General features: G+C 66.5%; 24 protein-coding genes (1 of these 24 running past the window's edge). 16 read left to right on the forward strand and 8 right to left on the reverse strand.

From position 1 onward, the window contains the following. The 3 genes from A5624_RS14905 to mshC all read left to right on the forward strand — a co-directional run. Positions 1-460: SCO1664 family protein (locus tag A5624_RS14905; RefSeq protein WP_156749023.1), on the forward strand; the 460-nt coding region annotated here is incomplete at its 5' end. 66 nt (positions 461-526) lie between these two features. After that, positions 527-1321: a 3'(2'),5'-bisphosphate nucleotidase CysQ gene (locus tag A5624_RS14910; protein ID WP_066867421.1), complete on the forward strand. Its 795-nt coding sequence runs from the start codon at positions 527-529 to the stop codon at positions 1319-1321. Between the two features lie 205 nt (positions 1322-1526). Then, positions 1527-2762 (forward strand): cysteine--1-D-myo-inosityl 2-amino-2-deoxy-alpha-D-glucopyranoside ligase, encoded by a 1236-nt coding sequence (mshC, locus tag A5624_RS14915; protein WP_066867423.1) that lies wholly within the window; start codon positions 1527-1529, stop codon positions 2760-2762. A 17-nt stretch (positions 2763-2779) separates the two neighbouring features. Here the strand turns inward: mshC and A5624_RS14920 are convergent, their stop codons facing one another. The 3 genes from A5624_RS14920 to A5624_RS14930 are packed head-to-tail and all read right to left on the reverse strand — an operon-like array spanning position 2780 to position 4885. Beyond that, a complete protein-coding gene (locus tag A5624_RS14920; RefSeq protein WP_066867425.1) occupies positions 2780-4006 on the reverse strand; it encodes a DUF6545 domain-containing protein in 1227 nt (408 codons plus the stop codon). Continuing rightward, positions 4003-4503, reverse strand: a complete 501-nt coding sequence (locus A5624_RS14925) for a hypothetical protein (RefSeq protein WP_066867496.1) — start codon at positions 4501-4503, stop codon at positions 4003-4005. The genes A5624_RS14920 and A5624_RS14925 overlap by 4 nt, the downstream gene beginning before the upstream one ends. Next, positions 4484-4885 (reverse strand): helix-turn-helix domain-containing protein, encoded by a 402-nt coding sequence (locus A5624_RS14930; protein ID WP_231999785.1) that lies wholly within the window; start codon positions 4883-4885, stop codon positions 4484-4486. Before A5624_RS14930 ends, A5624_RS14925 begins: the two co-directional genes overlap by 20 nt. 1166 nt (positions 4886-6051) lie before the next feature. Between A5624_RS14930 and A5624_RS14935 the strand changes: the two genes are divergently transcribed. The 12 genes from A5624_RS14935 to A5624_RS14990 all read left to right on the forward strand — a co-directional run bounded on the left by A5624_RS14935 (position 6052) and on the right by A5624_RS14990 (position 47507). Beyond that, on the forward strand, positions 6052-8727 hold the full coding sequence (locus tag A5624_RS14935; protein ID WP_232002261.1) for a LuxR family transcriptional regulator: 2676 nt from the start codon (positions 6052-6054) through the stop codon (positions 8725-8727). A 450-nt stretch (positions 8728-9177) separates the two neighbouring features. Next, complete coding sequence (locus A5624_RS14940) at positions 9178-11778, forward strand: LuxR family transcriptional regulator (RefSeq protein ID WP_066867429.1); 2601 nt, start codon at positions 9178-9180, stop codon at positions 11776-11778. Positions 11779-12406: 628 nt separating this feature from the next. Beyond that, positions 12407-14137 (forward strand): thiamine pyrophosphate-binding protein, encoded by a 1731-nt coding sequence (locus A5624_RS14945; RefSeq protein ID WP_066867431.1) that lies wholly within the window; start codon positions 12407-12409, stop codon positions 14135-14137. Between the two features lie 479 nt (positions 14138-14616). Continuing rightward, entirely contained in the window at positions 14617-14850 is a 234-nt protein-coding gene (locus A5624_RS14950) for an MbtH family protein (RefSeq protein ID WP_066867433.1), read from the forward strand. A 17-nt stretch (positions 14851-14867) separates the two neighbouring features. Then, on the forward strand, positions 14868-32732 hold the full coding sequence (locus A5624_RS14955; protein ID WP_082990576.1) for a non-ribosomal peptide synthetase: 17865 nt from the start codon (positions 14868-14870) through the stop codon (positions 32730-32732). A 188-nt stretch (positions 32733-32920) separates the two neighbouring features. Beyond that, positions 32921-34429, forward strand: a complete 1509-nt coding sequence (locus tag A5624_RS14960; protein WP_066867436.1) for an MFS transporter — start codon at positions 32921-32923, stop codon at positions 34427-34429. A gap of 472 nt (positions 34430-34901) precedes the next feature. Then, entirely contained in the window at positions 34902-41270 is a 6369-nt protein-coding gene (gene pks2, locus A5624_RS14965) for a type I polyketide synthase (RefSeq protein ID WP_066867437.1), read from the forward strand. 13 nt (positions 41271-41283) lie between these two features. Next, on the forward strand, positions 41284-42561 hold the full coding sequence (locus A5624_RS14970; protein ID WP_066867439.1) for a cytochrome P450: 1278 nt from the start codon (positions 41284-41286) through the stop codon (positions 42559-42561). A 37-nt stretch (positions 42562-42598) separates the two neighbouring features. Beyond that, complete coding sequence (locus A5624_RS14975; RefSeq protein ID WP_066867507.1) at positions 42599-42937, forward strand: hemophore-related protein; 339 nt, start codon at positions 42599-42601, stop codon at positions 42935-42937. 16 nt (positions 42938-42953) lie between these two features. Next, positions 42954-43721, forward strand: a complete 768-nt coding sequence (locus A5624_RS14980; protein WP_197499361.1) for a siderophore-interacting protein — start codon at positions 42954-42956, stop codon at positions 43719-43721. Between the two features lie 2 nt (positions 43722-43723). Beyond that, entirely contained in the window at positions 43724-45463 is a 1740-nt protein-coding gene (locus A5624_RS14985; protein ID WP_066867510.1) for an AMP-binding protein, read from the forward strand. A 1165-nt stretch (positions 45464-46628) separates the two neighbouring features. Next, entirely contained in the window at positions 46629-47507 is an 879-nt protein-coding gene (locus A5624_RS14990) for an SDR family oxidoreductase (protein WP_066867513.1), read from the forward strand. Here the strand turns inward: A5624_RS14990 and A5624_RS14995 are convergent. Together A5624_RS14995 and A5624_RS15000 are read right to left on the reverse strand one after the other, a co-directional pair. After that, the gene (locus tag A5624_RS14995; protein ID WP_066867443.1) at positions 47504-48985 is read right to left on the reverse strand and encodes an amino acid permease; all 1482 of its coding nucleotides are present in this window, start codon (positions 48983-48985) and stop codon (positions 47504-47506) included. The two genes, A5624_RS14990 and A5624_RS14995, sit on opposite strands and share 4 nt — an antisense overlap. A gap of 79 nt (positions 48986-49064) precedes the next feature. Further along, a complete protein-coding gene (locus tag A5624_RS15000; RefSeq protein ID WP_197498159.1) occupies positions 49065-49955 on the reverse strand; it encodes a PAC2 family protein in 891 nt (296 codons plus the stop codon). A 365-nt stretch (positions 49956-50320) separates the two neighbouring features. On the opposite strand from A5624_RS15000, the gene metH reads away from it, so the two are divergent. Continuing rightward, positions 50321-54109: a methionine synthase gene (metH, locus tag A5624_RS15005; RefSeq protein WP_066867447.1), complete on the forward strand. Its 3789-nt coding sequence runs from the start codon at positions 50321-50323 to the stop codon at positions 54107-54109. Positions 54110-54139: 30 nt separating this feature from the next. On the opposite strand, the gene malQ is transcribed toward metH, so the two are convergent. The 3 genes from malQ to A5624_RS15020 all read right to left on the reverse strand — a co-directional run. Then, entirely contained in the window at positions 54140-56146 is a 2007-nt protein-coding gene (malQ, locus tag A5624_RS15010) for a 4-alpha-glucanotransferase (RefSeq protein WP_066867449.1), read from the reverse strand. Between the two features lie 228 nt (positions 56147-56374). Next, positions 56375-57142 carry a mannan-binding family protein gene (locus A5624_RS15015; RefSeq protein WP_066867451.1) on the reverse strand — a complete coding sequence of 256 codons (768 nt, stop codon included), beginning with the start codon at positions 57140-57142 and terminating at the stop codon, positions 56375-56377. A gap of 17 nt (positions 57143-57159) precedes the next feature. Continuing rightward, a protein-coding gene (locus A5624_RS15020; protein ID WP_066867453.1) for a tetratricopeptide repeat protein crosses the window boundary here: on the reverse strand, positions 57160-57671 show its 3' portion. It continues 205 nt past the right edge of the window; the window shows 512 of its 717 coding nt (coding positions 206-717); its start codon lies beyond the right edge, outside the window; it ends in the stop codon at positions 57160-57162.

The following is a 57671-nucleotide window of genomic DNA, read 5'->3' on the forward strand; positions in this document are numbered from 1 at the left end:
CCTGTTTCCCGCCGGCAGCAAGCAGCCCGGTTACCTGCCGGTGCTGCGCGCCCTCGATTATGCGGGCGACGAGGTCGTCCTGATGCACGCCGACGACATTCGCCTGTGGCGGATGGCGGTGTTCGACGTGCTGGTCAACAACGCCGACCGCAAGGGCGGCCATGTGCTGCGCGACCTCGACGGCCACATCTTCGGGGTCGACCACGGCGTGTGCCTGCACGTCGAGGACAAGCTGCGCACGGTGCTGTGGGGATGGGCCGGCAAGCCGATCGACGATCACACCTTGGAAGCCGTGGCCGGCCTGGCGGACGCGCTCGAGGATCAGTTCGGTGACGAACTGGCCGAGCACATCACCCGGGCCGAAGTCGCAGCGCTGCGCAGGCGCGCCCACGCGCTGCTGGACCGTCCGGTGATGCCCGGGCCGAACCGGCATCGCCCCATTCCCTGGCCGGCTTTCTAGCGGTGATCGCAAGCGCGGCGCCGCCATCGGTGAAGGCCGCGGTACGCCGTCGGTGATACTGAAGCGGTGAGCCCCGCCGACGAGATAACCGCCGACGAGATAACCGATGCCGCGCTGGCCGCCGATCTCGCCGCCGAAGCCGGGGAGTTGTTGCTGAAGGTCCGCGACGAAGTCGGCTTCGGGTATCCCTGGGCGCTGGGTGATGCCGGTGACAGCCTGGCGAACGCCTTGATCCTGCGGCGGCTGCACGCGGAGCGGCCCGACGACGGGGTGCTGAGCGAGGAGGCCTACGACGACCTGTCCCGCCTCAACCATGACCGCGTGTGGATCATCGACCCACTGGACGGCACCCGGGAGTTCTCCACGCCGGGCCGCGACGACTGGGCGGTACACATCGCGCTGTGGCAGCGCCCCAGTAACGGCCAGCGCGAAATCACCGACGCGGCGGTGTCGTTGCCGGCCCGCGGCAACATCGTCTACCGCAGCGACACCGTGACCGCCGACGCCGCGCGCGTCGGCGTCAGCGACACCATCCGCATCGCCGTCAGCGCCACCCGGCCCCCCGCGGTCCTGCACCGGATGCGCCAGACGTTGCCCATTCAGCCCGTCGCGATCGGTTCGGCCGGTGCCAAGGCGATGGCCATCATCGACGGGCACGTCGACGCCTACGTGCACGCGGGCGGCCAGTGGGAGTGGGATTCGGCGGCCCCGGCCGGGGTGGTGATGGCCGCCGGCATGCACGCGTCGCGGCTCGACGGATCGCCGATGCGCTACAACCAGCTCGACCCGTACCTGCCCGACTTCGTGATGTGTCGCGCCGAGCTGGCGCCCATCCTGTTGAGCGCCATCCGCGGCACGTAGGCCGTTAGGCCGTTAGGCCGTCAGCGGCCGAGCCGGCGCCGCAAGTCTTTCGCCGAGAGCATCCGCACCATGTTTTCGATGAAGCTGCCCTTCCTGGTGCCGCAGGGATGCCAGAGCGGCTCCTTTCATCGCGTGTTTTTCGTCGCGCGCCGCCTTCCCGGCCCGCCGCGCGGGCCGCATCGTCGGCGCGCTTAGGCTGATTGCCATGCAGTCGTGGTCTTCCCCAGAGGTCCCCGTGTTGGCGGGGCGCGGCCCGGAGCTTCGGCTGTATGACACGTCCGACCGGCAAGTGCGTCCCGTGGCGGCCGGCTCGACCGCCACGATGTATGTCTGCGGCATCACCCCGTACGACGCGACCCATCTGGGCCACGCGGCAACCTATCTGGCGTTCGACCTGATCCATCGGCAGTGGCTCGATCTCGGGCACGACGTCCACTACGTGCAGAACGTCACCGACGTCGACGATCCGCTGCTGGAGCGCGCCGAGCGCGACGGCATCGACTGGCGCGAGCTGGCCGCGCGTGAGGTGTCGCTGTTCCGCGAAGACATGGCGGCGCTGCGCATCCTGGCCCCCCGCGAATACGTCGGGGCGACCGAGGCCATTGCCGAGGTCGTCGAACTCGTCGAGAAGATGCTGGCGTCCGGAGCGGCCTACGTCGTGGACGGCGAATACCCGGACATCTACTACCGCGCCGACGCCACGAGGCAGTTCGGCTACGAATCCGGCTATGACCGCGACACCATGCTGCGGCTGTTCGCCGAGCGCGGCGGCGACCCGCAACGGCCCGGCAAAACAGACCAGCTCGACGCGCTGCTGTGGCGGGCCGAGCGGCCGGGGGAGCCCAGCTGGCACTCGCCGTTCGGTCCGGGCCGTCCCGGCTGGCACGTCGAGTGCGCGGCGATCGCGCTCAGCCGCATCGGCAGCGGCCTGGACATTCAGGGCGGGGGCAGCGACCTGATCTTCCCGCATCACGAATTCACCGCCGCGCACGCCGAATGTGTGCGCGGCGAGCGGAGATTCGCCCGCCACTACGTACACGCCGGGATGATCGGCTGGGACGGGCACAAGATGTCCAAGAGCCGGGGCAACCTGGTCCTGGTGTCTGCCCTGCGCGCGCAGGGTGTCGAGCCTGCGGCCATCCGCTTGGGGCTGCTCGCCGGGCACTACCGCGGGGACCGGTATTGGAGCGACCAGGTGCTCGATGACGCCGTCGCCCGGCTGCACCGCTGGCGTAGCGCTACGGGGCTGGCCGTCGGGCCGGACGCCAGCGACGTGATCGCGCGGGTGCGCCAATATCTAGCCGACGACCTCAACACGCCCAAAGCCCTTGCCGCCCTTGATGGTTGGGTCACCGACGCGCTGGAGTACGGTGGCCACGACGCCGAGGCGCCCAGGCGGGTGGCGACGGCGATCGATGCGCTATTGGGCGTGGCGGTCTAGCGAGAGCATGCGCTCGGTCACGCCGGCAGGCCGCTTCCCGTCTTGGGTCCCTCGGGAATGACCTGTTCGGTCGCCGCCAAGGCGGCCGGCCACCATTTCGCCAGTGCCGACAGATCGGCCGCTTCCTCGTAGAGGCTCGTCGACCGGGAATTGACCACCACGGCTTGGTCGGGTGTCTCGGGTCGGTCTCCCGCGGCCTTGGCCTTGGCGGCGTGCGCCAGCTCGAAAGCGTTTGTCGCCGAATCGCGTTCGTCGGCCGGCACGGAGTATGTCTGGAAGAATCGGGCCAGCTCGTCTGGAGCGGTGGCACGGACATAGTGGCGCAGCTGCAGGATCGCATCGCGGATTTCGATGACCGTCTGGTGCAGCTGCAGCGTCGACTTTCGAAACCGCCGGTCGTCGTGTTCGAGGTCGTCGTGTTCGAGGTTGAAACTGCTTTCCGGGACCACGGCTGTCATGCTGAGCCGCAGCGGCTGCAGACCTCTCCAGGTGCGGCTGACGCGGTCGAGTCCGAGGTAGGAATGCAGGCGCACGGCGAGCGGAACCGCGCCGAAGAGATAGACGATGACGGCCATCCACAAAAATTCGAATCCGTGCACCCGCACCCGGAATGCCACGGTATTGCTCCAGCCGAGCTGGTCGCTCACCGCCAGCACCAGCGCCTCCAGGCAGGCCGCGACCGTCAGCACAACCGCGAGCACCCCGGCGGCGGCGAGCACCAATTCGCGGGTGTCGGTGGCCCTCAGCAACTCCGAGCCGAACATCCACAGCAACCGCGCCACCAAGATGACGATGATGGTCAGGTACAGGCTCAACGCCAACACCGCATCCCAGCCGCCGGACACCTCGAACGGCTGGCCTGCCACGCGAGCACGCGTGCCTGCGACCAGGAAGGCCGCGGACAGCGCGATCGCGGCCAGGCGGTAATAGCGGTGACTGCGACGCGTTGCCTCCGGTGAGATCCGGTTCCACAGCATGGTGAAACCGATGAATTCGCCGGACGCCAAAATCATTGCAACACAGGACAATTGCTGGGCGGTTGTCACGTTCATGAGGGCGCTCTTCGACAACACCGCTTGCACGCGGCGCTCGCGCAGCAGCTGCGCCAGCAGCAGCCAGGCCATCACGTTGTTGAAGTAGGTCTGGTACAGGTTGGCCCTGCACCACCGGAACCGGGCGGCAAGAAGCATCGCCATGATCGCGATCACGGGCCACGCGACGATACCCGGGATGGTGGACGTCATTGGCGACGAAAGAAGGCGCTGCGCATCATCGAGCGACGTTCGGCGGCCTCCGCGGCGGAGATCAGCAACAGGGAAGCGAACATCTCGGCGTCGCGCTCCTGATCACTGGCGTAGTCGCCGCGTCCCAATATCGCGCGCACCGTGGCGGGATCGATGTCGGGCAAGGCTTGCCGGCACACCTTGTATTCCGGTGCCTCTTCGAAGCTGTGACCGCCACTTCGACCGTGGCCCAGCAAGATGTGTCCGATCTCGTGGCCCACGATCTGGTCGATGTGGTAGTCGGTGGTACCGGCCTCGTGCAGGATCAGGTCTTCGTCGTCGCAGGCCAGCCAGATTCCGCAGGGGCTGTCTGCCAGCGCCGCGGTGTCCGTCGGGACCAGCCTGATCGGCCGACCGCGCAGCTGGCCCAGGTTCTCGATGAAGACGTTCCGGTCCCAGGGCACCGGGATCGGCAGCTCGCGCGTCAGCGCGAGTATCTCAGCGTTCGAGGCCGCCATCGGGTTGGTCATCTCTCTGGGAGGAAATCGGGGGCAGCCGTTCAAGCTCGCGGAGGTGGTCGACGATCGCCGCCAGGCTGTTGAGGGCCTGGGGGGTCAGCCCCGAGGCGCGCGCCGCCAGGTCGCGCACGCCGTTATCGCGCAGTGCCTGCAGAAGATTCAGTTGCGCGTCGATCGCCGGGTCGGTGCCGCGATCGATCAGGTATGACGGCGGCACCCCAAAAAAATCGGCGATCGCCCTCAGGTGCGCGACAGTGGGGTTCGTCTTTATGCCGCTTCTGAGTTGCCAGAGGTAAGCCGGGCTGATCGGGACGCCGGTTTTCTCGGTGATCGCCGCGGCGGCCGCGGCGTTGGACAGCGGAGGCGTGCCCGCCTTGCGCATGAGCTCGAACAGCTTGTTCAGGCGGGCTGCCAACACGCCGTCGTCGGACCCTTTGGCTGGGGCGCCATCGGCTGCCAATGCACTCTCGTTTCATCAGATCTCTCGCGGTGTGTACTCATGTTACAGGTAGGCCCTTCTCGACGGCCTCGAAACACTACTCGCGAAGACGCTCCGGTGCGCGGCTGTGACCTCGGTGTCTGTGGAGGGTGAAGCGCTTCACCTCGTTACGCACAGGGGGCGGCGCGCGGGTTTACATTTTCTTCAGCGTACGGTTGAATTTCCGGCGTGTACTGTGGTGTACGGTGCGGCGCGGCGCCTTTTCCTTCCGATAGGGCGATCGACATGCCGCGCGCTGCGCGTCCGGGCGCGGCTTTGCTGGTGAACGACGAGGGGCGGACGCCAGAGCGCCGGGTCCGGCTTCGCGCGGGGCGGCCCAGGATGTCTCGCCGTGACCATCCTGCCTTAACAGGCCTTTTTTGTCGGCGAAACAATGCGCCGCGCAATTCACCACGAGGGCGGGAGATCGCCGCCCAGCACAGCAAACTCGAATTCCGGTTTGATGGCCATTGTCGACATCGGGTAACACGGCCCTATCCAGATGCAGAAGCGCCACTTCTAGGTGAATCCTCACCTGCGACGACGCCCGCGGTTGGTGTTAGCCAACGCCACGATTTGAAGCCAAAGATTTGTTCTGCGCAGCGGCGCCATTGCCGGCCGGCGGCGAGCCGTGCAGTGTAGTGATGTTTGCTATGAACTTACCTGGGATCCGACGTGCGTACCTATGAAACACCTGTATAACCTGGGTATTAATTTACACATGCGTCGAATCGCAACGGGTCGGAATAATTTGCTGTTAGGTGCAAATCGGGGTAGCATTTTCAATACTTACTGGACTGCAGAAGGGATGAGTCCGGTGCACATGACGAGCGAGCCCGCGCGACTGTCGATAGACGGTCACCCCCGTCGGCCGCTGCGTCGTGATCATCGTCGGCCACAGGAGCGTCATGTGGCCGTTACCGATTGGGCCGGTCGCCGGCCCATCTGGAATTTGGAACGCTGCCCACTGGCTACCTTCTTGGCTTTGCCAAACGCCAAGGTGTCTGTGCTCGCTCGCTAAAAATTAGGGTTTACAAGTGTCGGGGGAAGTCGGGTCGACGTGGCCCATTGTGGGGCGAGATGTGGAGTTGCGGCGATCGCTGGCGGCCCTGAGTAGCGGGGATGTCCACGGGGTGGCGTTGGTCGGTGACAGCGGGGTGGGCAAGTCGACGCTGGCGCGCATGCTGGCCAAGACGGTCGAATCGGCAGGCCGGACAGTGCGGTTCGCGCTCGGGACCCAAACGGGCTACGCGGTGCCGCTGGGCGCGTTTTCGCGCTCGGTCAGCCTCGGGGTTACCCACGAACCGGCCGTCATGCTGGCCGCAGCGCACAAGACGCTGGCTCAAGAGAAGAACTTGGTGGTGGTGGTCGACGACGCGCAGCTGCTCGATCCGTTGTCGGCCACCTTGGTCAATCAACTGGCGGCCGGTCGCAGCGCACGGTTGATCGTGACGATCCGGTCCGGCGAACCGGTCTCGGATGCGGTGACCGCGCTGCTCAAGGAACGCATCTTGCTGACCGTTCACGTCGATCCGTTCACCCGCGAGCAGACGGCCCTATTGGCCCGCGCGGTTCTGGGCGGTCCGGTCGATTTCCAGTTGGTCGACGAGTTGTTCGAGCGCAGCGCGGGAAATCCGTTGCTACTGCGCGGTTTTCTCGCGGCGGGGCAAGAGACTGGGGCGCTGGTTCGCACGGAAGAGGGTTGGCGACTTCGGGGACCGCTGCGCGCCGATCGCGAACTGCACGATGTGTTGGAGTTCCGGCTGCAATCACTGAGTCCGGACGAGTTGGAGGTGGTCGAGATCCTGGCCACCGCCGAACGGCTGAAGTGGGAGGTGCTGCGGGACATCTGCGATCCGGAGGCGGTGGCGAGCCTGGAGCGCCGTGGTCTGATCCAGTTGGTCGCCGACGGGTCGCACGCGGTGGCGCAGTTGAACCAACCCATGCTCGGTGAAGCGGCTACCCGGCACGCCGGAATGGTGCGCTCGCGGCAGGTCAACGGCAAATTGGTGCGGGCCCTGCAAAAGCATGAGCGGGCCGGGGACGGCGTGCTGAAGTTGCCCGGGTTACAGGGCCGAATCCGACTGGCGCAGTTCATGATGCGCAGCGACATGGAGCCCGACCTCGAGGTCGTCACCGCGGCCGCGGTGGACGCGTTGTCGATGTCGAATGTGGTGCTGGGCGAGGAGCTGGCGAGATTCGCCCTCGATCGGGGCGGCGGTCTGCCCGCCGCGTTGGTGCTTGCCGAGGCGGTGAGTTGGCAGGGCCGCGGCGAGGAGGCCGATACCGTGCTCGTCGATGCCGAACCCGACGGCGGCGACGAATGGCTGATAGCGCGGTGGGGCTGTCTGCGCGCTGCCAACTTGTACTGGGGCTGCGCCGACGTCGAAGCCGCCACCCGGGCGCTCGATGACGTGAAGAAGCGGGTGGCGGCCGAGGCGGGTGTGCAGCTGATCGACGCGCTGGAGTTGTCGATGGGCTACTTCCGCGGCGACGTCGAGACGACCATCGCACTTGGGCCGGCGCTCTGCGAATCCGATCTATTACCGATCGCGACGGTGTGGGCTGCTTTCCCCGCCTGCGGTGCCCTGGCCGTGGCCGGTCGACCGTCGGAGGTAAGCCGCGTCGCCGACGTCGGGCTGCGCGCGGCCGCACTGTGCGGACTGGGGCCGCATCAGTTCAACATCGGGATGACGGAGGTCATCGCCGCGACCGCCACCGGCAACGATCGCATGGCCGAACGCAGCTACAAGCGTTACGCCGCGATGGCCACCGGCCTTCCGGAAGCCGAGGCCATGGTGGACGCGATGCTGGGACTCGTGCATCTCGCGCGCGGCGAGCTCGCGTCGGCGTGCGCCGCGTTCGTCAAATCGGGGGCGGTGTTCACCGAGGGTTTTCCGTCGCCGTGGTTGGCACTGGTCGCCGCCCGCCATGCCCAGGCCGAGGGTGCGCGGGGCGACAGTGCCGCGGCAGCGGCGGCGCTGCGCCGCGCGGAGAAAGCCTACGGACCGCATATCGCGGTGTTCTTGCCCGAACTCGAGCTTGCCCGGGCCTGGGAGCGGGTGTCCGCCGGTGACACCACGGCCGCCCAGACGCATGCGTTGCGCGCGGCGCAAAACGCGCGAGTGGCCGGGATGCACGCGGTCGAAATGCAGGCGCGCCATGCCGCCGTGCGGTTCGGCGATCGCTCGCAGGTGGCGCGGCTGGAGCAGCTGGCGCGCATACTAGACACGCCGTTGGCCGGGGCGGTCGCCGATCATGCACGGGGGCTGGCACGGCACGACGGCAATTTGCTCGATGCCGCGGCACACCGGTTCGCCGACCTCGGCGCGTTGGCTCTCGCCGCCGACGCATCGGCCCAGGCCGCCGCCGAACACACCCGCCGGGGCGACCGCGCGAAGGGATTCGATTCGTCCACCCGCGCACACGCGCTGGCCAGCCAATGCGGTTTGCGCACCCCGTCGGTCGACGCGTCGGCTCGCCCGCTGCCGTTCAGCGGCCGTGAACGCCAGATCGTCATGCTGGTCGCCGCCGGGCTGTCCAACCGGCAGATCGCCGACCGGCTGGTCATCTCGGTACGCACGGTGGAAGGACACCTGTACCGGATCTTCACCAAGCTCGGCATCAACAATCGCGACCAACTCATCTGCCTTACCCGGCAGGAGCCGCCCAAACGAGGGGAGTTGTCACTTCGTGACGACGAGTCCCTGGGGTACGGGAGCCACGACCACCCCCGGACGGGCTGACTCTTCATAGGTACCCTATGAAGTTCGGCGTCCCGCCACTCTATCTCTGCGCGCTCACCACTCGACTTAGCTGTGGATTCCAATGATGCCTGCTTGAGGGGCCATACGCTCCCGCCCATGAGAGGCATTCGGAAGCGCAAAGTCGCGATCGTTGACCACGATGTTGACCCGTCCGGACCCGCGGTGACGGTTTTGCCACGGGAGCCGCTCACAGTCGAGGGCCGACTCGCATCGGGCCGCGTGGGCGGGACCTCGGCGCCGCTTGACGCTTTCAGGCTTTATCTGGCGGCAGCGAGTTCGGCCTTCATGTAGCGAACGGCGAGCTCGGGCCGTCTTGTCGGGCAGACGAGAACGGCGCTGGCTCGCGGTAGTCGACGAGCGCTTGTCGCCGGCGTCGGCGGGAGTGGGGAAATTTTGACGCACCGGGCGAATGAATCGACGTGGCCCATCGTGGGCCGCGACGCCGAGTTTCGGCGGTCACTGGCGGCGCTCAGCAACGGGGACTTCAACGGAGTGGCCTTGGTCGGCGACAGCGGAGTGGGCAAGTCGACGCTGGCTCGCATGCTGGCGAAGACGCTCGAGTCGGCCGGCCGCACGGTGCGATTCGCGCTGGGCACGCAAACGGGGTGCGCTCTGCCGCTGGGCGCCTTTTCTCGCGTGGTGAGTCTCGGAGTGGGACATGAACCGGCGATCATGCTGGCCGCTGCGCACAACACCTTGGGCCAGGACAAGAACTTGGTGGTGGTGGTCGACGACGCGCAGCTGCTCGATCCGTTGTCGGCCACCCTGGTCAATCAGCTGGCGGCCGGCCGCAGTGCGCGGTTGATCGTGACGATCCGGTCCGGCGAACCGGTCTCGGATGCGGTGACCGCGTTGCTGAAAGAACGCATATTGCTGACCGTGCACATCGATCCGTTCACCCGCGAGCAGACCGCCCTATTGGCGGGCGCGGTGTTGGGGGGTCCGGTCGAGCCCGGACTGGTCGACGAGTTGTTCGAACGCAGCTCGGGAAATCTACTGCTGCTGCGTGGTTTTCTGGCCGCCGGGCGGGAGAGCGGTGCGCTGGTTCACACCGAGGAGGGTTGGCAACTCCGGGGCCCGTTGCGCGCCGACCGGGAGCTGCACGACGCGTTGGAGTTTCGACTGCAATCGCTGAGTCCGGCGGAGCTGGAGGTGGTGGAGATTCTGGCCACCGCCGAGTTGCTGGAGTTGGAGATCCTGCGCGAAATCTGCGATGCCGACGCGATGGCGAACCTGGAGCGCCGTGGTCTGATCCAGTTGGTCGCCGACGGATCCCACACCCTGGCGCAACTGAATCACCCCATGCTCGGTGAAGCTGCGATCCGGCGCGCCGGGATGGTGCGCTCGCGGCAAATCAACGGTCTACTGGCCAAAACTCTTCGAAGGCACCTGCGGACAACGGGGCGGCGCTCGCAATTGCCCGACCTACGGGGCCGGATCCAGTTGGCCAGGTTCATGATGCGCAGCGACCTCGAGCCCGACCTGGATGTGGCCGTTAAGGCGGCCGCCGACGCGCTGGCGATGTCGAATGTGGCGCTGGGCGAGGAGCTGGCGAGGTTCGCGGTCGATCGTGGTGGTGGCCTGCCGGCCGCGTTGGTGCTTGCCGAGGCGGTGAGTTGGCAAGGGCGCGGCGAGGAAGCCGAAGCCATCCTGCTCGACGTCGACATCGATGGTGACGAGTGGATGATCGCGCGGTGGGCGTGTCTGCGGGCCGCCAACTTGGCATGGGGGTGCGGTGACGCGGAAACAGCGCGGCGCGTACTGAGCGATGTGAAACAGCGCGTTGCGTCCGAGGGGGGCATCCATCTGATCAACGCCTTGGAGGTTTCCATCGGGTTCTTCTGCGGTGACGTTGCGACGACGCTCGAACTGGGGCCGGGACTGTGCGAGTCCGATGTCATACCGATGGCGACCGTGTGGGCGGCCATCGCGACATGTGGCGCCTTGATGGCCGTCGGACGATTCTCTGAAGTCGGCCGAATAGCCGAGGCGGGCCTACGGGCGGCGGCGCTCTGCAAGGCGGGATCACAACGGTTCGCCATCGGGGTGGCCGAGGTCATGGTCGCGACCGCCTCCGGCGACTATCCCGCGGCCGAGCGGATCTACAAGCGCTATGCCGCGATGGCGATCGGCATCCCGGCGGCCGAGGCCATGGTCGACGCCATGTTGGGGCTCCTACAGGTCACCCGCGGTGAGCTGCCGACAGCCTGCGCCACCCTCGACCGCTCGATCTCCGAACTGTCCCAAGGTTTTCCGTCGCCCTGGTTGCTGGTGGTGGCCGCCCTGCACGCGCAGGCGGAAGGGGCCCGCGGCGAGAGCGCGGCGGCCGCAGCGGCGTTACGGCGTGCGGAGAAGGCCTACGGCCCGCATGTCGCGGTGTTCTTGCCCGAGCTCGAGCTCGCCCGGGCCTGGGAACGAGCGGCCGCCGGCGACCCAGCGGCCGCCCAGACGCACGCGCTGCAAGCAGCCGAAATCGCACGAGAGGCCGGGATGCACGTGGCGGAGATTCGGGCACGCCATGCCGCGGTGCGCTTCGGCGACCGTTCGCAGGCCGCGCGCGTGGCGGAGCTCGTCGAGACGCTGAATACGCCCTCGGCGCGGGCGGTCGCCGACCATGCCCGCGGACTGGCGCAACACGACGGCGATCTGCTCGATGCCGCGGCACATCGGTTCGCTGACCTCGGCGGTTTGGCTTTTGCCGCCGACGCATCGGCTCAGGCCGCCGGCGAGTACGCCCGCGCGGGTGACCGTCGCCGGGAGGTCGAGTCGTCGACGTGGGCGCATGCTTTGGCCAGCCAATGCGGGCTGCGTACCCCCGCCCTCGAGGCCGCGGCGCGTCCCCTGCCCTTCAGCGGCCGTGAGCGTCAGATCGTGCTGCTGGTCGCGGCCGGGCTGTCCAACCGGCAGATCGCCGACCGGCTGGTGATCTCGGTACGAACGGTCGAGGGACACTTGTACCGTCTATTCACCAAACTGGGCATCAACAATCGCGACGAGCTCATCCGCCTCATGAGCCGAGACGCGTCTTGACCGACATGCCATTCGGAGGTTCGGATCGGGCCACCGGTAGCCAGCCCCGCGGCTGCTGTGTAGTTCGCGCAGGCCTCCGGCACCGGCCCGCATCGTTCACAATCCGAAAGAGTCTCCCGCGCAAGCCGATAGCGCGGGCGCTGCACGCGGTGGGTTCGGCGCAGGCAATCCATCTTTCCGCTGGCGGGCGACGGTCCGAGCACTCTGTGACCACCGGTCAAGCCGGCCGCCACCGAGCCGTCGCGCACTACCTGCCGGGGTACCACTCGATCTGTGCGCGCGTACCACTTGAGTCGATTGAATCGGTTCGTGTGGGTTGTTCGAGCAAACATAAGCTCGCGCACATGACATCATGCGTGGCGGGCATGGCCGGTTGGACTCCTGTGGTTGTCGATTGTTACAGGATGTCACAAAACCCGCGAAAGTCGTTACACCGGACGGATGTTGGGGTCCGCGGCGGGGTTGCCGCAACCGTACCGATGCTGCTCACTGCCGCATGGTGCACGCGCGCGGCTCTCATCTCCGCGAGCGCGGGCCTGCAGCCCGGACGCACACCCACTTGTAACTTCCTCCATCGGGCTGGGGCGAGCACGCAACACACCTACGCCGTTTCTAAGAGGTTGAAATCATGTCTCACAGCCACCGGGTGGTCGACCACATCGTCGGGTATCTCGCGTCAATCGGAGTCGACTACATATTCGGCGTCGACGGCGGCAACGTCGAAGACCTGTACGACGCCGCATTCTCACACTCGGACGTCGGCGCGGTGTTGGCCAAACACGAATTCTCGGCCGCGGCGATGGCCGACGGATATAGGCGCAGCGGCGGTGGCTTGGGCGTGGTGGCGGCCTCCGGCGTGGGCGCGCTGAACCTTGTCGCCTGCCTCGAGGAATCGTCGACCAACCGCGTGCCGCTGTTGGCGTTGGTGGGTCAGCCGGCCACCGCGATGGATGGTTGCGGCAGCTTTCAGGACACGAGCGGCCGCAACGGTTCACTGAATGCCGAGGCGCTGTTCTCCGAGGTGTCGGTGTTCTGCCGACGGGTGCGGGCCCCCGCGGACATCGCCTCGGCGCTGCCCGCCGCCGTGGCGGCGGCGCGAGCGGGCGGCCCTGCGGTGTTGTTGCTGCCCAAAGATGTTCAGCAAGCTGACGTGTGCATCCACGGCTTCATGCCCGGCCGCGGAATTGATAGTCCACGGGACATCGGTGATCCGCGTCCGATCGTGGAAATGCTGCGCCGGGTGAGGGGGCCGGTGACAATCATCGCCGGTGAACAGGTGGTCCGTGACGATGCGCGAGCCGAACTGGCGTCGTTGCGGGCGGTGCTCCGCGCCCGGGTGGCGTGCGTGCCTCACGCCAAGGATGCCGCCGGCACACCGGGTTTTGGGTTGTCTTCGGCGCTTGGCGTCACCGGTGTCATGGGCCACCCGGGTGTGGCGAAAGCGGTGGCCGGCAGCGCGTTGTGCCTGGTGGTGGGCACGCGGTTGCCTGTGACAGCGCGCGCAGGTTTGGACGATGCGCTGGCCGCGGTGCCCACTCTCTCAATCGGATCGGTACCGCCATACGTCGCATGCACCCACGTCCACACCGACGATCTGCAGGCATCGCTGCATATGCTGACGAGCGCGCTGACCGGGCGCGAGCGGCCGACCGGAATTCGAGTTCCCGACGCGGTGTCGAGCAGCGAGTTGAATCCGCCGAACTTCGACGGTCCCGGGGTGCGCTATCGCGACGCGATGAGCATGCTCGACCGCGTGTTGCCCGACGGGGTCGATGTTGTCGTCGACGTCGGCAATAGCGGCGCGGCGGCCGTCCATTATCTGCCGGTTCGCCGCGGGGGCCGGTTCGCCGTCGCCCCCGGCATGGGCTACAGCTTTGGCGCCGGGATCGGAATGGCCTTCGGCCGTAGAAGATTCGGGCCGCGGCACGAGCGCGTCGTGGTGATAGCCGGGGACGGTGCCTTCTTCACACACGGCATGGAGGTGCATACCGCTGTGCAGTACGGGCTACCGGTGACGTTCGTCTTGTTCAACAACAACGCCCACGCCATGTGCGCGATGAGCGAAAAGTTGTTCTACGGGAATCGGCATAGTTACAACACCTTCACAACGAGTCGGCTGGGGGCCGGTCTCGCCGCGATGTTTCCGGACCTTCCATCGGTCGATGTCGATGACGTCGACAGCTTGAGCGCCGCCATGCATTCAGCGCTAGAGGTCGACGGGCCGTCGGTGATCAGCGTCGAATGCGCCGCCGACGAAATTCCGCCTCTCTCGACTTTTCTCGGGTCTTTGACACCGAAATCTGTTGATTGCCAGAGTGTCCCGACGGAGAACAGAACCGATATCGTCTTCAGCGCGTGACGGCATCACCCGCCGGTATCGGCGCGATGGCAGTTTCAATGCGTACATCGGCCTAGATAGGGAGCGCTCGACACAGGTCTCGACCCGGCCCCCGGGTGGGGGTGGCTGTATCCGCGCATGTCGGACTCGGCGCACGGCTGTCTAGTCGGCGTCGGGTAATCCTCTGTGGCCATCTAATCGGTACCGGGTGTTTGCTGACAGCCCAGACCCGCAGCCGCGACGGAAAACGCTGTTGCAGAATAAATTCCATGCTGACACGTGCATCTTTGGTGAACATTTGTCTGCCACTACGCAAGCTGCTGCGTTGGCGTGCGCTGACCACTCTATGTGTGTGCAGTTACTACGCTACCCGGCTTGATAAGCCTTACAACATGATTCAAACCCATACGCTCCCGATCATGTGTAGACCGTTGCTCGGTCAAGCCCCCGAGCTCCCGGTCGGGACCAGCAAGTGCGCAATTCGAGAACTTGGAGGACTAGTGAGTATCAATCCGTTCGATGACGACAATGGCAGCTTTCTCGTGCTGATCAATGACGAAGAGCAACACAGCCTGTGGCCGGCATTCGCCGACATTCCGGCCGGCTGGCAGATGGTTTACGGCGAAGCGGATCGCACTGCGTGCCTGGATTACATCGAACAGAACTGGCCCGATATCCGGCCGAAGACTCTACGAACCAGGCTGGCGACAGAGCGCCGGGGTTCTGGCGAGTAAACCGCGAAGGAAATCCGATGACGATTGATGACCGGGCGCTGCAGGTTGGGCGCGAACAACTGACGGAACCTGACGGTGGCCCATTCCCGCTGACGCGCGGACAGCTAGACATTTGGCTTGCGCAGCAAACGGACCACCAAGGTGCGAGGTGGCAGCTGGGCTATCTTCTGCGAATTGAGGGCACGGTCGACCCGTGGCTGCTTGAGCACACGATCCGGCAAGTGGTGCGCGAGGCCGAACCGATCAGAGCTGCCTTCTTCCAGGTGGATGGCCAGGTCTTCCAACAGGCGGTCGATTACCCGGATGTCGAGCTCGCCTGCTATGAGCACATGGGCTCGCAGGACCCGGTCCAGGAAGCCTATCGGCTGGCAGCCTCGATTCAGAGCACGGTGATGCCGCTTGATGGCCCGCTGTTCAAATTTGCGTTATTGCAAACGCGGCCGGATGAGTTTTATCTTTTCGTCTGCTGCCACCACATAGTGGCGGATGGAATCGGCCTTGCCCTTATTTGTCATCGGATCGGAGAGGTCTACAACGCCCTGGCTTCGGGGGCACCGATTCCCCCCGTCTTCTTTGGATCGCTGAGTGATCTGATTGCTTGCGAGGTGGAATACGAAGCGTCCACCGATTACCTCGATGATCAGGCCTATTGGGCCAAGAACCTGCCGGCGGAAAGCGAACCGCGTTATCGGTCGGCGCCCGCAACGGGTGCGCGCGAGCCATCTGAATCGTCTCCACCCGTTGAATTAGACCCGGCCGTAGTCGCCGGGATCCAGGAATTGGCGCAGGCGTTGGGCGTGCGCCGCTCTTCGGTGATCGCCGCGGCGTGCGCGCTGCTGGTGGGTGGTTGCGACGTCGAGAGTTCCGAGGTGGTGTTCGAATTCCCGGTAAGCAGGCGGGTGCGTCCGGAGACGCAGGCGGTGCCCGGCATGATTACCGGGTTCGTCCCACTGGTGTTAAAAGCTTCGCCGGGGTCCTCGGTTGCCAGTTTTTGTGAACATGTCGACACGCGACTGCGAGAAGCGCTGCACCATCAGCGATTCCCGGTGCACCTCATCGAGAACAGGCGTCTCCGCGGCTCTGCGCAGCGGTCAAATCGCATAATCCTTAACTTCATTCCGACTACAAACCTGGCGAACATTGCTGGTGCCACGGTTTCGGGAACACTGACCCACACCAATCTCGTCGATCAGCTTGGGCTGGATTTTTTCAGCGACCACGATCGGCTTTTTCTCGGCATGCAGCCCGGCGCCACGACGGGTGGGTTCGGGGGCGCTGGACAATGGCTTTCTGATTGTGACGTCCGCGATTTGATCGATCGGTTGGAGCGGGTGTTGGTGGCGATGACCGCCGACCCGGCACGGCCGCTGTCATCGGTGGATGTGCTCGGCGCGGGTGAGCATGCCCGGCTGGGGGAGATCGGCAATCGGGCCGTGTTGAGCGAGTCGGCAAGTATGCCAGTGTCGATCCCGGCGCTGTTCGCGACTCATGTGGCCAGGATTCCGGATGCGGTGGCGGTGGTGGGTGAGGGCAAGTCGGTCACTTACCGCGAGCTCGATGAGGCTTCGAATCGGCTGGCGCACGTGTTGGCTGGCCGAGGTGCGGGCCCTGGAAAGATTGTGGCACTGCTATTTTCGCGTTCGGCCGAGGCGGTGGCCGCGATCTTGGCGGTGCTCAAGACGGGGGCGGCCTATCTGCCGATCGACCCGGCAGTGCCCGATGAGCGGATCGGATTCGTGCTGGCCGATGCCGCGCCGATCGCCGCGGTGACTTCCGGTGGGCTGGCCGAGCGGCTCGACAACCATGACGTGGTCGTCATCGATGTCAACGATCCCGCTGTGGATGCCCAGCCCGGTACAGGCTTGACAGGCCCCGAGCCCGACGATATCGCGTACTTGATCTACACCTCGGGCACCACCGGGGTGCCCAAGGGGGTGGCGATCACCCATTGCAATGTGACCGAGCTGTTGGGGTCGTTGGGCGCCGGCCTGCCGGGGACGGGTACGTGGGCGTTGTGTCACTCGTTGGCTTTCGACGTGTCGGTGTGGGAGATCTTTGGTGCCCTGTTGCGAGGTGGGCGCCTGGTGGTGGTCTCTGAGCCGGTGACCAGTTCCCCGCACGAGTTACATCGGGTTTTGGTGGCCGAGCGGGTCAGCATGTTGACCCAGACGCCGTCCGCGCTCGCGACGTTGCCGGTCGAGGAATTGGAGTCGGTGGCCGTGGCCGTGGTCGGTGAGGCGTGCCCCGTCGAGGTGGTGGATCGGTGGGCGCCTGATCGGGTGATGGTCAATGCCTATGGCCCGACCGAGACCACGATGTGTGTGGCGATCAGCGCCCCGCTGTCCGCGGGCGCGGGTGTGGTGCCGATCGGCTCGCCGGTCAGCGGAGCCGCACTGTTTGTCCTCGACAGTTGGTTGCGCCCGGTGCCCGCCGGGGTGGTGGGGGAGTTGTATGTGGCCGGCACCGGGGTCGGGGTCGGGTATGTGGGTCGGGCCTCGTTGACCGCCTCGCGGTTTGTGGCCTGCCCGTTCACCGCTGCGTGGGGGCAGCGGATGTATCGGACCGGCGATCTGGTGCGCTGGCGTGCCGATGGGCAGCTGGAGTATCTGGGGCGTGCTGATGAGCAGGTCAAGATCCGCGGCTACCGCATCGAACTGGGCGAGATCCAGAGCGCACTGACCGCCCTCGACGGCGTCGAGCAAGCGGTCGTGATCGCCCGCGAAGACCGCCCCGGCGACAAACGCCTCATCGGCTATGTCACCGAATCGAGTAGCGGGACAGTAGATCCGGGCGCGCTGCGTACCGCGCTGGCCGAGCGATTGCCCGAGTACATGGTGCCCGCCGCGGTGGTCGTGCTGGACGCGCTGCCGCTCACTGTCAACGGCAAACTCGATACCCGCGCTTTGCCCGCACCCGAATACCAGAACGCCGGATATCGCGCACCGACCAGTGCGGTCGAGGAGATCCTGGCCGGTATCTACGCGGACGTGCTCGGCGTCGAGCGTGTCGGGGTGGACCAGTCGTTTTTCGACCTGGGCGGGGATTCACTGCTGGCGACGCGCCTGATCGCGGTGATCGAGACCAGTCTGCACGCCGAGCTTTCGGTGCGCACGGTGTTCGAGTCGCCCGCGGTGGCCCAGTTGGCGCTCCGCGTCTGCGCGGGCGCAAGTCGGCTTGAGCCGTTGGTGGCGGTGGAGCGGCCTGCGGCGGTTCCGCTGTCGTTCGCCCAGCAGCGGTTGTGGTTTATCGACCAATTGCAGGGACCGTCACCGATCTACAACATACCGGCCGCATTGCGGCTATGTGGACGGCTGGATGCCGAGGCGTTGGGTGCGGCGCTGGCCGATGTGGTGGCCCGCCATGAGACCCTCCGCACGCTGTTTACGGCGCCCACCGGAACACCGCAGCAAGTGGTTATCCCATCAGAAGAAGTCGATTTCGGTTGGGAGATCATTGATGCCACCGGCTGGTCGTCAGGCCGCCTCAGTGAGGCCGTAAACGCCGCGGCGTGCCACACGTTCGATCTGGCCACCGAGATCCCCTTGCGGGCAAAGCTTTTCCGCGTCGCCGACGACGAACACGTGCTGGTGGCCGTGGTGCACCACATCGCCGCCGACGGCTGGTCGATCACCGCACTGGTGCGTGATATGGGACGGGCTTACGCCAGCCGGTGTGTGGGTCAAGCCCCGGGGTGGGCGCCGTTGCCGGTGCAGTACGTCGATTACACGCTGTGGCAGCGTGCGCAGTTGGGCGATGTCGCCGATCGCGAGAGTCCGATCGCTGCGCAGTTGGCCTACTGGGAACAGGAGCTGGCTGGGCTGCCCGAGCGCCTGGCGTTGCCCACCGATAGGCCCTACCCGCCGGTGGCCGATTACCGCGGCGCCAGCGTAATCGTGGACTGGCCCGCCGAGCTCCAAGAGCGGGTGCGCGCGGTGGCACGCGAGCACAATGCGACCAGCTTCATGGTGATCCAGGCCGCCCTGGCCGTACTGCTGGGCAAGCTCAGCGCCAGCAGCGACGTGGCAGTCGGATTCGCGACCGCCGGGCGGAGCGACCCAGCGCTCGATGAGCTGGTGGGGTTCTTCATCAACACCCTGGTGCTGCGGGCCGATTTGGCCGGGGACCCCACCGTGGCCGAGTTGCTGGCCCAGGTGCGGTCGCGCAGCGTCGCCGCCTACGAACACCAAGACGTGCCCTTCGAGGTGCTCGTTGATCGACTGAACCCGACCCGAAGCCTGGCCCACCACCCGCTGATACAGGTCGTGTTGGCCTGGCAGAACTTCCCGGGGCACACCAGCGACCCCGCCGCCGGGCTGGACCTGGGCGACCTGAAGGTCACGCGTTTGCCAGTGGACACCCAATCGGCGCGCATGGATCTGACGTTCACCCTCGCGGAACGTTTCACCCAGACCGGTGAGCCCGCCGGAATCGCCGGGGATGTGGAGTTTCGCACTGATGTCTTTGACGCGGCCAGCATCGAGGCGCTGATCGAGCGGTTGCGGCGAGCATTGACGGCCATGACCGCCGACCCCAGCCGACGGTTGTCGTCGGTGGACCTGATGGATGCCGACGAGCACACCCAACTGGACAAGATCGGTAACCGGGAGGCGCTGGCCCGGCCGGTGCCAAGCGTGGCGTCGATCCCGGCGGTGTTCGCCGCTCAGGTGGCGCGCACGCCAGAGGCGGCGGCGATCACCTTTGCAGGCCAGTCGATGACCTACCGCGAGCTCGACGAGGCGTCCAACCGGTTGGCGCACCTGCTGGCCGCCCTGGGCGCCGGCCCGGGACAGTGTGTGGCGCTGCTGTTGCCACGATCGGCCGAGGCGGTCCTGGCGGTAATGGCGGTGCTCAAGACCGGGGCGGCCTATCTGGCGATCGACCCGGCGCATCCCACCGCGCGCATGGAGTTCATGGTTGCTGATGCCGCACCGATCGCCGCGATCACCACCGCAGGACTGGCCGAGCGGTTCGACGGTTGTGGCCTGCCGGTCATCGACGTCGCGGACCCGCGCATCCTCGGCTGCCCGTGCACGGGCTTGGCGGCGCCGGGCCCCGAAGCGATCGCTTACCTGATCTACACCTCGGGCACCACCGGGGTTCCCAAGGGGGTGGCCGTCGCTCACCAGAATGTGATCCGGCTACTGGACTCTTTGAATGCGGACCAAGAGCTGGTGGGGCAGGTGTGGACGCAGTGCCACTCGCTGGCCTTCGACTACTCGGTGTGGGAAATCTTCGGTGCGCTGTTGCACGGCGGACGGCTCGTGGTGGTGCCGGAGTCGGTGACCCGCTCGCCTGAAGAGCTGCACGCCTTGCTGATTGCCGAACAGGTCAGCGTATTGAGTCAGACGCCGTCTGCGTTTTATGCGCTGCAAACCGCCGACGCGCGGGCAGCCGAGTCCGAGGAACGGCTGAACCTGCAGATGGTGGTGTTCGGTGGCGAGGCGCTAGAACCCCAGCGCCTCGGGACGTGGTTGGACCGCCACCCGCGATCACCGCGGCTCATCAACATGTACGGCATCACCGAGACAACGGTGCACGCCTCGTTCCGGGAGATCACGGTCGCCGACGTCGACCGCAGTGTCAGCCCGATCGGGTTGCCGCTGAACCATCTCGGCTTTTTCGTGCTGGACACCGACTTGCACCCGGTGCCCGTCGGGGTGACAGGGGAGTTGTACGTGGCCGGCGGCGGACTGGCGTACGGATACCTGGGCCGCGCGGGGCTGACGGCGTCGCGGTTTGTGGCGTGCCCGTTCGCCGCGTCCGGGGCGCGGATGTATCGGACCGGGGATCTGGTGAGTTGGGGTCCCGATGGGCAGCTGCGGTATCTGGGGCGCGCCGACGAGCAGGTCAAGATCCGGGGATACCGCATCGAGCTCGGCGAAATCCAAGCGACGCTGGCCGCATTCGACGGGGTGGAGCAGGCGGCGGTCATCGCCCGCGAGGACCGCCCCGGCGACAAGCGGCTGGTGGGTTATGTCACCGGAACCGCTGACCCGGCCGAGGTTCGGGCATGGCTGGGTCAGCGGCTTCCGGCCTACATGGTGCCGGCGGCGGTGGTGGTGATCGATGCGCTGCCGCTCACGGTCAACGGCAAGCTGGATACCCGGGCCCTGCCGGCGCCCGAATACGGCGAGGGTGATCGGTACCGCGCCCCGGCTACGCCCACCGAGGAGATCCTGGCCGGCATCTACGCTCAAGTGCTCGGGCTCGACCGGGTCGGGGTCGATGACTCCTTCTTCGACCTGGGCGGGGATTCGCTGTCTGCCATGCGGGTCATCGCCGCCATCAACAAATCCCTGGACGCCGGCCTTGCGGTACGCACCGTGTTCGAGTCCCCCACGATCGCCCAGTTGGCGCCCCGTATCGGCGGGGCCGGGAATGGGCGTAAGCCGCTGGTGGCCCGCGAGCGGCCCACGGTGGTGCCGTTGTCGTATGCGCAGAGCCGGCTGTGGTTCCTCGACCGATTCGAGGGCGGGGTGGCGACCTACAACATGCCGACCGCGTTTCGGATCAGCGGGGCGCTGGACGTCGAGGCGCTGACGGCGGCAATCGATGACGTGATCGCCCGCCACGAGACGCTGCGCACCATATTTCCGGATATCGACGGTGTGCCGTTCCAGAAGGTACTGCCGGCCGAGGCGGGGATGTGGCGTCGCGGGGGCCCCGCAGTCGTGTCGTTGGCGGAGCAGGATCTAGTCGGCGAACTGGTTGGGCTGGCGGGCCATCGGTTTGACTTGGCAACCGAAATCCCGCTTCGGGCGCAGATTTATGAGGTGAGCCCCGAGCAGCATGTCGTGGGAATTGTGGTGCACCACATCGCTTGTGACGGGTGGTCCCTGGCGCCGATGGCCAGAGATATCGGCGAGGCATATCGGGCGCGGCGGCAGGGCCAGACCCTGCAGTTGGCGCCGTTGCCGGTGCAGTACGCCGATTTCACCCTCTGGCAACGGGAATGGTTGGGCGTCGAGTCCGATCCCGACAGTGTGATCGCCGGGCAGTTGGCGTACTGGCGAAACGAGTTGGCCGATCTGCCTGAGGTGGTGTCGCTGCCGGCGGACCGGGCGCGCCCGCCGGTGCCGAGCTACCGCGGCGATGCGGTGGACGTGCACCTCGATCCACGGCTGTGGGCCGGAATCAAGGCGCTGGCGGCTGCGCATAATGCGACCGCCTCGATGGTGTTGCAGGCGGCCATGGCGGTGGTGTTGCACCGGGCCGGGGCCGGCGAGGACATCGCGATCGGCACCCCGATCGCCGGCCGGATGGATGCGGCGCTCGATGAGCTGGTCGGGTTCTTCGTCAACACGTGGGTGTTGCGGGTGGGGGTGACGCCCGCGAACCGGTTCAGCGAGGTGCTTGAGGGCGTGCGTCAGAAAGCGCTGGACGCCTACAGCAACCAGGATCTGCCCTTTGAGCGGCTGGTCGAGCAGCTCAACCCGGTGCGCTCCACGGCGCATCATCCGGTGTTCCAAGTGGCCTTGGCCTTCCAGAACAATGTGCGCCCCGACGTGGCTCTCGACGGGCTCAGCGTCGAGCCACTCGCGGTGGACAGCCGCACCGCCAAATTCGACCTGGACGTCGATCTGCGAGAGGTGCCCTCCGAGGACCCGACCGCACCGATGGCCGCCGGCGTCGTGACCTATGCCACCGACCTGTACGACCGGGTCACCATCGAGCGCTTCGTCACCTGGTTTGAGCGGGTGATCGAAGCGATCGTAGGGGACGCGTCCGTGGTGGTGGGCGACCTGGCGTTGCTGGATCCCGACGAGCGGGATTTGGTGCTCTTGCGGTGGTCTGGCGCCGCCGTCGAGGCGCCGACGGGAGTGGCGCCGGAGTTGTTGGCAGCAGCGGTGGCCGCCGAGCCGGACGCGGTGGCGGTCGTCGATCATGCCCGGACCTTGTCCTATCGCGAACTCGACCAGTGGTCGACGCGGCTGGCGCGGGTGCTGATCGAGGCAGGGGTGGGTCCGGAATGCGCCGTCGGCGTGGCGATCGGCCGGTCCACGGAGCTGGTGGTGGCGTGGTGGGCGGTGCAGAAAGCCGGCGGCGTGTATGTGCCGGTCGATCCCACTCACCCCGTCGAGCGGATCGCCACGGTGCTGGACTCGGTGGACGCGGTGTGCGTCCTGACCCGCGATGCCGACGTGGTGGCCGGGGCCGGGACGCGCGCGGTGCTGCGCATGGACGGCCTGGACCTTTCTGGGCGGTGCGCAGAGGCGATCACCGACGCCGACCGGCTGGCGTCGCTGGGGCCGGATAACACCGCCTATGTGATCTTCACGTCGGGGTCCACCGGCACCCCCAAGGGTGTGGCGGTCAGCCACGGCGGTCTGCCCGGGGTAGCCGCGGCGCACCGCGAGGTATTCGGCATGGGCGAGGACACCCGCATGCTGGCGGTGCTCTCCCCGACGTTTGACGCCGCGCTCGGCGAGCTATTGGTCGCGGTGGGAGCGCGGGGCGCGTTGGTGGTTGCGCCGCCGGAGGTCTTTGCCGGCGAGGCGTTGACCGCCTTGCTGGAGGAGCATCGGGTCAACGCGGCGGTGATGACCCCGACGTTGCTCTCGACGCTGGATCGAACCCGGCTGGATGGGTTGTCCACGCTGATCGTCGGCGGTGAGGCCTGCCCGGACGAGTTGGTGACCGCGTGGGCGCCGGGGCGGTGCATGTTCAACGGCTACGGTCCCACCGAGGCCACGATCTGGGCCACCACTGCGCCGCTGCTGGCGGGGCAGCCGGTCCGCATCGGCACCCCGCTCCCGGGGATGCGCGCACTGGTGCTCGACGCGCGGCTGAACCCCGCGCCGATCGGGGTGGTCGGTGACCTGTATCTGGGCGGACCGGCGGTGGCGTGCGGCTACCTGGGCCGGGCGGAATTGACCGCGGAACGATTCGTGGCGGATCCCTACGGGCCTGCGGGCGCGCGGCTGTATCGCACCGGCGACCTGGTGCGCTGGGCACCCGACGGAACCCTGGAATATCTCGGCCGTGCCGACGCACAGATCAAGCTGCGTGGACACCGCATCGAACTGGGCGAAATCGAAAACACCTTGCTGGGCTGCCCCCAGGTCACCCGCGCGGCCGCGACCGTGCATGAGAGCAAAACCGGCTCGCATCTGGTCGCCTATGTGACCCTCGAGCAGACCACCACCGCCGAGCACGACGCCGAAACCGTCGACGCGTGGCAACAGCTATATGACGAGGCGTATGGCGCTGACGTGGAGGCGCCGGAGTTCGGCATGGACTTCCGCGGCTGGAACAGCAGCTACACCGACGATCCGATTCCGCTCGAAGAGATGGAGGAGTGGCGTTCGGCCACCGTGGATCGGATCCTTCAACTGCATCCCGCGCGGGTACTGGAGATCGGCGTGGGCTCGGGGCTATTGCTTTCCCAGGTGGCCCCGGTGTGTTCCGAGTATTGGGCGACGGACTTCTCCGCGCCGACGATCCAGCGGCTGCAGGCCGCCGTGGCCGGACGGTCGTGGGGCGATCGGGTGCGGTTGCAGGTGCAGCCCGCCGATGTCGCCGCCGGGTTGCCGGAAGGCCACTTCGATCTCGTGGTGCTCAATTCGGTGGTCCAGTACTTCCCGAGCGCGCGGTATCTGACCGACGTGCTGGCGGTCGCGATGCGATTGCTGGCACCGGGCGGGGCACTGTTTATCGGCGATGTGCGCAACCACAGTCTGCAGGGCGCGTTCCAGACCGGGATCGCGCTCGCCCGCAGCGCCACCGACATCGCCGACGCCGACGCCGACGAGATTCGCCAACGAGTTCAGCGCGCCGTGCTCAGCGAAGCCGAATTGTTGTTGGCCCCAGAGTTTTTCACCACCTGGGCTGCCGGCCATCCGTCGGCGGCCGGGCTGGATATCGAAGTCAAGCGCGGGATGGCCGACAACGAACTCAACCGCTATCGTTACGACCTCGTCGTCCGTAAATCCCCCGCGCCGGTGCGCTCCCTGGCCGGCGCAGACAGCTGGGCGTGGACCCAGTGCGCGGGGCTGAGCGGACTGCACGATCGGTTGGTGGCTCAGCGTCCCAACACCGTTCGCATCACCGAGATCCCCCGCGCCGGACTGATCAGCGACGTCCGCATCGAGCAAGCCCTGCTGGGCGGGCTTTCCCTGGCGGACGCAGTGGCCCTCGCCGACGGCGCCGATGCAGTTGTCCCCGAACAACTGCACCGCCTTGGGGAGAGCGCCGGATATCACGTCGCCGTCACCTGGGGTGCCCAACCGGGCACCGTGGATGCGGTGTTCATCGCTGCAGCGGACGCTGAGCGGACGTCGGCGCTGACCGATCTGTATCTGCCGGCTGACGGGCCCCACCGGGTCACCGGTTACGCCAATGACCCGCAGACCAACACCAAGATCACCGCGGTGCGTCAGCAATTGAGCGCGTGGTTGCCCGAATATATGGTGCCGACCCATATCGTGGTGCTCGACGAGTTCCCGATGACGACCTCGGGCAAGATCGACCGTAAAGCCTTGCCGGCGCCGGTGTTTGCCACCACAGCCTTCCGGGCGCCGCAGACCCAGACGGAAAGAATCCTCGCCGGCATCTATGCCGAGGTGCTCGGGATCGACAAGATCGGGATCGACGACTCGTTCTTCGACCTGGGCGGGGATTCCCTGTCGGCGATGCGTTTGATCGCCGCGGTCAACACCCGTCTGGATGCCGATATTTCGGTGCGTGCGGTGTTCGAGGCGCCCACGGTCGCCCAGTTGGCGTCCCGTGTCGGTAAGGGCGGGGGCCTGGAGCCGCTGAAGCCGGTTGAGCGGCCGGCGGTGGTTCCGTTGTCGTTTGCCCAGAGCCGGTTATGGTTCATCGACCAGTTGCAGGGGCCCTCACCGCTTTACAACGTGGTGCTGCCGTTGCGGTTGGCCGGGCCGCTTGATGTGGACGCGCTGGGTGCGGCACTGGTGGATGTGGTGGGCCGCCACGAGAGCCTGCGCACGCTGTTCCCGGCGGTCGAGGGGGTACCGCGGCAGCTGGTAGTGCCCGCCGAGCAGGCCGATTTCGGTTGGGACGTCATCGATGCCACCGGCTGGCCGGCAGGCCGGCTGCAGGAGGCTATCCGCGCTACCGTGAGTTACGGATTTGACCTGGCCGCCGAGATCCCGTTGCGGGCAAGGCTTTTCCGCGTCGCCGAGGACGAACACGTGATAGTGGCGGTGGTGCACGAAATCGCCGCTGATGGTTGGTCGACGACCCGGCTGGTGCGTGACCTGGGGGTGGCCTATGCCAGCCGGTGCGAGGGGCAACCCCCCGACTGGACGCCATTGCCGGTGCAGTATGTCGATTACACGCTGTGGCAGCGCGCGCAGTTCGGCGATCTCGATGACACTGAAAGCCGCATCGCCGCGCAGGTGGCCTACTGGGAGCAGGCATTGGCCGGGATGCCCGAGCGGCTGCAGCTGCCCACCGATCGGCCCTACCCGCCGGTGGCCGATCAGCGCGGCGCCAGGGTGGCGGTGCAGTGGCCGGCGCTATTGCAGCAGCAGGTTGCCCGTGTTGGCCGCGAGCACAACGCGACCGGTTTCATGGTGACGCAGGCCGCCCTGGCGGTGGTGCTGTCCAAGCTCAGCGCCAGCAGCGATGTGGCAGTGGGCTTCCCGATTGCCGGGCGCCGCGACCCGGCACTGGATGAGCTGGTGGGCTTTTTCGTCAACACCTTGGTGCTGCGCGTCGATCTAGCCGGCGATCCCACCGTGGCCGAGCTGCTGGCTCAGGTGCGAGCACGCAGCCTGGCCGCCTACGAGCACCAAGACGTGCCCTTCGAGGTGCTCGTCGAGCGGCTCAACCCCGCGCGGTCGCTGGCCCATCACCCGCTGGTTCAGGTGGTGTTCGCCTGGAACAACTTCCCCGGGCAAATCGAAGTCCCCGCGACGGGGCTGAGTTTGGGCGATCTTCAGGTCACGCCGCTGGTCGGCGACACCCAAACCGCGAAGATGGATGTGGTCTTCTTCCTCAAGGAATCCTGGACCGAGGCCGGTGAGCCCGCCGGGATTTCCGGGACGGTGGAATATCGCACCGACGTGTTCGACCCGGCCAGCATCGAGGCGTTGATCGAGCGGTTGGAGCGCGTGTTGGCGGCGATGACCGCCGATCCCACCCGGCGGCTGTCGTCGGTGGATTTGCTTGGCGAGGGTGAGCATGCCCGCTTGGATCGGATCGGTAACCGGGCGGCGTTGACCCGACCCGCACCGCCGCCGGTGTCGATTCCGGTGTTGTTCGCCGCGCAGGTGGCTCGCGCCCCGGAGGCGGTCGCGCTGACGTGCGGAGGCCGCTCGATGACCTACCGCGAGCTTGATGAGTCGTCGAACCGGTTGGCGCACTTGCTCGTCGACCAGGGAGTGGGCTCGGGGGCGCCGGTGGCACTGCTGTTTTCCCGGTCGATGGAGGCGGTCGTGGCGATTCTGGCGGTGCTCAAGGCCGGGGCGGCGTATCTGCCGATTGACCCGGGCGCGCCGGCGGAACGGATCGGATTCCTGCTCGACGACGCTCAGCCGACCGCGGCGATCACCACGGCGGACCTGCGCGTGCGTCTCGACGGGCGTCAGCTGCTGGTCATCGATGTCAACGATCCCCGCGTGGACACCTACCCGTGCACGGGTGTGCCGGGGCCGGCCCCGGATGCCATCGCCTATTTGATCTACACCTCGGGCACCACCGGCGTGCCCAAGGGAGTGGCGATCACCCATCACAACCTCACCCAGCACCTGGAGTCGTTGAACGCCGGCCTGCCGCCCGGACGAGTGTGGACGCAATGCCATCCCTACGTCTTTGACTTCTCGGTGTGGGAGATCTGGGGCGCGTTACTGCACGGCGGGCGCCTAGTGGTGGTGCCCGAGTCGGTGACGAGTTCCCCGGAAGAGTTTCATGCCTTGATGGTGGCGGAGCAGGTCAGCGTGTTGACCCAGACACCGTCGGCGGTGGCGGCGTTGCCGGTTGAGGGATTGGAGTCGGTGGCGCTGCTGGTGGGTGGCGAGGCCTGCTCGGCCGAGGTGGTGGATCGCTGGGCGCCGGGGCGGGTGATGGTCAATGCCTATGGCCCGACCGAGGTCACGATATACGCGGCGATGAGCGCGCCGCTGGCGGCGGGTTCGGGTGTGGTGCCGATCGGCGCGCCGGTGTCAGGGGCGGCATTGTTCGTGCTGGATAGCTGGCTGCGGCCCGTTCCCGCGGGAGTCGTCGGGGAGTTGTACGTGGCCGGTGGGGGGCTGGCGAACGGATATGTGGGCCGGGCTTCGTTGACCGGGTCGCGGTTTGTGGCGTGCCCGTTCGGGGCGCCGGGGACGCGGATGTATCGCACCGGAGACTTGGTGTGGTGGGGTGCTGACGGGCAGCTGCGGTATCTGGGACGTGCCGATGAACAGGTCAAGATCCGCGGGTATCGCATCGAGCTGGGGGAGATTCAGGCCGCTCTGGCAGCGCTGGACGGGGTGCAGCAGGCGGTAGTGGTAGCCCGCGAGGACCGCCCGGGCGACAAACGCCTGGTCGGCTACGTGACCGGGACAGCTAGCCCGGCCGAGCTACGCAGCGCGCTGGGCGAGCGGTTGCCGGAGTACATGGTGCCGGCCGCGGTGGTGGTGTTGGCGGCGCTGCCGCTCACGCCCAATGGCAAACTCGATGCCCGCGCCCTGCCGGCGCCCGCGTATCAGAACGCCGGTTATCGCGCTCCGGCCAGCCCGGTTGAGGAGATCTTGGCCGGCGTGTTCGCCGAGGTGTTGGGGACCGACGAGGTCGGTGTCGATGACTCGTTCTTCGATGCGGGCGGGGATTCGTTGTTGGCGATGCGTCTCGTCGCCGCGATAGAGATGGGTTTGGGCGCCGAGTTGTCGGTGCGCACGGTGTTCGAGGCGCCCACGGTGGCCCAGTTGGCGTTGCGTGTGGGTGGCGACGGGGGTCGGCGCGAGCCGTTGGTGGCCCTCGAGCGGCCCGCGGTGGTGCCGTTGTCGTTTGCCCAGCAGCGGTTGTGGTTCGTCGACCAGTTGCTGGGGCCGTCACCGGTCTACAACATGGCGGCGGCGTTGCGGCTCAGTGGGCACCTGGACGCCGAGGCGTTGGGGGCGGCGCTGGCCGATGTGGTGGCTCGCCAGGAAAGCCTGCGCACCTTGTTCCCCGCGGTCGAGGGGATACCACGGCAGGTGGTGATCCCGGCCGACCGGGCCGACTTCGGCTGGCAGGTCGTCGATGCCACCGGCTGGCCGGTGGACCGGCTGCAGGATGCCATCGATCCCACGGTGCGGCACTCGTTTGATTTGGCGACCGAGATCCCGTTGCGGGCAAGGCTTTTCCGTGTCGCTGAGGATGAGCATGTGTTGGTGGCCGTGATGCACCATATCGCCGGCGACGGCTTGTCGATGGCCCCGCTGGTGGCTGATCTGGGGGTGGCCTATGCCGCCCGGTGTGCCGGGCGGGCGCCGGGGTGGGCGCCGTTGGCGGTGCAGTACGTCGATTACACGTTGTGGCAGCGCGCCCAGCTCGGGGATGTGGCCGATGCCGACAGCCCGATCGCCGCGCAGCTGGCTTATTGGGAGCAGGAGCTGGCCGGGCTGCCCGAGCGGCTGGCGTTGCCCACCGATCGGCCCTACCCGCCGGTGGCCGATTACCGCGGCGCCAGTGTGATCGTGGACTGGCCCGCCGAGCTGCAGCAACGGGTGCGCGCGCTGGCTCGCGAGCACAACGCGACCAGCTTCATGGTGATCCAGGCCGCCCTGGCGGTGCTGCTGGGCAAGCTCAGCGCCAGCAGTGATGTGGCAGTTGGGTTCTCGATCGCCGGGCGTGACGATCCCGCACTCGATGAGCTGGTGGGATTCTTCGTCAACACCTTGGTGCTGCGGGTCGATTTGTCGGGTGACCCCAGCTTCACCGAAGCCCTCGACCAGGTGCGTGCCCGCAGCCTGGCCGCCTACGAGCACCAGGATGTGCCCTTCGAGTTACTCGTCGAGCGGCTCAACCCCACCCGCAGCTTGGCCCATCATCCGCTGGTGCAGGTCGCGCTGGCTTGGCAAAACTTCGCCGGGCCCGACAATGACCTGGCCGCCGGGGGGCTGGCTCTGGGTGATTTGCAGGTCACACCGCTATCGGCGGACACGCGGGTCGCCCGCATGGATCTGACCTTCACGCTGGCCGAACGTTTCGGCGAGGGCGGCCAGCCCGCCGGGATCGCCGGGTCGGTGGAGTATCGCACCGACGTGTTCGACGCGGCCAGCATCGAGGCGTTGATCGAGCGGTTGGGCCGCGTCTTGGCGGCCGTGAGTGCCGACCCCAGCCAGCACTTGTCAGCGGTCGATCTACTCGACGAGCGTGAGCACGCCCACCTCGACGGGATCGGCAACCGGGCCGCGTTGACCGCGCCGCAGTCCACCGCGGTGTCGATTCCGACGCTGTTCGCTGCGCAGGTGGCGCGCACGCCCGAGGCGGTGGCGATCACCTGCGACGGCCACTCGATGACCTACCGGGGCCTCGACGAGGCATCTGACCGGTTGGCGCATCTGCTGGCCGGCCATGGGGCGGGCCCGGGACAGACTGTGGCACTGCTGCTTTCCCGTTCCGCCGAGGCGATCGTGGCGATCTTGGCGGTGCTCAAAACCGGGGCAGCCTACCTGCCGCTCGACCCCGCGCATCCCGACGCGCGAATCGAATTCATCCTGGCCGACGTCGCGCCGATCGCCGCGCTCACCACCGCCGAGCTCGCCGACCGGTTCGACAAGTACTCGTGTGACCTGGTGGTCATCGATGTCAAGGACGCCCAGATCAACGACGCCCGAATCAACGGCTACCCGTGCACCGACCTGTCGGCGCCGGCCCCCGACGACATCGCCTACCTCATCTACACGTCTGGCACCACCGGTGTGCCCAAAGGCGTTGCCATCACCCACCACAACGTCACCCAGATGTTCGGGCCGCCGGATATCCACCTGCCGGCGGGGCCGTCGACGCTGGGGCATTCCTTGGCCTTCGACGCCTCGGTGGAAGAGATCTGGCGTGCGTTGTTCCACGGCGGGCGGCTGGTAGTGGTGCCCGAGTCGGTGACACGCTCGGCCGAAGACTTGCATGCCTTGCTCGTCGCTGAGCAGGTCAAGACATCGAGTCAGTCGCCGTCTCCGCTGGCGATGCTGTCCCCTGAGGGATTGGAGTCGATGGCGCTGCTGGTGGCCGGTGAGGCGTGCCCGGCCGAGCTGGTGGATCGATGGGCGCCCGGGCGGGTGATGGTCAATGAATACGGCCCGACCGAAACCACGGTGTGTGCATCCAGGAGTGCGCCGTTGGTCGCCGGTTCGGGCGCGCCGCCGATCGGCTCGCCGCTCCCAGGCGCCGCGTTGTTCGTGCTGGATCAGTGGGCGCGTCCAGTGCCGGTCGGGGTCGTCGGGGAGTTGTATGTGGCCGGTGTCGGAGTCGGGGTCGGCTATATGTTCCGCGCGGGATTGACCGCATCGCGGTTTGTTGCCTGCCCGTTCGGGGCGCCGGGGACACGGATGTATCGCACCGGAGACCTGGTGAAATGGGGCCCCGATGGGCAATTGCAGTACCTGGGCCGCGCCGACGAGCAAGTCAAAATCCGTGGTTACCGCATCGAACTCGGAGAAGTCCGCGCCGCCCTGGCCGCACTCGACGGGGTAGATCAGGTGGCGGTGATCGCGCGCGAGGACCGCCCCGGTGACAAGCGCCTGATCGGCTACATCACCGGCACTGCAGATCCGGCCGAAAGCCGCACAAAGCTCATGCAGCGACTCCCGGCCTACATGGTGCCCGCCGCGGTCGTGGTGATCGACGCACTGCCGCTGACGGTTAACGGCAAACTCGACACCCGCGCCCTGCCGGCGCCGGAATACCAACGGGGCGATCGCTATTGCGCCCCGACCACTCCCACCGAGGAGATCATGGCCGGCATTTACGCCCAGATACTCGGCCTCGACCGGGTCGGGGTCGACGACTCCTTCTTCGATTTGGGCGGGGATTCGCTGTCGGCGATGCGCCTGATCGCCGCGATCAACACCAGCCTGGACGCCAACCTCCCGGTGCGCACGCTATTCCAGGCGCCGTCAGTGCGGACCTTGAGTCAGCAGCTGGACCAAGATGCCGGCGAGGCGGAACTAGTCCCCGTTGAGTTCCTCAAAGAGGGCGCGGGTCGCCCGATGTTCTGCATCCATCCCGCGGGTGGGCTGGTCTGGCCGTATTACGCTCTCGGCGATCACTTGGACTGCCCGATCATTGGCATTCAACAAACCCCGCAAAATGGCGAGGCTGAACCCGAGTCAATCCGCGAGATGGCGGTAACCTACGCCGACCGGATCCAAGGGGTTGATCCAACCGGGCCCTACAACCTTCTCGGCTGGTCGTTTGGCGGCATTGTCGCGCATGAAATTGCCATCGAGCTGCAGCGGCGCGGATGCGTAATCGCAAACCTTGTCCTTCTCGACGCTTTGCTAATCACCGACAGCAGCGTCGATCTACCAAACCTGGCCGAGCAGGACGTGCTGGAAGAGGTCTTGCGGTTGTGTCACATAGAGATGCCGGATCAGGATGAGCCGCTTACTTTTGAGCGGGCGGAAGGACTGCTTCGCGAACGAGGAATTGTCGAATTTGCTCGGTACAAACAACTTGTCGATTTCGGCGTTCAGAACATCAACCGTAACCAGGCATTGGCTCAAGTCCACGAACCCGGTGTCTTCGATGGGGACATAACCCTATTCTCCGCCATGGAGGATAAGGGGGATCAGGGCTCGTGTCCTACGCAAAGTTGGCGACCTTACGTTACTGGCGACATCAGCAGCTACCCGGTCGAGTGTGCGCACCTGGATATGTTGACTGCCGAATCGCTCGTCCAATACGGACAACACATCAAAGCCCTGATAGAAACCGAGCCTGCGTGCATAGATTAAAAGCACCAAAAGCGCCTTGAACGCACCCGGACAATACCGCCATCACACTCACGAAAGAGCTGGGCTCCATGCGAAAAGTCGAGAAGGGTCGGTGTGGTCGCGTTGTGGTGAGTGATACCCAGACGCAGGGATTCGCTCTTCGAACGCGCATTTGGCGCTATGGCGACGCGGCGAAATAGCGGTTCCTAATGTCCGTCGAACCGACCACATTGCACCATACGAAGCGGCGCATTCCGGCTTTGTTGCGGTCTCGCCGGTTCGTCGCCGTAGTTGTTGCGATCGGCGGCATACAGCTGATGGTGTCGATGGACGGCCCCGTCGCGATCTTTGCGCTTCCCAGGATCCAGAACGAGCTCGGCTTATCGGATGCCGCGCGGAGTTGGGTGATCACCGCCTACATGCTGACCTTTGGCGGTTTGATGCTGCTGGGCGGCCGCCTGGGTGACGCTATCGGCCGCAAACGTGCTTTCATCGTCGGGGTCGCGCTGTTCACTTTCGCCTCGATGCTGTGCGGCGTCGCCTGGGACGGGGGCGTGTTGATATCGGCACGGCTGCTGCACGGCGGGGCCGCCGCAATCACCACACCGACGATTCTGGCGCTAATAGCGACCACGTTCCCGACGGGACCGGAACGTAACTTTGCGACGGCGGTGTTCGGCGCAACGTCTGGTCTCGGTGGGGTGCTGGGCCTGGTGGTGGGCGGGGCACTCACCGACATGTCCTGGCGCCTGGCGTTTTTGGTGAACGTGCCGATCGGTCTGGCCGTGATTTACCTCGCCGTCAACACGTTGCAGGAGACCCAGAAGGAGCGGATGAAGCTCGACAGCGCGGGGGCTGTGCTGGCCACCTTCACCTGTACCGCCGCAGTGTTCGGCCTCTCGATCGGCCCGGAGAAGGGGTGGCTATCGGCCGTCACGCTCGGTTCGGGCGTGGTGGCTCTGGCCGCTTTCGTGGCGTTCCTCGTCGTCGAGCGCAGGGCCGAGAACCCCCTCGTGCCGTTCAGCCTGTTCCTCGACCGCAACCGGCTGGCCACATTCGCATCCATGTTCCTTGCCGGTGGGATATTTTTCACCCTGACTGTGGTGGTCGGCCTGTATGTGCAGACCATCATGGGCTACAGCCCGCTGCGCGCCGGCATCGCCTTCGTCCCGTTCGGCATCGCGATGGCCATCGGGGTGGCCGTGGCGTCGAAGCTGGTGATGTGGTTCCCGCCCCGGGTGGTGGTAATCGCCAGCGGCGGCCTGATTCTGGGCGCGGCGCTGTACGGCTCGACCTTCAACCGGGGCACGCCGTACTTCCCGAATCTTGTGTTGCCGCTCATCATTGGCGCTATCGGTATCGGGGCGGTCTTCGTCTCGCTCACGCTATCGGTGATCGCCTCCGTCGATTCGGACCGGATCGGGCCCACCTCGGCGATTTCGATGATGCTGCAGACCTTGGGTGGACCGCTGGTGCTGGTCGTCATCCAGGTCGCCATCACGTCGCGCACGCTGCACCTCGGCGGCACCCTCCGGCCGGTGAAGTTCATGAACGCCGCCCAGTTGCATGCGCTGGACCGCGGCTACACCTACGGCCTGTTGTGGTTGGCCGGAGTGGTCGTGCTACTGGGTGGGGTGGCGCTGCTAATCGGGTACACCGCCGCGCAGGTAGCCCGCGCGCAGGAAGTCAAGGAAGCCATCGACGCCGGGGAGCTTTAGCTGGTCGTCGTCGGCTACGTCTACTGGACGCCGAGCGGCACGGTCGCGGTACAGTTCTCTCCGGCGGCCCGCCGCGTAATACCCAACTCCCGTAGGTCGACGAAAAGTGCTGTCGCGGAATCTAATCCGTGCCAAAAGACTCATTTTCGGTAGCGTTATTTATTGCCGGTACCGGAGCCACCACTCTGTCGCCTTGCGTCCACCACTCTATGTGCGGGTCCTGACTACGCTACCGACTTGATAAGCCTGACAACAGGATTGAAAGCCACGACGCTCGGGGCATGCACTTCGTCGAGGCCCTTTCCGGGCCCAGCCCTAGCGCGCACGGTCGGTTGCAGCGAGTGCACCGACCCATTCGGCTCATGCCAAAGCGAAATCATGGAGGACCGGTGAGTATCACCCCGTTCTACTACACAACCGACGGCACCCTCGCGACTGACAAGCCACTCGGTCGCTGCCGCAAGGAGGCGAAATGACTGCCCAACTGATCGACGACGCCATGCAGCGCTCGCCTTCGACCGATTACTCCGCCCCTATGGCCACGACGCCTGTCACTCCTGTTGCGGTGATCGGCATGGCGTGTCGGCTTCCCGGCGGCATCGACTCGCCGGATCAGTTGTGGGAAGCGTTGTTACGCGGCGATGACCTGGTCACCGAAATACCGCCCGACCGCTGGGACGCCGACGAGTACTACGACCCGGAACCCGGTGTGCCGGGCCGGTCGGTATCGCGGTGGGGCGCCTTCATCGACGACGTCGCCGGTTTCGATTCCGAGTTCTTCGGGATCAACGAGCGAGAAGCGACCGCGATGGATCCGCAACACCGGTTGCTGCTGGAGACCTCGTGGGAGGCCATGGAACACGCCGGTCTCACGAGGGAGCGCATCGCTGACTCACTGACCGGTGTGTTCCTGGGGTTGACGCATGGCGACTACCAATTGCTGGCCGCCGACGCGCACTCCGTGGAGGGGGCATATGGCTTCTCCGGCAACAGCTTCAGCCTGGCGTCCGGGCGCATCGCCTACGCCTTGGGGGTCCACGGTCCCGCATTGACGGTGGACACGGCGTGTTCTTCCGGCCTGACGGCGATACACCTGGCCTGCCGCAGCCTGCACGAGCGTGAAACCGACCTCGCGCTTGCCGGCGGGGCCACGCTGGCGTTGGATCCGCGGAAATTCTCCGCCGGGTCGGCCGAGGGCATGCTGTCGCCGACCGGATGCTGCCACGCCTTCGACGTCGCGGCGGACGGGTTCGTGGGCGGGGAGGGCAGCGTCATGGTGCTGCTCAAGCGGTTGACTGACGCGCAACGCGACGGGGACCGAATCCTGGCGGTGCTGCGCGGGACCGCTGCTAACCAGGACGGGCACACCGTGAACATCGCGACACCATCGGAGACCGCCCAGACAGCCGTGTATCAGGCGGCGTTAGCCGCCGCGGGTGTGGACGCCCGCACGGTCGGCATGGTCGAGGCGCACGGCCCCGGCACCCCGGTGGGTGACCCGATCGAATACGCCAGTCTGGCCAACGTCTATGGCGTCGACGGCCCCTGCGCGCTGGCGTCGGTGAAGACCAATTTCGGGCATACCCAAGCGGCCTCCGGAGCGCTCGGGCTGCTAAAGGCCATCCTCGCCCTGCAACACGGTGTGGTTCCCCGGAATCTGCACTTCACCCGGCTACCCGATGATCTTGCCCGAATAGATACGAAGCTGTTTGTGCCGCAGGAAAATACACGGTGGGTCACGAACGGCCATCACCCGCGGCGGGCGGCGGTCTCGTCGTATGGGCTGTCGGGAACCAACGTGCACGCCATCGTGGAACAAGCACCTGAGCAGGTTCTCGAAGCCGCTGTGTCCGAGGGTGTCTCACCCGAGGCTTCGACGACGGCGTCTCTGCTGTTTCCACTGTCGTCCACCTCGGCCGACGAACTGCGCCGCACTGCCGGCCGGCTGGCCGATTGGGTGCGAGCACATGACGACCTGGCGTTGCCCGACCTTGCCTATACCCTGGCACGTCGGCGCGCGCACCGCCCGGTACGCACCGCCGCCATAGCCGGCAACCGGAGCGAACTCGTAGAGGCCCTGCGCGAGATTGCCGACGGCGACACTCCGTATCCGGCCGCGGTCGGACAGGACGACCGCGGACCGGTATGGGTGTTTTCCGGGCAGGGTTCGCAATGGGCGGCGATGGGCGCCGACCTGTTGGCGAACGAACCGGTGTTCGCCGCCACCGTCGCGCAAGCCGAGCCGCTGATCGCCCGGGAGTCCGGATTCTCGGTGACCAACGCGATCTCGGCGCCGCAGACCGTGACCGGTCAAGACCGGGTCCAACCGACGCTGTTCACCATGCAGGTCGCCCTGGCCGCCACGATGAAGGCCTACGGGGTGCGCCCGGGGGCGGTCATCGGGCACTCTCTCGGTGAGGCCGCGGCAGCTGTCGCCGCGGGCGCGTTGTCGCTGGAAGACGGGGTGCGCGTGATCTGCCGGCGCTCGCGCCTGATGACTCGCGTGGCCGGTGCCGGTGCCACGGCTTCGGTGGAATTGCCTGCGCAGCAGGTGCTTTCGGAACTGACGGCACGCGGTATCAACGATGTCGTGGTGGCGGTCGTGGCCTCGCCGCAGTCCACGGTGATCGCCGGCGCCGCGCAAACGGTTCACGACCTGGTCGCGGCCTGGGAGCAGCGCGACGTGATGGCGCGCGAGGTTCCCACCGATGTCGCCTTCCATTCGCCTCAGGTCGATCCGATCATGGACGAATTGATCGACGTGCTCGCCGACATCAGCCCGATGACACCGCAAGTGCCCTTCTACTCGGCGACCCTGTTCGATCCGCGGGAGCAGCCGGTGTGCGATGCCCGCTATTGGGCGAACAACATGCGCCGTATGGTGCGGTTCGCCACGGCAGTGCAGGCAGCTCTCGAGGACGGCTACCGGGTCTTTGCCGAGCTGTCGCCACACCCGCTACTTGTCCGCGCCCTCGAGCAGACCGCCCGCAACCGCGAGATGCCCATGGCCGCTCTGGCCGGTATGCGCCGCGAACAGAAGCTTCCGCACGGCCTGCGTGGATTTGTGGCGGACCTGCACACCGCGGGCGCGGCGGTCGATTTCTCGGTGCTCTACCCGAGCGGGCGGCTGGTCGATGCACCGCTGCCGACGTGGACGCACCGGCGGCTGTGGTTGAGCGGCGGGGGCCAGGAATCCCCGACACATGGTGGTTGCACCGTCGCAGTGCACCCCCTGCTGGGCTCGCATGTGCGCTTGGACGAGGAACCGGAACGCCACGTCTGGCAGGCCGAGGTCGGCACCGCCGCCCACCCCTGGCTCGCGGACCACCGGCTTCGGGACGTGCCCATGCTGCCGGGAGCCGCTTACTGCGAGATGGCGCTGGCGGCGGCGCGTACCGTGCTGGGCGAGGCGGCTGAGGTTCGTGACATCCGCTTCGAGCAGGCGCTCCTGCTGGAGGAGCTGACCACGATCGGCGCCTCGGGGTCGTTGTCCTCGCCTGGCGTTGTCGACTTCACCGTGGAGTCACATCAGGGCGCCGAAAAGGCGCGGCATGCTTCCGCCGTCCTCCACGTCGCGGAGGACGAGCAGCCACTTGCGCACGACATGTCCGCACTACTTGCGGCGCATCCGGGTTGTGACGACGGCGCAGAAGTGCGCAAGCGCATGGACGAGCGGGGCGTCCACTACGGTCCCGCGTTCGCCGGTCTCGGCGCCGTGCACACCGGCGGTGGGGCGACGGGCACCGTGCTGGCCGAGGTGGCGCTACCCCGCCAAATCCGCTCGCAGCAAGCGGCTTACGGCGTGCATCCCGCACTGCTGGATGCGTGTTTTCAGTCCGTGGAGGCTCTTCCGGACGTTCAGGCCCTGGGCGAAGGCGCGCTCGGATTGGTATTGGGTATTCGCCTCCTGCGCGCCTACAGCGCTGCCCGCAACGTCCATTACTGCTACACACGGGTGACGAAAGCCGATACCTCCGGGGTCGAGGCCGACATCGACCTGCTCGACGAGCAGGGGGCGGTCCTGGTCACCGTGCAGGGGCTGCGGGTGGGCACCAGCGCGTCGGGGAGCGGCAATGACGATCGGCTGCTGGCCGAGCGGCTGTTGACCATCGAATGGCGGCAACGAGAATTGCCCGAGCTGGACCACACCGACGCCGGAAGCTGGCTGCTGATCGGCACCAGCGCCACCGCCGACGTGGTGGCCAGCACATTGGCCGACGCGCTGAAGAACCATGGGGTGCAGTGCACCACCATGTCCTGGCCGCAGCAGGCCGACCACACCTCCAACTCCGACCAGCTTGGAAACCGTTTGCGTGCCGGTGAATTCACCGGTGTGGCGATCCTCACCGGACCGAAAAACGGCGACCCCGACGAGCGGAGTGCGCAGCTGGGCCGGGACTATGTGCAACATCTGGTGCGCATTGCCCGTGAGTTGGCGGATCTTCCGGGCGAACCGCCGCGCTTATATGTCGTGACCCGCAACGCCCAAACCGTGGTGTCCAACGACGTGCCCAACCTCGAGCAGGCCGGGCTGCGGGGCCTGGTGCGGGTGATCGGCATGGAGCACCCACACCTGGGCGCCAGCCAGATCGACGTCGACGAGACCACCGACGCCGACCAGCTGGCTCGCCAACTTCTCGGCGGGTTGGAGGAGGACGAGACCGCCTGGCGGAATGGCGCGTGGTACACCGCGCGATTGTGCCCCGCCCCACTGCTCCCCGAGGAGCGGCAAACCGCCGTCGCAGACCGCGAGCGGGACGGGATACGCCTGCAGATCCGTACGCCGGGTGATCTGGAGTCACTCGAACTCGTTGCCAGCGACCGTATTCCACCCGGACCAGGACAGATCGAGGTAGCGGTCAGCGCGTCCAGCATCAACTTTGCCGACGTGCTCGTTGCGTTCGGCCGTTACCCCGCCTTCGAGGGGCGGCTGCCGCAGCTGGGCACCGACTTCGCCGGCGTGGTGACCGCCGTCGGGCCGGACGTGACCGGCCACAAGGTGGGCGATCATGTTGGGGGACTGAGCGCCAATGGTTGTTGGGGTAACTTCCTCACCTGCGACGCGCGCCTGGCTGTCACGCTGCCGGTCGGCCTGACCGATCACCAGGCCGCGGCGGTGACCACCGCGCACGCCACCGCCTATTACGGCCTGCACGAGCTGGCCCGAATCAGTGCCGGTGATCGGGTGCTGATCCACTCCGCGACCGGTGGGGTCGGACAGGCGGCGATCGCCATCGCGCGGGCTGCGGACGCCGAGATATTCGCCACAGCCGGCAGCGAGCAACGTCGACAATTATTGCGCGACATGGGAATTGAGCATGTTTATGATTCGCGGAGCGTAGAGTTCGCCGACCTGATACGCCGGGACACCGACGGGTATGGCGTGGATATCGTGCTCAACTCGGTCATCGGGCCCGCCCAGCGCGCGGGCGTCGAATTGCTCGCGTTCGGTGGGCGATTCGTCGAGATCGGCAAACGCGACATCTACGGCGATACCCGATTGGGGCTCTTCCCGTTCCGGCGCAACCTGACGTTCTACGCCCTCGACCTGGCGTTGATGTCGTTCAGTCATCCGGACCGGCTGCGTGACTTGCTGAACACGGTGTACCGGCTCACCGCGGACGGTGAGTTGCCGATGCCTGAAGCCAGGCACTACGCGCTTGCCGATGCCGCCACGGCGATTCGGGTGATGAGCGGCGCGCAACACACCGGCAAACTCGTGCTCGATATCCCGCATACCGGCCGCAGCCGCGTGATGGTGCCGCCGGCGCAGGTCGGGGTCTTCCGCAGCGACGGCGCCTACATTGTCACCGGTGGACTGGGCGGCCTGGGGCTGTTTTTGGCCGACAAGATGGCTTCGCCTGGTTCGGAGGCCGGCTGCGGGCGTATCGTGTTGTCCTCGCGTTCACAGCCAAATCCCGAGGCGCGGGCGATGATCGAACGCATCCGCGGGACGGGTGCCGATGTCGTCGTCGAGTGCGGCGACATAGCCGAGGCTGGGACGGCTCAGCGGTTGGTGGCCGCGGCAACCGCCACCGGGCTTCCGGTGCGCGGTGTGCTGCATCTGGCGGCGGTGATCGAGGATGCCACGCTGACCAACATCACGGATGATCTCATCGAACATGACTGGGCACCAAAGGTTTATGGGGCGTGGAATCTGCACACCGCCACCGCTTCGCAGCCGTTGGACTGGTTCTGCTCGTTCTCCTCGGCCGCCGCGCTGGTGGGGTCACCCGGACAGGGTGCGTACGCCGCGGCAAACAGCTGGCTGGACGCCTTCACCCGCTGGCGGCGGGCTCGGGGTCTGCCCGCCACCGCGATCGCATGGGGCGCGTGGGGGCAGATTGGACGTGGCACCGCCTTGGCCGAAGGCGCCGACGCCGCGATCGCTCCCGACGAAGGCGCTTATGCGTTCGATGCGCTGCTGCGCCACGACCGTGCCTGCACGGGCTATGCCCCGTTGACGAACACACCGTGGTTGGCCGCTTTCGCCGAGCGCAGTCCGTTCGCCGAAGCTTTCCGCTCCGACGGACAAGGTTCAACGGGCACAAGCAAACTGCGTGCCGAGCTCAATGAGCTGGCCCCGGACGAATGGCCTACCCGGCTGCGGCGCCTGATCTCTGACCAGGTCAGCCTGATCCTGCGTCGCAACGTCGATCCCGACCGTCCGCTTTCCGAGTACGGGCTCGACTCGCTGGGTGGTCTCGAACTGCTTACCCGCATCCAGACCGAAACGGGCGTACGGGTGACGCCCGCCGACATCGCAAAGATTGGCACGATCCGCGGCTTGGCCGAATTGCTGCGCGACAAGCTGGTTCCCGCGGACGCCGCCTCAAGCTGAGAGGGTTTGAAAAATGACATCTGACTACATGGTCAGCCGAAAGTCCACTCCCGAAAACCTCGACTTCTTCACCGAGAAGTCGCTCGTCGATGACCCATACGACTACTACGATGCGATCCGGCGGTGCCCGGTGTGGCGTGAGCCTGCGCACGGTGTGGTGATGGTGTCGGGGTATGACGAGGCCTTGGCGGTGCAACGCGACCCCGAACAGGCCTTCTCGGTCTGCAATATCGTCAGCGGCCCATGGTCGGGGATTCCGACCAAAACCGACAGCGACGACATTTCGGATCTGATTGAGCGGCACCGCCAGGGGGTGACGTTCGGCGACTACTTCCTGACGTTTGATCCTCCGAAGCACACGGCCCACCGCTCGCTGTTGAGCCGGTTGTTTACGCCGAAGCAGCTCAAGAACAACGAGGACTTCCTGTGGCGTCTTGCCGACGAGCAACTCAACCGGTTCCTCGCCCACGGCAAGTGCGAGATGGTCATTGACTACAATTTTCCATTCACGCTCGACGCGATTACCGACCTGCTCGACGTGCCCGAGGCCGACCGTGAGCGATTCCGCCGCGCTGCGTATGCCAGCCGCCTCGAGGGTGACCGCAGTGGTTTCGTCGGCGTGAAAGAGGAGTGGTTCGTCGAGTACATCGAGGAGCGGCGGCGCGAGCCGCGTGACGATGTCCTGACCGAGCTTGCGCTGGCAAAGTTTCCCGATGGCACGACACCTGACGCGCTTGATGTTGCCCGCGTTGCCACCTTCATGTTCGCCGCCGGCCACGGCACGACGATCGATCTGCTGAGTCTCTCGATGCTGACGCTGGCGGAGCGACCGGACTTGCAAGAGCAACTGCGCGAGGACAATTCAAAGATCAGCGCCTTCATCGAGGAGATGCTGCGCATCGAAAGCCCGATCAAAACGAATTTCCGTCTGGCGCGTCGCACCACCAGGATCGGCGACATCGATGTGCAAGCCGGCACCAGCGTGCTGGTGATGAACGGTGCGGCAAACCGCGACCCACGGCGGTTCGACGACCCCGACGAGTTCCGCCTGGGCCGCCCGAACATATTGCACCACATGGCATTCGGCCGTGGTATCCACACGTGTCCGGGCGCCCCGATTGCTCGCGCCGAAGTGCGGGTGAGCTTGGAACGCATCCTTAACCGAATGGCCGACATCCGGCTTTCAGAGGCCGAACACGGCCCGGCAGGCGCTCGTCGGCTGAAATGGGACCGCACCCCATTGTTCAGGCGCCTCAAGGAATTACACCTCGAGTTCACGCCGGTTCGGTGAACCGGTCCATCGCGACGATTAGTTGGAGATGTCAAAAATGAGGACGGTATCGTTGACTAGGTTCGCCGTCGGGATCTGCGGCCTGGCACTGTCGTTGACCGCTGGGGCCGGGCTCGCGTCGGCCGATCGGGATCTCAGCCCGTTCGTCAACACCACCTGCAATTACGGTCAGGTGATGTCGGCGCTGCAGGCGGCGGATCCCCAAGCGGCCGAACAATTCAACGCTTCGCCGGAGAGCGGCTCGTTTTTGCGGCAGTTCCTGGCCGCGCCGCCGAGTCAACGCCAGCAGATGGCCCAGATGCTGGCGAGCCAGCCGGGGGCTGACGAGCAGTTCGGACTTGTCCAGCGGGTCTTCGCCACCTGCAACAACTACTGAGCAGTTGGAGTTCTTCGTGGCTACCCTCGTCGAAAATTTTCCCGTCATCAGCACCCTGCGCGACGCAGTGTTTCTTTCGGCGACGGTCAGCGAGATCGAAAGGCTGACACCGAGAATGCGCCGCATCCGGTTCAGCGGCCCGCGCCTGCGGGGACTGACCTGGACGCCAGGTCAGCATGTCCGGCTGCAGGTCGAGAGTCTGCGTGACGCCGTGCTGCGGCTGCACCCATACCCCGTGCTGCGCACGTATTCGATCTACGACGCCGATCCCGCCCTCGGCGCACTCGACATCGTGATGGTCGACCACGACGGTGGCCGGCAGGGCGCGACACCCGCCAAGCGCTGGGCGCTGTCCACCTCGGTCGGAGACGGCGTCCATTTCACCCGGCCCCAGGGCAAGTTCGCCATCCGCCGGGACGCGCCCTACCACCTGTTCGCCGGCGAGGAAACCGCCTCGGTCGCGTTCGCCGCGATGCTTCGATCCCTGCCCCCAACCGCCGAGGTCTACGGAGCGATTGAGGCCGTGACCGACACCGATCACCTGCCCCTGGCCACACCCCTGACCCGGGTCGAGCGCGGTGGCGCACCGGCCGCGAACTCTGCCGTGCTCGCCGACGCCCTGCGCAGCCTGCCGCTGCCCGACTATCCCGGCGTCGCCTACCTCGCCGGCGAGGCCCGCACCATACAAACGCTGCGCAAAATATTGATCACCGAACGTGGCTGGGATCGACGGCAGATACGCACGAAGCCCTTTTGGACCCCCGGCCGTAGCGGAATGGAGTGATGATGGTTGAGACGCCTATGTCAGACCTGCTGTGCGAACGCGCCAGCTTGCAGCCCGACGACACGGCATTCACCTTCGTCGACTACGAGCAGGACTGGAACGGCGTTGCTGAAAGCCTGACGTGGTCGCAGCTGCATCGGCGAACGCGCAACCTTGCGCGGCGGCTTCATGATTGCGGGTCGGCGGGTGACCGCGCCGTGATCATGGCCCCGCAGGGGCTGGATTACATTGTGGCGTTTCTCGGTGCATTGCAGGCGGGTCAGATCGCGGTTCCGCTTTCAGTGCCGTTAGGTGGCGTCAGCGATGAACGCGTCAGTTCGGTGCTGCGCGACGCGTCGCCAACCGTCATCCTCACAACGTCCCCGGCCGCGGAAACCGTTGCCGGGTATGTCCAGTCGCAATCCGGCGGATTAGTTCCATCCGTCGTAGAGGTTGACCTGCTGGACCTGGACGCCCGGACAGGATACGGCCCCGCGCGCCAGAATCATTCAGAGCTGGCGTATTTGCAATACACGTCCGGATCCACCCGGCAGCCGGCCGGGGTCATGGTCTCTCAAGGCAATTTGCTGGCCAATTTCCGGCAGATCATGTCCGACTTCTGCGCGGACCACGGCGGCGTCGCGCCGCCGGACACGACCATTGTGTCGTGGCTGCCGTTTTACCACGACATGGGTTTGATACTGGGAGTGTGCGCGCCGGTGCTGGGCGGAATTCGCACCGTGCTGACCAGTCCGGTGTCGTTTCTGCAGCGACCGGCCCGGTGGATGCAGTTGCTGGCCAAGGAAAGTCACGCGTTTTCGGCGGCGCCGAACTTCGCGTTCGAATTGGCGGCACGCAAGACGTCGGACGAGGACCTGGCCGGACTGGATCTAGGCGAGGTGCTGGTCATCCTCAACGGTAGTGAGCGCGTGCATCCTGCGACGCTGCGGCGTTTCATCGATCGGTTCGCGCGGTTCAATCTGCCCGACAACGCGGTACGGCCAAGCTATGGGCTCGCCGAGGCGACGGTGTACGCGTTGACTCGCACACCGGCACAGCCGCCCAAAATGGTGCACTTCGATCCCGAGAAGCTGGCCGCCGGCAGCGCGGACCGCTGCGAAAGCCCCACCGGTACACCACTGATCAGCTACGGGGCGCCGCGGTCACCGATGATCCGCGTTGTCGACCCCGACACCAGGATCGAGTGTCCCCAGGGCACCGTGGGCGAGATCTGGATGCACGGTGGCAACGTCGCCTTGGGCTACTGGCGAAAGCCCCAGGAGACCGAACGCACGTTCGGCGATCGGCTGGTCGCTGCGTCGGACGGCACACCCGAAGCGCCGTGGCTGCGAACCGGCGACTCGGGGTTCATCTTCGAAGGCGAGCTGTTCATCATCGGCCGCATCAAGGATCTGCTGATCGTCTACGGGCGTAACCACTCGCCCGACGACATCGAAGCGACGGTCCAGGAGATCACCCGGGGCCGGTGCGCGGCGATAGCGGTCCCGCATGGGGGCATGGAAAAGCTTGTCGTGATCGCCGAAGTCAAAAACCAGCCCACGCCCCACGGAGAGGGGGCGAACAAGCTCGCCGTCGTCGAGCGCGAAGTGACCTCGGCAGTCTCCAACTCGCACGGCCTCGGCGTCGCGGATCTGGTTGTGGTGGCGCCGGGGTCGATACCGATCACCACGAGTGGCAAGGTGCGGCGTTCGGCCTGCGTCGAGCAGTACCGGCAAGGTCAGTTCGCCCGGTTGCGCGGCTAGGCGCTACCACCGGCGGGTCGCTGGGCGTTGCGCTTTTGACCAAGACGAAAGTCTAAATTGTCATTACCCCACGGATTGATGCTCATCGCTGCTTCGAGACCGCCTGGTCGCGGCGCGTAGACGCTCTAGTGGGGTCCGCTCGCACTACCGAAAGACCTGCGATCCCCGCTGTTTCTTGGCCTTTTAGCGGATGAGCTCAGTTCCGCTGGTCATTCTTCGACGTCCTTCTTTTTCGCTGCACCCCGAGACTTTCCCACCGGGCGCCAGCAGAATACGTTGCTGCCCTGACGATGCCAGAGATAGGTTTCCAGATCACCCAAGCTGGCATGCGACACAAATTTCCACATTGAAAAATCAGGTGGAGTCGATTTTCTGTGCATCGTCCCTCCCTTTCAGATGCTGGAGCCGACTCGAGCAAAGCCGGGAGATCCCGGTCGCACACCCGTCGTTGGCGGCAACTTCGGAGCAGACAAACTCGCAAAAGTCGCGGCTGAAAGCGGGATAGCCAGTGCACAACACGGGGACCGGTTCCCCGACAGCAGAACGCCGCTGCAAGGCCCCCGCCACGGCGCCCGCGGTGTAGTCCGGCGCGCGGCGGCTGGGTTGGCGGAGCCGCCGCGCGCCGGTGGTTTAGCGGTCATGGTCGAATTCGACTTTGTTTCGACAACGTTCGGCGTTGCTTTGCAATCGGTCTATTAGCGCTGCTGGCGGTGGGATCGAGCTGTCGATTGTCATCCAGCGAGATCCCCGGCGACATGCGCAATTGCGTGTCATGCTGCGGAGCCTATGGCCAGCGCTGGTCTCGCCGGGCTAGGTGCGAGCCAAATAGAGTAGTGGCAGCGTCCAGTTAGCGTGTTGTTAACACAGAAAACACCCGCCGAGGCCGATCCAGCGCAGGGCATTCATTCCGGGCAAGAGTGGGTTCGGAACGAGCGTAGATAAAGACGCACACATTGCACCACGCAGAACTCGCAAGACCGGAGATATACGCTGGGCACTTTCGCTAATGTCAATTTCAGCGGTGTGCAAGGGGCCATTCTCGGCTAATTCAGCAGCCTGCTGATTCAGCGCAGACCGGTGGCTCGACACCGCAATGCTGTCGGCGTCAACCGAGGTCACGCGCGCGGGCGATGCCCTCGAATGCCCGCACGGTAGGTTGGCGACCATGACATCGCTGCAGGACAAAGTCGTTTTCATCACCGGCGGTGCCCGGGGGATCGGGGCCGAGACCGCTCGGCGGCTGTCTGCCAGGGGCGCCAGGCTCGTCCTGACCGATCTCAACGAAACCGACCTGAAAACGCTGGCCGCCGAACTCGGCGAAGAACGGGTGTTGACGGCCGTCGCCGACGTGCGCGACCTGTCCGCGATGGAGTCCGCCGCCGCCCGCGCCGTCGAGCGATTCGGCGGCATCGACGTGGTGCTGGCCAACGCCGGCATCGCCAGCTACGGATCGGTGCTGCAGGTCGACCCCGACGCGTTCAAACGGGTGCTCGACATCAATGTGCTCGGCGTCTTTCACACCGTGCGCGCCACGTTGCCGGCGTTGATCGAGCGCCGCGGCTACGTGCTCATCGTGTCGTCGCTGGCCGCCTACACCGCCTGCCCCGGGCTGGCGCCGTACAACGCGTCTAAGGCCGGCGTCGAACTGCTGGCCAACGCGCTGCGGCTGGAGGTGGCCCACCTGGGCGTCACGGTCGGCTCGGCGCACATGTCCTGGATCAACACCGCCCTGGTCCGCGACACCCAGTCGGACCTGCCGGCGTTCAACCAGCTGCTGGCCAGCTTCCCGTGGCCATTGAGCAAGACGACGACCGTCGACAAGTGCGCGGCCGCCTTCGTCAAGGGGATCGAGCGGCGGCGCACCCGCGTCTACTGCCCACGCTGGGTGGCGCTGTTCCGTTGGGTCAAGCCGGTGCTGTCCAGTCCGGTCGGCGAAATGCCCCTGCACAAATCCACCGCCGAGCTGCTGCCCCAGCTGGACGCCCAAGTCGCCGCGCTGGGCCGCTCCACCAGCGCCTACAACCGCGACCTCGGCAGCTCCTAGCCGGTCGGGGCCGCGCGCTGCGACGCGACGGCCGCCACCCGCCGGCGCACCAGGAACCATCCGGCGCTCAGCGCCGGAATGACCACCACCACCGTCGCGATGGTCCAGGTGCCGGTGTCCTTATCGAACGCCATCATGACCAGGACGGCGGCCAAAAATGCCAGGGTGAGATACCCGGAATACGGGGCCCACGGCATCCGGAACTGCGGGCGTTCTACCTGCCCCGCCTTGGCCAGCCGGTAGAAGCGCAGCTGACACAGCACGATGGTGGCCCAGCTCGCGAGGATTCCCGGCGCCACGATGTTGAGCACGATCTCGAAGGCCTCGCCGGGGTTGACGGCGTTCAGGCCGATGCCGAGCAGGCAGATGGCGGCCGCCATCGCGATGCCGACGAAGGGCACCCCGTTCTTCGACATCCGGGTGGCGAACCGGGGACCGCTGCCGCTGGACGCCATCGAGTGCATGATGCGGCCGGTGGAATACAGCCCGGCGTTCAGGCTCGACAGGGCGGCGGTGAGCACCACGATGTTCATCAGGTCGCCGGCGCCGTGGAAGCCGATCTTGGAAAAGAAGGTGACGAAAGGACTTTCGGTGGCCTTGTAGGAGGTGTAGGGCAGCAGCAATGCCAGCAGCGCCACCGACCCGACGTAAAAGATCGCGATCCGCGCGATCACCGCGTTGATCGCGCGGGGCATGACCCGCTCCGGCTCGGCGGTCTCCCCGGCGGCCGTGCCCACCAATTCGATGGCGGCATAGGCGAATACGACACCCGAGGTGGTCAGCAGGACCGCCAGCACGCCGGAGGGAAACAGTCCGCCGTGATTGGTCCACAGGCTCAGTCCGGTGCTGTGGCCCCCGATCCGATACCGGCCCGCCAGGAAGACGATCCCGACCGCCAGGAAGGCCACCAGCGCGAGAACCTTGACCAGCGCCGCCCAGAATTCCAGCTCACCGAACCACTCCACCGAGATCAGGTTCATCGACAGCACCACGACGAGGGCCAGCAGGGCCAACACCCACTGGGGGATGGATTCGAAGGCCGTCCACCGCCGCAGGTAGGTGGCGATCGCGGTGGTGTCGACGATGGCCGTCATCGACCAGCCCAGGAAGTACATCCAGCCGATCGCGTAGGCGGCCTTCTCGCCGAAGAACTCTCGCGAATACGACACGAACGAGCCCGACGACGGCCGATGCAAGACCAACTCGCCCAGGGCTCGCAGGATGAGGAAGACGAAGACCCCGCACACGGCGTAGATCAGGAACATCCCGGGCCCCGCCTTGGCCAGCCGCCCGCCCGCCCCGAGGAACAGCCCGGAGCCGATCGCGCCGCCGATGCCGATCATCTGCACCTGGCGGGGCTTGAGTCCCTTGCGGTAGCCGGCGTCTTCGCCGACTGCGCCAGCTGCGGGATCTGGGCCGGCTAGAGGAGCTGAACCGGCTACGGGATCGGGGTTGCCATCATCGGGCAACGCGGCCATGAAACGTCCAATCGGTAGGTCGCGACGCGATGCTTCCGTAGTTGATCGGCCGACGGCAAGTTCAACAGCGCTGTGAGCGTCAGCGCCCGAAGCCGGGGCGACGCCGGCGCAGGTAACGCTCGAACTCGGCGGCCAGCGCGTCGCCGTCGATCTTGCCCAAGGCGTCGTTCATGTCGACCTCGGCGTCGCCGCGTTGCTCGAGCGACAGCACGTACTCGGCGAGGTCCTCGTCCTCGGCCGTCATCTCGGTGACCGCCTGCTCCCATTCCTCGGCGTCCGTCGGCAGGTCGGCCAGCGGCACCTCGATGTCGAGGACGTCCTCGACGCGGCGCAGCAGGGCCACCGTGGCCTTCGGGTTCGGCGGCTGCGAGACGTAGTGCGGCACCGCCGCCCAGAACGTCACCGCGGGAATCCCGGCGGCCACGCAGGAGTCCTGGAACACCCCGGCGATGCCGGTCGGCCCCTCGTAGCGGCTTTCCTCGAGGCCGAAGCGTTTCGCCGACTCGGGGGAGTAGGCCGCGCCCGACACCGGAACCGGCCGGGTGTGCGGGGTGTCGGCCAGCAGGGCGCCCAGGATCACCACCGTGTCGACGTTGAGCTTGTCGGCGATGGCCACCAGCTCCGCGCAGAAGGTCCGCCAGCGCATGTTGGGTTCCACCCCGTGCATCAGCACGACGTCGCGGTCGCTGCCCGGCGGGCGACAGTGCGAGATCCGCATCGCCGGCCACACCAGCTCGCGGGTCACCCCGTCCACCTGCCGAATCACCGGGCGATTCACCTGGTAGTCGTAGTAGGCCTCGTCGTCGATCTCCAAGATCGGGTCCGCTTCCCAGATGGCCTCGAGGTGTTCGAGCGCGTCGCTGGCCGCGTCGCCGGCGTCGTTCCAACCCTCGAACGCGGCCACGACGACGGTGTGGTGCAGTTCCGGCAATGCCGTTTCGCCAAAGGGGGGGCCGTCGGGCGGGGTCACAGATTTAGCGTACGGCCTTCCGGCCCGATGTTCGGGGCGCGGTGGCCAAGGATTGTCGGCCGATTGACGTTCAACCGGGGGCTTTGCATAGGACGACTATTCTTATGACGTGACAGCCGCCAAGGGACACCGCTGCGACACTGACATCCTTGGCGGTCCAGACGAAATAGGTTCGGCTGCGATTTCGTTAACCTGGGCAACTATGTCGCAGGCAGACTTCACGAGCTGTCGATAGCGGCGATGAGTTGGGCGTCCGGACGTCGATCGGGTGACGACGTAGACTTTTCTGGTCGAGAGGCGTTGCAACGGGTACGGGTCTTTGCCGGTATCCGCCACGCTCGGCAGAGTCAAGGACGCCTTCCGTTATGGAAGGAGTGCACGTGACCGCCGTTGAGGCCCAGACTTCCGCGCCGAACACCTTCGCGCCGAACATCCGCCCCGACTGCACCGACGAGCTGACGGCGGCGCTGCGCCAGCGGATCGTGGTGATCGACGGCGCGATGGGCACCGCGATCCAGCGCGACCGGCCGGACGAGGCCGGCTACCGCGGCGACCGGTTCACGGAGTGGCCGACCGCGCTGCAGGGCAACAACGACCTGCTCAACCTGACGCAGCCCCAGATCATCGAGGGGATCCACCGCGAGTATCTCGAGGCGGGCGCCGACATCCTGGAGACCAACACGTTCAACGCGAACGCGATCTCCCTCTCGGACTACGACATGGCGGAGCTGGCCTACGAGCTGAACTACGCCGGCGCCGCCCTGGCTCGCAAGGCCGCCGACGAGTACAGCACCCCGGACAAGCCCCGCTACGTCGCCGGCGCCATCGGGCCGACCACCCGGACCGCGTCGATCTCGCCGGACGTCAACGACCCCGGGGCCCGCAACGTCTCCTACGACCAGCTGGTCGCCGCCTACCTCGAGGCCGCCAACGGCCTGGTCGACGGGGGCGCCGACCTGCTGATCATCGAGACGATCTTCGACTCGCTGAACGCCAAGGCGGCGGTGTTCGCGGTCGAGACCCTGTTCGAGGACCGGGGACGCCGCTGGCCGTTGATCATCTCGGGCACCATCACCGATGCGTCCGGGCGGACGTTGTCCGGTCAGGTCACCGAGGCCTTCTGGAACGCGATCAGGCACGCGAAGCCGATCGCGGTCGGGCTCAACTGCGCGCTGGGCGCGCCCGAGATGCGGCCCTACATCGCCGAGATGTCGCGCATCGCCGACACCTTCGTCTCCTGCTACCCGAACGCCGGCCTGCCCAACGCCTTCGGCGAGTACGACGAGACCCCGCAGCGGCAGGCCGGCTACATCGCCGACTTCGCCGACGCCGGCCTGGTCAACCTGGTCGGTGGCTGCTGCGGAACCGCGCCGCCGCACATCGCCGAGATCGCCAAGGTCGTCGAGGGCAAACCACCCCGGGAGGTGCCGAAAATCGAAGTGGCGACCCGGCTTTCGGGCCTGGAGCCGCTCAACATCACCGACGACTCCCTGTTCGTGAACATCGGTGAGCGCACCAACATCACCGGCTCCGCCCGGTTCCGCAACCTGATCAAGGCCGAGGACTACGACACCGCGCTCTCGGTCGCGCTGCAGCAGGTCGAGGCCGGCGCGCAGGTCATCGACATCAACATGGACGAGGGCATGATCGACGGCGTCGCCGCGATGGACCGGTTCACCAAGCTGATCGCGGCCGAGCCGGACATCAGCCGCGTGCCGGTGATGATCGACTCGTCCAAGTGGGAGGTCATCGAGGCCGGCCTGAAAAACGTGCAGGGCAAGCCGATCGTCAACTCGATCTCCATGAAAGAGGGCGAGGAGAAGTTCATCCGCGAGGCGCGGCTGTGCCGCAAGTACGGCGCCGCCGTGGTCGTGATGGCCTTCGACGAGCAGGGCCAGGCCGACAACCTGGAGCGCCGCAAACAGATCTGCGGGCGCGCCTACCGGATCCTGACCGAAGAGGTCGGCTTCCCGCCCGAGGACATCATCTTCGACCCGAACTGCTTCGCGCTGGCGACCGGCATCGAGGAGCACGCGACCTACGGGATCGACTTCATCGAGGCCTGCGCCTGGATCAAGGAGAACCTGCCCGGGGTGCACATCTCCGGCGGCATCTCCAACGTGTCGTTCTCGTTCCGCGGCAACAACCCCGTCCGCGAGGCGATCCACGCGGTATTCCTGTTCCACGCCATCAAGGCCGGCCTGGACATGGGCATCGTCAACGCCGGTGCGCTGGTGCCCTACGACTCGATCGACCCCGAGCTGCGGGACCGCATCGAGGACGTCGTGTTGAACCGTCGCGAGGACGCGGCCGAACGGCTGCTGGAAATCGCCGAGCGGTTCAACAGCAAGGACAAGGGTGAGGACCCGAAGGCGGCCGAATGGCGCGGCCTGCCGGTCCGGGAGCGGATCACCCACGCGCTGGTCAAGGGCATCGACGCCCACGTCGATGACGACACCGAGGAGTTGCGCGCCGAGATCGCCGCCGCGGGCGGCCGCCCGATCGAGGTGATCGAGGGCCCGCTGATGGACGGCATGAACGTCGTCGGTGACCTGTTCGGCTCCGGCAAGATGTTTTTGCCCCAGGTCGTGAAGTCGGCCCGGGTGATGAAGAAGGCCGTCGCGTACCTGCTGCCGTTCATCGAGAAGGAGAAGGAAGAGAACGGTACCGCTGCCGCCAAGGACACCAACGGCACTATCGTGATGGCCACGGTGAAGGGCGACGTCCACGACATCGGCAAGAACATCGTCGGAGTCGTGCTGCAGTGCAACAACTTTGAAGTGATCGACCTTGGGGTGATGGTGCCCGCCCAGAAAATCCTGGACGCGGCCAAGGAGCACGACGCCGACATCATCGGGCTGTCGGGCCTGATCACGCCGTCCCTGGACGAGATGGCCAACTTCGCCGTCGAGATGGAACGCGAGGGCCTGGAGATCCCGCTGCTGATCGGCGGCGCGACCACCTCGCGCGCGCACACGGCCGTGAAGATCTCGCCGCGGCGCAGCGGTCCGGTGGTCTGGGTCAAGGACGCGTCCCGCTCGGTGCCGGTCGCCGCCGCGCTGCTGGACCCCAAGCAGCGGGGTCCCCTGCTGGAGGCCACCGAGAAGGACTACGCGTCCCTGCGCGAACGGCACGCCCAGAAGAACGAGCGGCCGACGCTGACACTGGAGAAGGCCCGCGCCAACCGGACGCCGATCGACTGGGACGGCTACACGCCGCCGGTGCCCGCAATAGGTACGGGAGTACGGGAATTTCAGGACTACGACCTCGCGGAGCTGCGCGAGTACATCGACTGGCAGCCGTTCTTCAACGCCTGGGAGATGAAGGGCAGATTCCCCGACATCCTCAACAACCCGGCCTCGGGCGAGGCCGCTCGCAAGCTGTACGACGACGTGCAGGAGATGCTCGACACCCTGATCAAGGAGAAGTGGCTGACCGCCAACGGCGTGATCGGGTTCTTCCCCGCCAACGCGGTCGGCTCGGGGGTGGAAGACATCGAGGTGTACACCGACGACACCCGCACCGAGGTGCTGACCACCTTGCACAACCTGCGCCAGCAGGGCGAGCACCGGGAAGGAATCCCCAACCGGTCGCTGAGCGACTACGTCGCGCCCAAGGACACCGGCCTGGCCGACTACATCGGCGCCTTCGCCGTCACCGCGGGGCTCGGCAGCCAGGAGAAGATCGCCGAGTTCAAGGCGGCGCTCGACGACTACAGCGCGATCCTGCTGGAGTCGGTCGCCGACCGGCTGGCCGAGGCGTTCGCCGAACGCATGCACCAACGGGTCCGCAAGGAGTTCTGGGGATACCAGCCGGACGAGCAACTGGACAACGACGCGCTCATCGACGAGAAGTACCGGGGCATCCGGCCCGCCCCCGGCTACCCGGCCTGCCCGGAGCACACCGAGAAGGCGACGCTCTGGAAATTGATGGACGTCAAGGAGCGGACCGGCATCGAGTTGACCGATTCGATGGCCATGTGGCCCGGTGCCGCCGTCAGCGGCTGGTATTTCTCGCACCCGCAGTCGCAGTACTTCGTGGTCGGCCGGATGGCCCAGGACCAGGTCGCCGACTACGCGAAGCGCAAGGGCTGGACCCTGGCCGAAGCCGAACGCTGGCTCGCCCCCAACCTCGGTTACAACCCGGAGGACTGAGCTCTTCGGACGACTGAGTCCTCGGCGGGCTCAGCCCTCGGCGGCGGCCTGAAATATTGCGGTGATCTCGGCGACGCGCGGGTCCTCGCGCAGCTGCTCCAGCGTTTGGGGCAACGGCAGCCGCCAGTTCGGATATTCGTCGATGGTGCCGGGCAGATTCGGTTGTCGCGGTTCGGCGACGATGTCGTAGGGCGAGATCAGCTTCAACTTGCTCGGCGTGGCCGCCAAGAACCGGTGCATCGCGGTGATGATGGCGTTCTCGTTCGGGCCGTCGTCCTCGTCCGGGTCGTCGGGCAACAGCCCTTCGGAACGCAGCAGGGCCAGCCACTCGGCCTTTTCCTTGTCGGCCGAGGCCTGCTCCGCCGGTACGTCGTCAAGCAGGTCGAGCTCGGCGCGCGCCCGCACGTGTTCGCCGCGCAGAAAGCCGGCCGCAGTGGGCAGGTCATGGGTGGAGAGGCTTGCGGCCGCCCGCGACGGCCACCGCGACGACGCAAGCAAGGGTTGGCCGGGCGCGGACTCGTCGCGGGTAAACCAGGACACCGCGCAGCCCAGCATTCCGTTGTCGCCCAACGCTTCCGTGACTTCGGGCTCGACAGTTCCCAGGTCCTCGCCGACCACGGTGGCGCCGGCCCGCTGGGCTTCCAGCGCGAGCACGGCAAGCATGGCGTCGGCGTCGTAGTGCACGTAGGTACCCCGGTCGGCCGACTCGCCCGGCGGTATCCACCACAACCGCCACAATCCCGCGACGTGGTCGATCCGCAGTCCGTCGGCGTGAACAAGTATGGCGCGCAGCATGTCTCGCAGCGCGGTGTACCCGGTGGCGGCGAGCCGGTCCGGCCGCCAGGGCGGCAGCCCCCAGTCTTGACCGCGCGGGGTGAAATTGTCCGGGGGAGCGCCGACGTGAACTCCGGTGGCCAGCATGTCGGCCAGGGCCCACGCGTCGGCCCCGTCGGAGTCGACGCCGACCGGCAGGTCGTGCAATACACCCAGCGCCATGCCGGCTCGTCGCGCGGCGGTGCGGACTTCGCCGAGCTGTTCGGCACAGCGTTGCTGCACCCAGGCGTGAAAGGCGATCCTGGGTGCCAATTCCCGGCGAGCCTGGGTGACCCCCGGTCCGTCGACATCGCGCAGGGGTTCGGGCCATCGCGGCCAGCGCCCGCCGTACCGCTCGGCCAGCGCGCAGTAGGTCGCCCAGTCGCGCAGCGCCCCGGAGGAGGGGGACTCGTCCAGTGGGCAGGGCCGATCCTCCGCGCGCCACAGCAACTCCAGCGCGTCGCGCTTGGCGGCCCAGACGAGGTCGTGGTCGATCCGCTCGGTCTCCGGCCAGACGCGCAGGGCGTCGACTTCCGCGCGGGTTTGCGGGTCGGCTCGATGGTAGGCGTCGAGGTCCTCGATGCGCAGGGCCAGCGGGTTGGCGAAGCGTCGACTCGACGGGGTGTAGGGCGAGGGCTGAACCGGATGCGTCGGGCCGGGGGCGTTGAGCGGGTTGAGCAGTACCGCGCCCGCGCCGTGCGTCGCCGCGGTCCACTCGATGAACTCCCGCAGGTCGCCCAGATCACCGATGCCCCAGGAGCGGCCCGAGCGCAGCGCATAGAGCTGCAGCATCCATCCCCAGGTCACCGCCGTCTGGGGCACCCGCGGCGGGGCCGCGACCAGGGTGACCTCCTGGCCGTCCGCGGTGTGCAGGCGGTACCAGCCCGGTGCCAGATCGCCGGGAAGTTCGTCGCGCACGTCGGCGCGGGTGCCGTCCTCGGCGACCAGCGCCGCAGCTCCGGGAAACGGCCGCGGCCGGCCGTCCAGTCGCATCGCGATCGTCGGTGCCAGGGCTCCAGTGCGCTTGCGCTCGGCCAGCTTCGCCAATTCGCGACGCCGATCGGACTCGCTGGCGGCATCGACCTCGAGCAACCCGAGCACGCGGACCACCACGTCGGCGTCGACCTCAACCGGTTCTCGTCGCTCATTGCGGTAAAAGGTCGCCACGCCATGGGCCTGGGCCAGCTGGCGCAGGTCCTCGGGCACCGGCTTGGGTGTGGCCATCAGATCGTCCGCACGGACAACGCGGGATGGGTGGGTGACGGCTGGAGATTGCGAGCAGGGCAAGTACTCAGATAGCAAAGAGGCGGGCGCACTTTCGGAACGTACCCATCCGCGGCCGACTTACACGGGCCGCCCGCGTCGTGAGTAACCGAAAGCGGCGCGCGATTCGCCGGAGTGAAAACGACTCGGCCACATGCGGAGCCGATGCGCCAGGACCGAGGGCCCCGTTCAGATGCGCAGCACCGGACCCAGCGCCGACAGCGGGATGTGCGCCTGGACGGTGCCCCCGTCCATGTACCACTGCGGCAGGCCGGGGGAGAAGTTGATCGGCTCGTCGTGGCCGACCGGATAGTCGGGCATGTAGATGATCAACTCGTCGGGCGTCAGCGCCCACGCCTTGTACGCGCCCGAGTAGACCTTGTCGGGGGTCCAACGGTCGAGGATGAACGGGTAGGTGCCCGGATCATGCGGTGGCGGAGCCTTATTGAGTGCGGTATCGATGAACGGCGCAGCCAGCGGCGGAATCGCGGTCAGCGGGTTCGACGTGGTCAGATCGGCGAGCTGCACCCGTCGGCCCGCTGCCATGTCGAAGGTGAATGTCCGATAGGCGTTGTTGGGTTTGGGCCCGTCGGCGTGATAGTCCTCGTGGAACACCGCGCTGAGCAGGTTGCCGTGCCGGAAGACCTCGAAATTCTCCTCGCCGTAGCTGTCGGCGGCCATGCTGGCGTTTGCGGTCTTCCAGTTGCTGACCAGGGTATGCAGGTAGTCACGGATCGCCGGGCCGGTGGTCGGGTTGTCGACCAGGTCGTCTGGCACGGCGACCTTGATGTCGCGAACGGCGTTGCGTTCCGAGGTCACCGCGGTGTGGCAGTACTGGCCGTCCCAGTTGCCGCCGAGCTCACCGCAGAACGACGGCGCGGACGCGTGCGTGGTGGCCGCGCCGGGAATCGTTGCGGCCGTAACCAATACAAACGCCGCCGCCAGTCTCTTGAGCATGGGTTGCTCCGCTCGACTCAGAGGAGTTGGACTTTGCTTGCCCGCCAGCGACCGTCGACCTTCTCCATGGTCATCTTGATCCTGCTGCGGTCGATGCGCGGGTCGGGCGCGGCGGTGTTGGTGACGGTCTGGTCGATGAACAGCAACACGACGACCTTGTCGGTCGTTTCGGACTGGATGGCCGAGTCCACCACCACGCCGTGCGCGGTCGCCTTGTTGTCGATCAGCAGTTGCCGAAGCTTGACGCTGGATTGGGTGTACATGTCCTTGAATTCGCCGGTCGCGCCGTCGAGCACCTGCTTGAAGTTGTCGTCCACCTTGTTCGAATCGATGCTCGTCAGCACCTGCGCATAGGCGATGGCCGCCTGTTGGGCCTGTTCGCCCGCCACCTTCAGCTGATGGTCCTGCCACTGCCGCCACCCGAGGAACCCCGAAACGCCAAGCGCGGCAACGAGTAACACCGGCAGCACGCTGCGGCGCAGATACCGCCGCCAGGGCCGCTGGGCGCGCTCGGTGTCGGGACGCTTGC

The organism is Mycobacterium sp. 1482292.6 (assembly GCF_001672995.1).
In the GTDB taxonomy this organism is placed as follows: Bacteria; Actinomycetota; Actinomycetes; order Mycobacteriales; family Mycobacteriaceae; genus Mycobacterium; species Mycobacterium europaeum_A.

Excerpts from the sequence above, each read along its gene's own strand:
- A5624_RS14990 (WP_066867513.1), top strand. The coding sequence starts at position 46,629 with ATGACATCGCTGCAGGACAAAGTCGTTTTCATCACCGGCGGTGCCCGG.
- A5624_RS14970 (WP_066867439.1), top strand. The coding sequence starts at position 41,284 with ATGACATCTGACTACATGGTCAGCCGAAAGTCCACTCCCGAAAACCTC.
- mshC (WP_066867423.1), top strand. The coding sequence starts at position 1,527 with ATGCAGTCGTGGTCTTCCCCAGAGGTCCCCGTGTTGGCGGGGCGCGGC.
- A5624_RS14945 (WP_066867431.1), top strand. The coding sequence starts at position 12,407 with ATGTCTCACAGCCACCGGGTGGTCGACCACATCGTCGGGTATCTCGCG.
- A5624_RS14955 (WP_082990576.1), top strand. The coding sequence starts at position 14,868 with ATGACGATTGATGACCGGGCGCTGCAGGTTGGGCGCGAACAACTGACG.
- A5624_RS14995 (WP_066867443.1), bottom strand. The coding sequence starts at position 48,985 with ATGGCCGCGTTGCCCGATGATGGCAACCCCGATCCCGTAGCCGGTTCA.
- pks2 (WP_066867437.1), top strand. The coding sequence starts at position 34,902 with ATGACTGCCCAACTGATCGACGACGCCATGCAGCGCTCGCCTTCGACC.
- A5624_RS14975 (WP_066867507.1), top strand. The coding sequence starts at position 42,599 with ATGAGGACGGTATCGTTGACTAGGTTCGCCGTCGGGATCTGCGGCCTG.
- A5624_RS14925 (WP_066867496.1), bottom strand. The coding sequence starts at position 4,503 with ATGGCGGCCTCGAACGCTGAGATACTCGCGCTGACGCGCGAGCTGCCG.
- A5624_RS14960 (WP_066867436.1), top strand. The coding sequence starts at position 32,921 with ATGTCCGTCGAACCGACCACATTGCACCATACGAAGCGGCGCATTCCG.
- A5624_RS15015 (WP_066867451.1), bottom strand. The coding sequence starts at position 57,142 with ATGCTCAAGAGACTGGCGGCGGCGTTTGTATTGGTTACGGCCGCAACG.
- A5624_RS14930 (WP_231999785.1), bottom strand. The coding sequence starts at position 4,885 with ATGCGCAAGGCGGGCACGCCTCCGCTGTCCAACGCCGCGGCCGCCGCG.
- malQ (WP_066867449.1), bottom strand. The coding sequence starts at position 56,146 with ATGGCCACACCCAAGCCGGTGCCCGAGGACCTGCGCCAGCTGGCCCAG.
- A5624_RS14920 (WP_066867425.1), bottom strand. The coding sequence starts at position 4,006 with ATGACGTCCACCATCCCGGGTATCGTCGCGTGGCCCGTGATCGCGATC.
- A5624_RS14985 (WP_066867510.1), top strand. The coding sequence starts at position 43,724 with ATGGTTGAGACGCCTATGTCAGACCTGCTGTGCGAACGCGCCAGCTTG.
- metH (WP_066867447.1), top strand. The coding sequence starts at position 50,321 with ATGGAAGGAGTGCACGTGACCGCCGTTGAGGCCCAGACTTCCGCGCCG.